Origin of the sequence: Streptomyces sp. NPDC020801, assembly GCF_044334385.1 — a bacterium.
Lineage (GTDB): Bacteria > Actinomycetota > Actinomycetes > Streptomycetales > Streptomycetaceae > Streptomyces.
In genome coordinates, this window is sequence record NZ_JBIRST010000019.1 from 57672 (window position 1) to 115342 (window position 57671).

The 57671-nt window shown below is 69.5% G+C and carries 44 protein-coding genes and 7 pseudogenes (2 of these 51 cut by a window edge); 24 read left to right on the forward strand and 27 right to left on the reverse strand.

All coding sequences use genetic code 11. The features are described 5' to 3' along the window. The 7 genes and pseudogenes from ACH4UM_RS31335 to ACH4UM_RS31365 form a co-directional block, all read left to right on the forward strand. Positions 1-1050 carry the 3' portion of a sugar ABC transporter permease gene (locus tag ACH4UM_RS31335; protein ID WP_398186628.1) on the forward strand. 219 nt of this gene lie to the left of the window's left edge, so 1050 of the gene's 1269 nt are visible here — the last part of the coding sequence; its start codon lies off the left edge, out of view; the stop codon is at positions 1048-1050. 322 nt (positions 1051-1372) lie between these two features. Then, entirely contained in the window at positions 1373-1888 is a 516-nt protein-coding gene (locus tag ACH4UM_RS31340) for a TetR/AcrR family transcriptional regulator (RefSeq protein WP_398186631.1), read from the forward strand. A gap of 318 nt (positions 1889-2206) precedes the next feature. Further along, positions 2207-3130 (forward strand): TauD/TfdA dioxygenase family protein, encoded by a 924-nt coding sequence (locus tag ACH4UM_RS31345; RefSeq protein WP_398186634.1) that lies wholly within the window; start codon positions 2207-2209, stop codon positions 3128-3130. Between the two features lie 212 nt (positions 3131-3342). Next, positions 3343-3681 (forward strand): annotated as a pseudogene (locus ACH4UM_RS31350) (MFS transporter); the annotation flags it as partial. Between the two features lie 10 nt (positions 3682-3691). After that, the gene (locus ACH4UM_RS31355) at positions 3692-4564 is read left to right on the forward strand and encodes an MFS transporter (protein ID WP_398186637.1); all 873 of its coding nucleotides are present in this window, start codon (positions 3692-3694) and stop codon (positions 4562-4564) included. Positions 4565-4714: 150 nt separating this feature from the next. Further along, complete coding sequence (locus ACH4UM_RS31360; protein WP_398186639.1) at positions 4715-6421, forward strand: aldehyde dehydrogenase family protein; 1707 nt, start codon at positions 4715-4717, stop codon at positions 6419-6421. Between the two features lie 81 nt (positions 6422-6502). Continuing rightward, positions 6503-7981: pseudogene (locus tag ACH4UM_RS31365) on the forward strand (long-chain fatty acid--CoA ligase); the annotation flags it as partial. 243 nt (positions 7982-8224) lie between these two features. Here ACH4UM_RS31365 and ACH4UM_RS31370 read toward each other — a convergent pair. Next, positions 8225-9571: a S8 family peptidase gene (locus tag ACH4UM_RS31370; protein WP_398186883.1), complete on the reverse strand. Its 1347-nt coding sequence runs from the start codon at positions 9569-9571 to the stop codon at positions 8225-8227. 188 nt (positions 9572-9759) lie between these two features. On the opposite strand from ACH4UM_RS31370, the gene ACH4UM_RS31375 reads away from it, so the two are divergent. From ACH4UM_RS31375 to ACH4UM_RS31385, 3 genes are all read left to right on the forward strand, one after another. Next, entirely contained in the window at positions 9760-10740 is a 981-nt protein-coding gene (locus ACH4UM_RS31375) for a helix-turn-helix domain-containing protein (protein ID WP_398186642.1), read from the forward strand. Between the two features lie 700 nt (positions 10741-11440). After that, entirely contained in the window at positions 11441-11869 is a 429-nt protein-coding gene (locus ACH4UM_RS31380) for a hypothetical protein (protein WP_398186645.1), read from the forward strand. 77 nt (positions 11870-11946) lie between these two features. Further along, positions 11947-12321 carry a hypothetical protein gene (locus ACH4UM_RS31385; protein WP_398186648.1) on the forward strand — a complete coding sequence of 125 codons (375 nt, stop codon included), beginning with the start codon at positions 11947-11949 and terminating at the stop codon, positions 12319-12321. A 426-nt stretch (positions 12322-12747) separates the two neighbouring features. On the opposite strand, the gene ACH4UM_RS31390 is transcribed toward ACH4UM_RS31385, so the two are convergent. The 3 genes from ACH4UM_RS31390 to ACH4UM_RS31400 form a co-directional block, all read right to left on the reverse strand. Next, complete coding sequence (locus ACH4UM_RS31390) at positions 12748-13308, reverse strand: HAD family acid phosphatase (RefSeq protein ID WP_398186651.1); 561 nt, start codon at positions 13306-13308, stop codon at positions 12748-12750. Between the two features lie 426 nt (positions 13309-13734). Continuing rightward, the gene (locus ACH4UM_RS31395; RefSeq protein WP_398186654.1) at positions 13735-15708 is read right to left on the reverse strand and encodes a hypothetical protein; all 1974 of its coding nucleotides are present in this window, start codon (positions 15706-15708) and stop codon (positions 13735-13737) included. Continuing rightward, the gene (locus ACH4UM_RS31400) at positions 15708-15860 is read right to left on the reverse strand and encodes a hypothetical protein (protein ID WP_398186657.1); all 153 of its coding nucleotides are present in this window, start codon (positions 15858-15860) and stop codon (positions 15708-15710) included. The genes ACH4UM_RS31395 and ACH4UM_RS31400 overlap by 1 nt, the downstream gene beginning before the upstream one ends. Before the next feature lie 689 nt (positions 15861-16549). Between ACH4UM_RS31400 and ACH4UM_RS31405 the strand changes: the two are divergent. The 3 genes and pseudogenes from ACH4UM_RS31405 to ACH4UM_RS31415 all read left to right on the forward strand — a co-directional run. After that, positions 16550-17080: pseudogene (locus tag ACH4UM_RS31405) on the forward strand (potassium-transporting ATPase subunit C); the annotation flags it as partial. 136 nt (positions 17081-17216) lie between these two features. After that, positions 17217-17901: pseudogene (locus ACH4UM_RS31410) on the forward strand (response regulator). A gap of 333 nt (positions 17902-18234) precedes the next feature. Beyond that, positions 18235-18645 carry a VOC family protein gene (locus ACH4UM_RS31415; protein ID WP_398186660.1) on the forward strand — a complete coding sequence of 137 codons (411 nt, stop codon included), beginning with the start codon at positions 18235-18237 and terminating at the stop codon, positions 18643-18645. Here ACH4UM_RS31415 and ACH4UM_RS31420 read toward each other — a convergent pair. After that, positions 18570-19592: a HEAT repeat domain-containing protein gene (locus ACH4UM_RS31420; RefSeq protein ID WP_398186886.1), complete on the reverse strand. Its 1023-nt coding sequence runs from the start codon at positions 19590-19592 to the stop codon at positions 18570-18572. The genes ACH4UM_RS31415 and ACH4UM_RS31420 overlap by 76 nt on opposite strands. A 471-nt stretch (positions 19593-20063) precedes the next feature. On the opposite strand from ACH4UM_RS31420, the gene ACH4UM_RS31425 reads away from it, so the two are divergent. Next, positions 20064-20495 (forward strand): hypothetical protein, encoded by a 432-nt coding sequence (locus ACH4UM_RS31425; RefSeq protein WP_398186663.1) that lies wholly within the window; start codon positions 20064-20066, stop codon positions 20493-20495. A gap of 354 nt (positions 20496-20849) precedes the next feature. On the opposite strand, the gene ACH4UM_RS31430 is transcribed toward ACH4UM_RS31425, so the two are convergent. The 5 genes from ACH4UM_RS31430 to ACH4UM_RS31450 all read right to left on the reverse strand — a co-directional run bounded on the left by ACH4UM_RS31430 (position 20850) and on the right by ACH4UM_RS31450 (position 28767). After that, entirely contained in the window at positions 20850-22466 is a 1617-nt protein-coding gene (locus tag ACH4UM_RS31430) for an MFS transporter (protein ID WP_398186665.1), read from the reverse strand. 16 nt (positions 22467-22482) lie between these two features. Beyond that, positions 22483-23784: an acyltransferase family protein gene (locus tag ACH4UM_RS31435; protein ID WP_398186668.1), complete on the reverse strand. Its 1302-nt coding sequence runs from the start codon at positions 23782-23784 to the stop codon at positions 22483-22485. A gap of 520 nt (positions 23785-24304) precedes the next feature. Continuing rightward, positions 24305-24958: a hypothetical protein gene (locus ACH4UM_RS31440; protein ID WP_398186670.1), complete on the reverse strand. Its 654-nt coding sequence runs from the start codon at positions 24956-24958 to the stop codon at positions 24305-24307. Between the two features lie 463 nt (positions 24959-25421). Then, positions 25422-27890, reverse strand: coding sequence for a SpoIIE family protein phosphatase (locus ACH4UM_RS31445; RefSeq protein ID WP_398186673.1), 2469 nt, complete (start codon positions 27888-27890; stop codon positions 25422-25424). A gap of 277 nt (positions 27891-28167) precedes the next feature. Further along, entirely contained in the window at positions 28168-28767 is a 600-nt protein-coding gene (locus ACH4UM_RS31450; RefSeq protein WP_398186676.1) for a cysteine hydrolase family protein, read from the reverse strand. A 625-nt stretch (positions 28768-29392) separates the two neighbouring features. Here ACH4UM_RS31450 and ACH4UM_RS31455 point away from each other — a divergent pair. Then, entirely contained in the window at positions 29393-29719 is a 327-nt protein-coding gene (locus tag ACH4UM_RS31455) for a plasmid stabilization protein (protein ID WP_398186678.1), read from the forward strand. A 62-nt stretch (positions 29720-29781) separates the two neighbouring features. Here ACH4UM_RS31455 and ACH4UM_RS31460 read toward each other — a convergent pair whose 3' ends face one another. From ACH4UM_RS31460 to ACH4UM_RS31525, 14 genes and pseudogenes are all read right to left on the reverse strand, one after another. Beyond that, positions 29782-30573, reverse strand: coding sequence for a hypothetical protein (locus ACH4UM_RS31460; protein WP_398186681.1), 792 nt, complete (start codon positions 30571-30573; stop codon positions 29782-29784). A 59-nt stretch (positions 30574-30632) separates the two neighbouring features. Continuing rightward, positions 30633-31121: a hypothetical protein gene (locus ACH4UM_RS31465; protein WP_398186683.1), complete on the reverse strand. Its 489-nt coding sequence runs from the start codon at positions 31119-31121 to the stop codon at positions 30633-30635. Continuing rightward, positions 31118-32392: an MCE family protein gene (locus ACH4UM_RS31470; protein ID WP_398186686.1), complete on the reverse strand. Its 1275-nt coding sequence runs from the start codon at positions 32390-32392 to the stop codon at positions 31118-31120. Before ACH4UM_RS31470 ends, ACH4UM_RS31465 begins: the two co-directional genes overlap by 4 nt. Further along, a complete protein-coding gene (locus ACH4UM_RS31475; protein WP_398186888.1) occupies positions 32389-33732 on the reverse strand; it encodes an MCE family protein in 1344 nt (447 codons plus the stop codon). The genes ACH4UM_RS31470 and ACH4UM_RS31475 overlap by 4 nt, the downstream gene beginning before the upstream one ends. A gap of 5 nt (positions 33733-33737) precedes the next feature. Next, positions 33738-34871, reverse strand: a complete 1134-nt coding sequence (locus ACH4UM_RS31480; protein WP_398186688.1) for an MCE family protein — start codon at positions 34869-34871, stop codon at positions 33738-33740. Beyond that, on the reverse strand, positions 34868-35890 hold the full coding sequence (locus tag ACH4UM_RS31485; RefSeq protein WP_398186890.1) for an MCE family protein: 1023 nt from the start codon (positions 35888-35890) through the stop codon (positions 34868-34870). The genes ACH4UM_RS31480 and ACH4UM_RS31485 overlap by 4 nt, the downstream gene beginning before the upstream one ends. A gap of 230 nt (positions 35891-36120) precedes the next feature. Further along, a complete protein-coding gene (locus tag ACH4UM_RS31490) occupies positions 36121-37158 on the reverse strand; it encodes an MCE family protein (RefSeq protein WP_398186691.1) in 1038 nt (345 codons plus the stop codon). After that, on the reverse strand, positions 37155-38402 hold the full coding sequence (locus ACH4UM_RS31495; RefSeq protein WP_398186694.1) for an MCE family protein: 1248 nt from the start codon (positions 38400-38402) through the stop codon (positions 37155-37157). Before ACH4UM_RS31495 ends, ACH4UM_RS31490 begins: the two co-directional genes overlap by 4 nt. A gap of 5 nt (positions 38403-38407) precedes the next feature. Beyond that, positions 38408-39232 carry an MlaE family ABC transporter permease gene (locus tag ACH4UM_RS31500; protein ID WP_398186893.1) on the reverse strand — a complete coding sequence of 275 codons (825 nt, stop codon included), beginning with the start codon at positions 39230-39232 and terminating at the stop codon, positions 38408-38410. Between the two features lie 12 nt (positions 39233-39244). Next, on the reverse strand, positions 39245-40015 hold the full coding sequence (locus tag ACH4UM_RS31505) for an MlaE family ABC transporter permease (RefSeq protein ID WP_398186697.1): 771 nt from the start codon (positions 40013-40015) through the stop codon (positions 39245-39247). Further along, positions 40012-40956: an ABC transporter ATP-binding protein gene (locus ACH4UM_RS31510; RefSeq protein ID WP_398186699.1), complete on the reverse strand. Its 945-nt coding sequence runs from the start codon at positions 40954-40956 to the stop codon at positions 40012-40014. The genes ACH4UM_RS31505 and ACH4UM_RS31510 overlap by 4 nt, the downstream gene beginning before the upstream one ends. A 130-nt stretch (positions 40957-41086) precedes the next feature. Further along, entirely contained in the window at positions 41087-42091 is a 1005-nt protein-coding gene (locus ACH4UM_RS31515; RefSeq protein WP_398186702.1) for a sigma-70 family RNA polymerase sigma factor, read from the reverse strand. 144 nt (positions 42092-42235) lie between these two features. Continuing rightward, positions 42236-43279 (reverse strand): lytic transglycosylase domain-containing protein, encoded by a 1044-nt coding sequence (locus ACH4UM_RS31520; protein ID WP_398186704.1) that lies wholly within the window; start codon positions 43277-43279, stop codon positions 42236-42238. 383 nt (positions 43280-43662) lie between these two features. Then, positions 43663-43905, reverse strand: a pseudogene (locus ACH4UM_RS31525) (replication initiator); the annotation flags it as partial. 247 nt (positions 43906-44152) lie between these two features. Between ACH4UM_RS31525 and ACH4UM_RS31530 the strand changes: the two are divergent. The 8 genes and pseudogenes from ACH4UM_RS31530 to ACH4UM_RS31565 all read left to right on the forward strand — a co-directional run. Further along, positions 44153-44566 carry a hypothetical protein gene (locus ACH4UM_RS31530; protein ID WP_398186706.1) on the forward strand — a complete coding sequence of 138 codons (414 nt, stop codon included), beginning with the start codon at positions 44153-44155 and terminating at the stop codon, positions 44564-44566. A 215-nt stretch (positions 44567-44781) separates the two neighbouring features. Then, entirely contained in the window at positions 44782-46116 is a 1335-nt protein-coding gene (locus ACH4UM_RS31535; RefSeq protein ID WP_398186709.1) for a PP2C family protein-serine/threonine phosphatase, read from the forward strand. A 94-nt stretch (positions 46117-46210) separates the two neighbouring features. After that, positions 46211-47227 carry an MASE1 domain-containing protein gene (locus tag ACH4UM_RS31540; RefSeq protein ID WP_398186712.1) on the forward strand — a complete coding sequence of 339 codons (1017 nt, stop codon included), beginning with the start codon at positions 46211-46213 and terminating at the stop codon, positions 47225-47227. A gap of 188 nt (positions 47228-47415) precedes the next feature. After that, positions 47416-47661: pseudogene (locus ACH4UM_RS31545) on the forward strand (DNA-formamidopyrimidine glycosylase family protein); the annotation flags it as partial. After that, positions 47658-47726, forward strand: a complete 69-nt coding sequence (locus tag ACH4UM_RS31550; protein WP_398186896.1) for a zinc finger domain-containing protein — start codon at positions 47658-47660, stop codon at positions 47724-47726. The pseudogene ACH4UM_RS31545 and the gene ACH4UM_RS31550, both read left to right, overlap by 4 nt. A gap of 517 nt (positions 47727-48243) precedes the next feature. Then, positions 48244-48558 carry a helix-turn-helix domain-containing protein gene (locus ACH4UM_RS31555; RefSeq protein WP_398186714.1) on the forward strand — a complete coding sequence of 105 codons (315 nt, stop codon included), beginning with the start codon at positions 48244-48246 and terminating at the stop codon, positions 48556-48558. Beyond that, on the forward strand, positions 48555-50084 hold the full coding sequence (locus ACH4UM_RS31560) for a helix-turn-helix domain-containing protein (RefSeq protein WP_398186717.1): 1530 nt from the start codon (positions 48555-48557) through the stop codon (positions 50082-50084). The genes ACH4UM_RS31555 and ACH4UM_RS31560 overlap by 4 nt, the downstream gene beginning before the upstream one ends. 44 nt (positions 50085-50128) lie before the next feature. Further along, a pseudogene (locus ACH4UM_RS31565) lies at positions 50129-50260 on the forward strand (transcriptional regulator); the annotation flags it as partial. A gap of 262 nt (positions 50261-50522) precedes the next feature. Here ACH4UM_RS31565 and ACH4UM_RS31570 read toward each other — a convergent pair. From ACH4UM_RS31570 to ACH4UM_RS31580, 3 genes are all read right to left on the reverse strand, one after another. Then, on the reverse strand, positions 50523-50966 hold the full coding sequence (locus ACH4UM_RS31570) for a hypothetical protein (protein ID WP_398186720.1): 444 nt from the start codon (positions 50964-50966) through the stop codon (positions 50523-50525). Between the two features lie 756 nt (positions 50967-51722). After that, positions 51723-53804, reverse strand: coding sequence for a tetratricopeptide repeat protein (locus ACH4UM_RS31575; RefSeq protein WP_398186723.1), 2082 nt, complete (start codon positions 53802-53804; stop codon positions 51723-51725). Further along, positions 53801-55018 (reverse strand): hypothetical protein, encoded by a 1218-nt coding sequence (locus ACH4UM_RS31580; protein WP_398186726.1) that lies wholly within the window; start codon positions 55016-55018, stop codon positions 53801-53803. The genes ACH4UM_RS31575 and ACH4UM_RS31580 overlap by 4 nt, the downstream gene beginning before the upstream one ends. A gap of 1653 nt (positions 55019-56671) precedes the next feature. On the opposite strand from ACH4UM_RS31580, the gene ACH4UM_RS31585 reads away from it, so the two are divergent. After that, positions 56672-57671, forward strand: partial view of a BTAD domain-containing putative transcriptional regulator gene (locus ACH4UM_RS31585; RefSeq protein WP_398186729.1) — the 5' end (the start) only. Its footprint extends 1235 nt past the window's final position; 1000 of the gene's 2235 nt are visible here — the first part of the coding sequence; the start codon lies at positions 56672-56674; its stop codon lies off the right edge, out of view.

The following is a 57671-nucleotide window of genomic DNA, read 5'->3' on the forward strand; positions in this document are numbered from 1 at the left end:
CGGAACCTGTCCAACATCAGCGTGGACATGGTGGGCACGGGCATGATTGCGGTCGGTATCGTCTTCGTACTGCTGCTGGGAGAGATCGACCTGTCGGTCGGCTCGGTGAGCGGTCTGGCAGCCGCGGCCTTCGCCGTGCTGAACGTCAACCACGGCATCGGCGAAGGAACCGCCGCCCTCATCGCGATACTCGTCGGCACGGCGGCGGGAGCCGTTCAGGGGTTCTTCTTCGCCAGGGTGGGCGTCCCCAGCTTCGTCGTCACACTCGCCGGGCTGCTGGGCTGGAACGGCCTCATGCTCTACATCCTGGGCTCGACCGGCACCATCAACCTCAATGACGAGGGCCTGGTGGCCGCGCTGACGAGCTTCTACTTCGACAACGTGGCCGTCGCCTACGCCCTCGCCGCCGTTGGCACGGGCGCCTATTTCCTCGTCTCCTACCACGATTCCAGGCGTCGCCGGGGCATGGGTCTGCGCTCGCGGCCACTGGGCGAGATCGTCCTGCACACTGCCATGCTCGCCGTCGTCGCCGTCGCCGCGGCCTACGTGCTCAACCGGTTCCAGGGACTGCCGCTGGCCCTGCTCATCTTCCTCGTGGTCGTCGTCGGCCTCCAGTCCGTCCTGCGCCGCACCCTGTACGGACGCGGCATCTACGCAGTCGGCGGAGGAGTCGAGGCCGCCCGCAAGGCCGGTCTGAACGTCACCTGGGTACGGATCTCCGTCTTCATGATTTCCGGCACGATGGCTGCCGTCGGAGGCCTGTTCTTCGCCTCCCGCGTGGCCTCGGCCAGCCAGACCTCCGGCTCGGGCAACCTGCTGATCAACGCCATCGCCGCAGCCGTCATCGGCGGCACCAGTCTCTTCGGCGGGCGGGGCAGTACGTGGTCGGCACTTCTCGGCGCGCTCGTCATTCAGTCCATCGCCTCCGGTGTGGCGTTGCTGGGCATCCAGACCGCCGCCGAGTTCATGATCACTGGCGGGGTTCTGCTTCTCGCCGTGGTCGTCGACTCACTGTCACGACGCGCGCAGAAGGCTCATGGCCGAATCTGACGCAGCCAGTGACCGGCAGGTGGCCCGACGGTTCGGCTGTCACCCGGATGCCGGCGAACCGCCGGCGGCGGGCGTAGGCTTCGGGCGGTCGGCGAGGCCTGGCCGCCAAGGGCCCCGGAGGCGCCCGCCGCGAGCTCGACGGTGGCAGGCTGTGACGCGATCGCCGTAGCAGCCGGCGAGGAGGTGGTGCACCCCTGGTCGGTGCGGTCCCGTGTCGGCCCGTAGGCTCTGGTGCATGGCGGGTGCACAGACACGTGGGGCGGAACGGGGACCGGGTCGGCCGCGGGAGGAGCGGGTCACCGGGGCGGTCCTGAATGCGGTCGTGGAACTGGTCACGGAGCAGGGCATGGGGGCGGTCACCATGGATGCCGTCGCGGCCCGGGCCGGTGTGAGCAAGCCTGCCATCTACCGGCGCTGGCCCACCAAGCAGGAACTGGTCATCGCCGCCGCCAAGAGCCGTATCGGCGTTCTGTCGGTGCCCGATCTGGGTGACTTCCGGGCCGAGCTGCGGGTTGTGCTGATGGCCCGGCTGGAGGCGTACCGGATGCCCGGGTCGGACCGGCTGCTGGCGGGGCTGATCGGTACGGCGGCTGAGGCGGGCGCCGACCACGGCCAGTACGCCCGGTACACCGAGCGGATCACGAGCGAGACCCGGCGTATCCTCGAGCGCGGTATCGCCCGAGGCGATGTGCGTCCGGACATCGACGTACGGGCCGCGGCCACCCTGGTGGCCGCGCCGCTGCTCTTCCGGCTGGTCGGCGAGCGGGAACTGCCCGACGCCCGGCTCGTGGACACCCTGGTGGACCTCGTCGCCCGCGCCGTGGCCTCGACCCCCTGACCTCGGCTGCCGCCCGGCGGGCCCGTTCGGGCGCGGGCCCGCGCGGACGCCGACGGCTGCCGTGCCATGGAACGGCCCGGGCACCGGCTCGGCTCCTCCCCACCGCGGTGTACGCGCTGCGGGCCTGCTCCCGTGCCGGCCGCCATCGATGGGCCCGGCCACTGCCGCACGGCCCGGTTCGGACGCCGGCCCGGCTTCCCGGCCGGGCCGGCTGCCCCACGGACCTGCTCGAACATCGATTGCCGCAGACCCTTGCCACGGTCGGCCCTAATAACGATACTTCCAGGAACGAAATTAACCCGTCGTTCCGGAGGGTCCATGGACAGCGTCGCCACCGCCTCATCTCCCGTTCTCGGCAAGCCCCTGGTGCACTTCGGCAAGCGCGTGCTCGAGCGCACCGCGCCGGGTCTGCCGCCGTCGGACTACCGCCGGCTGGGCATCCACCCGATCACCCCGCACATCGGCGCGGAGATCGACGGCGTCGACCTCTCCGCGCCGGTCGACGAGGAACTCGCCGAGGAGCTGAAGCGGGCCCTGCTGGAGTGGAAGGTGATCTTCTTCCGGGACCAGCACACGTTCGACGCTCGATCCCAGCTCGCGCTCGCCCGCGTGTGGGGCGAGCCGGAGCCGAACCCGTTCTTCCCGAAGACCGGGACCGTCGGGGTCTCCCGGCTGGCCAAGGACGCCAACGCGGCGGGCAACAAGAACATCTGGCACAGCGACCACTCCTTCATGGCCGCACCCGCCCTCGGCTCGGTTCTGCGTGCCGTCGACATCCCGCCCGCCGGCGGCGACACCATGTGGGCCGACATGGCAGCCGCCTACGACAACCTGCCCGCCGAGATGCGCGAGCGCATCGACGGACTGACCGCCGAGCACGACTGGGTGCACAGCTGGGGCGCGACGATGACGGCCGACCAGATCGCCACTCACCGGCAGACGCTGCCGCCCGTCGAGCACCCGGTGGTGGTCCGCCACCCGCGCACCGGCCGCAAGCTGCTCTACGTCAACGAGCCCTTCACCATCCGGATCGCCGGGCTGTCCGACGAGGAGAGCCGGGAGCTGCTCCACGAGCTCGTCCTGCAGGCGCGCATCCCCGAGTACCAGGTGCGTTTCCGCTGGCAGCCGGGCTCCGTCGCGATCTGGGACAACATCGCCACCCAGCACTACGCGATCAACGACTACTACCCGCAGCGCCGGGTCATGGAGCGCATCGCGATCACCGGCGTACCGCTCTCCTGAACCGCACCGCCACGCCTGCGAGGGCCGGGCGCGAGCCCGGCCCCTTCTGGCACCCCCCTGCCTGTTTTCGCACCCCTTGCCCGTCCGTCTTCCGCGGAGTCCCTGTGACCGACACCGACGTCGTACCCGCTGTGCCAGCCCGCCCCGCGAGAACCATGAGTGATCCACGGCGCCGCGCCTGGACCGTCACCGCACTCCTCGTCGTCTTCATGATGGTCAACTTCGCGGACAAGTCCGTGCTGGGTCTGGCGGCCGAGCCGATTCGCACGGACCTCGGCCTGTCCGCGTCCACCTTCGGACTCGTCAACAGCGCCTTCTTCCTGCTGTTCTCGGTCTGTGGCGCCGCGGTGGGGCTGCTCGCCGACCGCATACGGCCGAAGTGGCTGCTGCTGGTGATGGCCGTGCTGTGGTCGATCGCCCAGACCCCCCTGGCCCTGGGAGGAGGGCTCGCCCTGCTCGTCGCCTCGCGTGTGCTGCTCGGCGCGGCCGAGGGGCCCGCCTTCCCCGTGGCACAGCAGACCGCCATGTCCTGGTTCCCCGACCGCAGCCGCAATCTGCCGGGTGCGCTGGTCGTCCTGGGGACGTCGCTGGGCGTGCTCCTGGCGGCACCCCGGCCTCACCTGGGTGATGGACCACCACGGCTGGCGTTCGGCCTTTGCCGTGGTGGCGGTCGCGGGCCTGGTCTGGGCGCTGCTGTGGGTCCGTCTCGGCGGGGAGGGCCGCTACGCGAGGGCCCAGGACGACGCCTCCTCCGCCCGGGCGGGCGCCCCCACCGCCGACGGGACCGGGGCGACGGTGCCCAGGACGCCGTACCGGCGGATTCTGACGACCAGGACCTGGATCGGAGCCTCGACCGCCTACTTCGGCGCATACTGGATCACCGCGTTCGCACTGGTCTGGCTCCCCTCCTACCTGCGTGAGGGCCTGGGATACTCGACAGCCGCCTCCGCCCGGGTGCTGATGCTGGTCTACGGCCTGAACGCCGTCGTCGTGCTCGGCCAGGCCGTCCTGACCGGATGGCTGCTGCGCCGCGGGACCGCGAGCCGGTGGGCCCGCGGCCGGGTCGGCGGCGCCCTCCTGCTCATGAGCGCCGCGGCCTGCCTTGCACTGCCGTCCGCGCCGGCCGGTGCCGCGACCGTCGTGCTCCTGGCCGTCGGGTTCGGGGCGGCCGGAGCGATGACCAGCATCGCCGTGACCACCGTCGCCCAGCTGACGCCCGCCGATCGCCGTGGCGGAGCCCTGGGCATCATGAACGCCGTGGTGACCACCGCCGGCCTGATCGCACCGACGCTGATCGGGCACCTCGTGGACACTCACGGAGCGGACGGCTACCAGTACGCCGTCCTGATCACCGGTGCCCTGCTCCTGCTGGGCGGGACCGCCGCGGTCACGCTGATCGACCCGGACCGTGACGCGCGCCTGCTGCCCAGGTGACGCCCGGCCGTCCCGAGAACCCTCGACGGGATGCGCCCGTCGCACGACCCGCGGGTCCCGGCCGTCCTCGCGCCCTCGAACGGAGCGCGACCCCTCGCACCAGGCATGGGTCGTCCCCCTGCCGTCCACCCGACTTCCGCAAGGAGTGACGTGACCGCCAGCGCCCTCGACACATCCGCCCTGGACCGAGCCGTCGCGGCACTGCGCCGCGGTGCCGGGTCCTGGTCCGCCACCCCGCTTTGCCAGCGCATCGCCCTGCTGGAGCGGCTGCTGCCGCGTGTGGTCGCCGTCTCCGCCGACATGGCCGCGGCCGGCGCGAGCGCCAGGGGATACGCCCCCGACTCCCCGTATGCCGCCGAGGACTGGATGGGCGGGCCATGGGCCCTGGTGCAGAACACCGCGGCCTGTCTGCACGTCCTGCGGCGCATCGCCGCCGGCCGCGACCCCCTGCCCACCGGGGCCGTGCGCGAGCGGGACGGCCGCACGCTGGTCGACGTCTTTCCCGCCACCGGATGGGACAGGCTGCTCCTCAACGGCTTCGGTGCCCAGGTGTGGACGCGCCCCGGCACCACCGCCGAGCAGGTACGCGAGCGTGTGGCGGGGGAGTACCGGGGGCGGCCCGGACGCCCGGGTGTGGCGCTGGTGCTCGGCGCGGGCAACGTCGCCGCCATCACGGCGCTCGACATCCTGCACAAGCTCTACGCCGAGGGCGAGGTCGTCGTCGCGAAGATGAACCCCGTCAACGCCTATCTGCGTCCGCACTTCGAGCACGTCTTCGCCGAGTTCGTCGCGCGCGACTGGGTCCGCTTCGTCGACGGCGGTGCGGCCGAGGGCAGTCACCTCACCCGTCACGAAGGCGTCGACAGCATCCACGTCACCGGCAGCGACCGCACCCACGACGCCATCGTCTGGGGCACCGGCGAGGACGCCGTTGCACGTCGCCGCGAGGACCGGCCCCTGGTCGGGAAGCCCTTCAGCAGCGAACTGGGCGGTGTCAGCCCGTGCATCGTGACGCCCGGGCCCTGGAGCGACGCCGACTTCCGGTTTCAGGCCGAGCACATCGTCAGCAGCAAGATGAACAACTCCGGGCACAACTGCATCGCCAGTCAGGTGCTGGTCGTACCCCGCGACTGGGACGGCACGGAGCGGCTGCTGACCGAGATCCGGCGAGTGCTGCAGGAACTGCCGCCGCGCACCGACTACTATCCCGGCGCCGGACAGCGCCTCGCCGCCGTCCGCGCGGCCCACCCGACGGTGGAGACCTACGGCGACGGCTGCCGGCTCCTCGTACCCGACATCGCCGACCATGACGACGTCCTGATCACCAGTGAAGTCTTCGGCAGCGCCCTGGGCGTCGTACGGCTCGCAGGGAAGACCACCGCCGAATTCCTCCACCACGCCATCGACTTCGCCAATGACGTCCTCCCCGGCAGCCTCGGCGCCACGCTGATCGTCCACCCCAAGGCCGCGCGCACCGAACATGCGGCCCTCAGGACGGCGGTCGCCGCTCTGCGCTACGGCACGCTGGGCGTCAACTGCTGGTCAGGGGTCGGTTTCCTGCTCGGCTACACCCCCTGGGGCGCCTACCCGGGCAACACACGCCAGGCCATCGGCAGCGGCATCGGTTTCGTCCACAACGCGTTCATGCTCGAGGACGTCGAGAAGACCGTGCTGCGCGCTCCCTTCGCCCCGGCGCCGCGCAGCCTGGTCACCGGGGAGCCGTCGCTGTCCCCCCGACCACCGTACTTCGTCACCAACCGCACGGCGCTGACCACCGTGAAACTCCTCACCCGCTTCACCGCCGCGCCGAGCGCGCCGAAACTGCCGGGCCTCTTCGCGTCCGCACTGCGCGGCTGACCCACCGGAACCGGACCGGGCAGGTGCCGCCCCGACCGTCCGCACGCCCTCAGGGAGACCCCCGTGCTGAACCTCGCCGTCATGCTCGAAAGCAGTGCCCGCGCCGTGCCCGACCGCACCGCCGTCGTCCTCGGCGACCAGCGGCTGACCTACGCCGAGCTGGACAGGGCCGCACGCCGCGTGGCCGGCCTGCTGCACGCGCGGGGCGTCCAGCCCGGCGACAAGGTCGCGCTGTCCTGCCCGAACCTGCCCTGGTTCCCCATCGTCTACTACGGCATCCTCAAGGCCGGGGCCGTCGCCGTCCCGCTCAACGTCCTGCTCAAGAGCCGCGAGATCGCCTACCACCTTGCCGACTCGGGGGCCAAGGCCTACTTCTGCTTCGAGGACACCCCCGAACTGCCGATGGGGCAGGAGGGATGGAACGGGTTCGGGACCAGCGACGGCTGCGAGCACTTCTTCCTGCTGACCACCGCGCCCACCACCGACTCCCCGCTCACCGGAGCCGAGACCCTGACCGCGGCACTGGCAGGGCAGAGCGCGGACTTCGAGACGGTCGTCACCGAGGCGGGCGACACCGCGGTCATCCTCTACACCTCCGGTACCACCGGTCTGCCCAAGGGCGCAGAACTCACGCATGCCAACATGACGCTCAACGCCCTGACCTCCCGGCAGCTGTTCGGTGGGGCCGAGCACGACGTGCATCTGATCACCCTGCCGCTGTTCCACTCCTTCGGGCAGAGCGTCCAGATGAACGCCGGCCTCGCGGCGCGGGCGACACTGGTGCTGCTCCCGCGCTTCGAGGCGTGCTCGGCCCTCACCCTGATGGAGCGTCACTCGGTCACGATCTTCGCCGGCGTTCCCACCATGTACTGGTCCCTGCTCAGGGAGGAGGCGCCCGGCGAGGGCCTTCCCCGGATCGCTGAGAGCCTGCGCCTGGCCGTCTCGGCGGGCGCTGCACTGCCGGTCGAGATCCACCGTCGTTTCGACGAGCGGTTCGGCATCACCGTCCTGGAGGGTTACGGCCCCTCGGAGACCAGCCCGGTGGCCACCTTCTCACCGCGCGGTGAGAAGGCACGCCCGGGTTCCGTCGGGCGTCCGGTCTGGGGCGTGGAGGTGGACCTGATCGACGAGAACGGGTTCCCGGTCGAGGGGCCCGACGCGGTCGGCGAGATCGTCGTCCGCGGGCACAACGTGATGAAGGGCTACCTCAACCGGCCGAAGGCCACCGCCGAGGTCCTGCGGGACGGCTGGTTCCGCACCGGCGACCTGGCCCGCCGGGACAGCGACGGCTGGTACTACATCGTCGACCGGGCCAAGGACCTGATCATCCGCGGCGGCTTCAACGTGTACCCACGGGAGATCGAGGAGGTACTGCTGACCCATCCGGCCGTGAGCACGGCGGCCGTGATCGGTGTGCCCCACGACAGCCACGGCGAGGAGATCAAGGCGTGTGTGGTGCGTGCACCGGGGGTGGAGATTGCCGAGGAGGAACTCGTCGCCTGGTGCCGGGAGTCGATGGCGAGCTACAAGTACCCGCGCCTGGTGGAGTTCTGCGAGGTCCTGCCCACCAACGCCATGCCTGCGCGCCGCGCCCGGCCGCCTCCGTCACCGTCACCGGCTCATCTGCGCAACCGCTCCGCCGGCGTTCCGCGTGGTTGTCCCGGCCCCACCGGCTTTGCGGGCGTGGCTCCGATGCGCGCCGACCACCGCGGTGTGTGCCCCGGGCGGACGCCCGCCGCGGGGGACGGCCTGCCGGCCGGCCGCGGGACATGGTCTCGGCAGGACGGCGGTGCGAGGGCCGGATCACCCCAGGTCACCCGTGAAGAGCAGCCGGTTGGGGGTGTCCTTTCCGGCCTGGCTGATCTTCCCGGTGGTGGCGGTGTCGATCAGGGCGCTCTGCACGTCTGCTGGGGTGGCCTCGGGGTGCGCCGACAAGTAGAGGGCTGCGGCTCCGGTGACGTGGGGCGCGGCCATGGAGGTACCGGTCAGCACGTGGGTGGCGGTGTCGCCGGTGTTCCAGGCCGAGGTGATACCCGTCCCGGGGGCGAACAGGTCGGTGCAGGGGCCGTAGTCGGAGTCCGAACGGCGGACGTCCTTGATGGTGGAGTTGTTGACCACTATGGCCGCGCCGATGTCGCCCGGCGAATTGCCGCACGCGTCCGTGCTGCCGTTGCCCGAGGAGACCACCCAGGTGATCCCGGAGGCGATGGACTTCTTGATGGCGTTGTCCTCGGTGGTGCTGACACCGCCGTTGATGCTCATGTTGACCACGGCGGGCTTGACGGCGTGCGCCGTGATCCAGTCGGCCGCGTTGACGATCGCCGAGGTGGCGGCGCTGTCGTTGCAGTCGGTGACGCGCACGGCCACCAGTCTGACGGCCTTGGCCACGCCATAGTCCTTCGCACCGATGATGCCGGCCACGTGGGTGCCGTGGCCCAGACAGTCGGCCCCTTTGCGGCCGTCACCGACCTCGTCCACTCCGATCGAGGCGCGCCCGCCGAACTGGGTGTGCGTGGTGCGCAGGCCGCTGTCGACCAGATAGACGGTGACGTTACCGGCGGTGCTGGGGTAGGTGTAGTTCTTGTCCAGCGGCAGATCGCGCTGGCTGATGCGGTCCAGGCCCCATGACGGCGGGTTGGACTGGGTGAATGAGGCGTGCTGCGCGCCGTCCTGCTCGACGTACGCGACAGCGGGGTCGGCGGCGACCTGCTGCGCCTGGGACGCTGTCATGTGTGCCAGGTAGCCGTGGACGACCGTGCTGAAGACGCCGCGCAGGGTGCCACCGTGCGCACGGACGATCCGTCCCGCCGCGGAGGCGACTGCCGCGTGGGACTCGGCGGCGGTCGCACCGGTGCCTGCCGTGGCGACGGAGTCCTTGAGGGTGACCAGGTAGCTGCCGGGTATCGGATCCGCGGCGGCATGGACCCGACCGGATGCCTCGGAGGCTTGCGCGGTGCTGAGGGTCACCGTGACGGTGGCGGCAGTCGCGACGACGGCCGCGGAGAGCGCGATACCGAATCCACTGCGTGATCGATTCGTGCGATGCGGGGCCAAGGCGGGCTCCTGAAGGATGAGTTGCGAACCCCGGGCCGTCCGGGGCACGACCGGTGTACTCCCGGAAATCCCGGTGCGGTGGCACACGACGGCCACTGGCGCGGACGGGCGCTGCTCTCTCCGCCGCGCCTATGGGACTCGTCACTTACTCAGAAGTACGCTTGGTGTTGGGGGAGTTGAACATGCCACGATGCGGCGCACCGACGGGCCGCGGGGCAACCGGCGAAGCTGCACTCCTTCCGGCACGTGGGAATGGTCCCCCGTTCTCACTGGGAGGTGCTCCAATGGCCGACGAGGACCTGCGGACCCATTTGTGCCGTCTCGGACTCACCGGCAGACAGGCGGACATCTATGCGGCCCTGCTCGCCGCCGGCCCCTGCGATCGGGAAAACCTGGCGAAGGAGTTGGACGGGGACCAGGACCTCGACCACGAGCTCGCCCAGCTGCGCAGACTCGGTCTGATCACCGCCACCGGAACCGGCGGCCGTGACCACGTGCCGGTCGAACCGACCATCGCGCTGGAATACCTGGCGCACACCCGCACGGCCGAACTCCGCGAAGCCCATCAGGCCGCCGTCAACGCCTACCGTGGCTACCGGCGTTCGGTCAGCCCGCAGGCGACCGAAAACCTGGTCGAGGTGGTCACGGGTCCGTCCATCACCGAGCGCATCTGGAATATCGAGGAAGCCGCCGAGACCCAGGTCCTGCGTTTTGACTCCCCGCCCTATCACACCCACGCCAGCGCCAACCCCATAGAGGTCGAAAACCTGAAGAACGGTGTGGAGTACCGGGTCGTCTACTCCAAATCAGCAGTCGAGAATTCCGCCTACTACGGCATCAACATCCAGCCCTGCATAGCGGCCGGGGAACAGGCCCGGGTCCTTCCGACCGTGCCCGTGAAGCTGACCATATTCGACCAGCGCCTGGCCATCGTGTCGATGTCGTTCGTCGAGGCCGAGGTCAACGACTCACTGCTCATGGTCCACCCGTCCAGTCTGCTGTCAGCGCTGACGGGACTGTTCGAGACCTCATGGCGGGCAGCGCTGCCCATGCACCTGAACGAACGTGTGCCCTCGGCCCTCAGCCCGATCCACCGCCGCATCCTGGAACTGCTGGCCACCGGCGTGACCGATGAGATCATCGCCGAACTGCTGGGCGTCAGCCGCCGCACCCTCTCCCGCCACCTGGAGCAGCTCAACACCCGTGCCGGATCCCTCACCCGGTTCCAGATGGCGCTGCACGCGGCCCGCAACGGGTGGATCTGATCCAGCGCCGACAGGTCTGCCCCTGGAGCCGGACGCCATCCGCTGTCGGAACGTGATCCGTCGGTTCGGGGTGGGCGGGCATGAACCCCGGTCGGTGCCGGGAGAGATGAACGTGGTTCGTCCGCTCGTCCGCTCGTCCGTTCATCCGGCTCGTGGAGGTGGCTGGTGCCGTCGGATGGCCGCCGTCCGCCCACACCAGGCGGAGATGCGCGTTGGGGCACCTGTGTGCTCGCTGATTCCGCTTACGCGTCGGCATGCATCGTTTTTTCGCCATGTGCACCCTTGTGCTCTTGCGGCTGCTGTCGGCTGTGTGCCTAGAGTGACGGCCTGCTCTCTCGGACTACGCAGGTCCGGTCAAGTACGAGAGCAGCGAAAGCCGCTTCGATCCCGCCTGCGCCGTGGTGAACGCACTGATGCGGCAGGGCGATGTGGCGATCATCGACCGGCAAACGCATGTCGCTGCCTGCGACTGACCATCACCCGTCCCTCCCCTTCTCCTTCTCCGAGGTACATGCCCATGCCCATGCGTACGCCGGTATCCCGTCCGCTCCTCGTTCTGCTCGTCGCTGCCGGAGCGATGACCGCCGCGTGCGGGCACGAACAGTCGAGCACCGGCGCAGATGCCGCAGCGGTCCCGTCTTCACCGCCTGCTCCCGCAACCTCGCCGACCGCTGCCACCGCAGGGCCTGACAGGAGGGAGGTGGCCAGGCAGAAGGCGGCAGCAGAGCGCAAGCAAGCCGCACCGCCAGGGGTGACCATCACTCCGTCCCCGGCCGGTACCGGCATCGTCAAGGGCAACGAGAAGTTCGGAACTCCCATCGCCCGGCAAGGAGATGTGACCGTCTATACACCGAGACGGGACAAGGAGGCCCTGACGGTCCCCGTAAAGGTGGTCAACAGCGGTAAGAAGCGCGCCTTCTACCGATTCCGCATCCGTGTCACGGGGGCGGGTGGTTTCGACGCGACGGCAAGCGCCTCGGCGGATGTCGTGGGCCTGTATCCCGGTACTTCGTGGCCGACCGAGTTGACCGTGAGGGACCCCGGCCACATACCTCCCGCGAACCCGCACATCACCATCGTGAGCGTCGAGCGGGATGTGTATGGGCCCGGGTATCAGGGCGCACGGTGACTCTGTTCACGTTCTTCGGTCCGCCCGCGATCACACTCCTCCTCTTTGCCGTTGGGGCATTCCCGTACTCGTTGTGGGTGACCAGGAGGAAGCCCTCGCAGCCGGCCCGCTGGGCTGTCATCGGGATCGCGGCAGCGATCGCCGCCTATGGGGCCGGAACCGTCTACGGGCTCGCCTTCACCAACCCGCTTGACGTATGCGGGGACAAGACCGGCGACGGCGTGTACATGGATGCCGGACGGGACTACAGCCTGACATCGGTGAGCGTGGACAGCTTCCCTCCGTCCATCACCTGCCACAGGGCCGGCGGCCACAGCACCGAAGAGGTGTGGTTCTGGGCCCCGCCTCTGCTGTACGCGGGGCTGGCCTGCTCCGTCGTCTGCTCCGCCCTGCTTCTCGTCAACCACCACAAGTACAGAAGAGCTCCTCGTGACAATGAGCCTGACGCATAGACGGGCTCTCGGCCGCGGCATAGGGGCGGGGGCGGCAATCGCCCTGACGACTGCCGGACCTGCGCAGGCCGCCCCTGCTTGCAGTGGGCACACGTGGAAACAGCCCCGCGAACGGCTGGCCCGTCCTTGACCGCACCACGACGTACCAGGTGGAGGGCACGAACGTCGAGGTCTCCCTGGCGAAGGGCGACGCGGCGACGGTACTGCTGTACGAGGCCCGCCGGTTCGCGTACGAAATCGACTCTGCGACAACAGGGCCTCCTGGTACTGCTTGGTCGGGATCGCAACCCCGAGCCACCAAGAGGCCCTGCTGGTATGCCCCCGTCCCAGGATCATCCGAACAGGAACCCGGTTCGACTGATCAAGCCTGCTGGGCGGTAAGCGGAAGCCTTCTCAGGCTCCAGGGGCAGCCGGCCGGCCGGCTCGTCAGCTCAGGGCGCCGTCGTAGTCGGGGAGCTTGAAGCCCTTCTCGTAGTGGCCCCCCTTGAAGTCGGTGTCGCGGTTTCCGATGTTCGCGACGAGGGTGTAGCCCTTGCCCTCGAAGTGCTTGCGGCACCCGAGCTTGACGTCGGCCTTGCTGTCGTCCTTGTCGGTCCTCATGCACAGGCCGTCGACGGTGTAGCCGGCGTTCTTGAGCTGCTTGAGGGTGTGGTCGCGATCGCTCGACATGCGGTTCGTGGCGAACAGGATCGAGGCGTGGTGCTCGTGGGCGTACTCGGCTACGTCCAGGATCGGTTCGACGGGCTTGCCGGGGTCGTAGTGGGTGGCGATGGACGTGTTGTCGATGTCGAGGACGAGTGCCAGGTGGTCGCCGTCCTTGGCTTCGCCCAGCCTGTTCCGGACGTAATCGCCGAGCGGCTTGGCGACCTGCTTGACGTCGCTTTCCCACTGGCTCTTGCCGGGAGTCGAGGACGACGCGTGGGCGGTGGAGGCCAGGACGGCGACGCACAGCACGCCACCGGTGATCATGGTGACCTTCTTGAGCATGGATTCTCCTGTGTGGGGGACCACGGAGTGATGTCGGGGAGCAGTCCGGTTGTGCCGGAAAGGCCGGCGGGTCCGGGGGCGGAGCCGCTCAGGGTGGTGGGCTCCGTCCGCCGGTGGGGCCGACGGGTTCACTACTACCGGTGCAGGAGCGCCCGTGGTGACCATCCCTCGCCGGTGACACGTTCTGGCCAGACCGACGGGGACGCCCCGCGGCCCGTGATCGCCTCGTGCGGGCCGGGTGGGCTCGCCCAGAGGCCGGATCAGAGGATGTGGTACATGGGGGTTGGGCGCCTCGAAGCCTCGCTCGTCGTGACCGCCCCAGGGGGCAGCGGTGAAGGCATTGGTGCTCGCCTGGTGACAGCTGGTGGGGTGTGCCGGTGAGGCAGAACCGACACGGATCTGCCTCACCGGTTTCGTTGTGAGGGTTCAGCCGGGTTGGTGGGTGGGGTTGGGCAGGGGTTGGCCGAGGTGGTGGACGGTGGTGACGGTGGTGGTGTTGGTCCGGTTTCCGTTGTTGTCGATGCCGAAGTGGCCGCTTGCGCCGGGCACGGCGCCGTTGCGCAGTGCGTAGAGCTCGTTTCTGACGGCGTAGCGGTTGGGCAGGCTGGGCGGGCCGTCACCGTTCGCGGCGGCGTTGTGCAGGGCGGTTGCGAAGGTGAGGACGGCGTCGTGGGCGACGATGGCCCAGTAGCTGCTGGTGAGGTGTTCCGGCGGGAACTGCCGGCCGTGGTGGGGGGAGGCGAAGTCCTTGGTGAAGGCGTCGTAGAGGGCGTGGTCGGGGTTGTCGGAGCTGTGGAGCTGTGCCGCGGTGGGGAACGACGCGTACAGCAGGGTGATCGGCGCGTCGGAGGTGTGGAGGGCCGGAGTCCTCGGGTCGAGGGCTGCGGCGTCGGAGCCGGTGATGACGGTGATGGGCTGGCTGTGGCAGCTTCTGCTGGCCAGAGCGTTGAGGAAGTCGGGCAGGTACTTCACGCGGGCGGCGTAGTAGACGGTGTCGATCGTCCTGCCGGTGTTGCAGATGTTCTGGCTGATGGTGGGCAGGATGGCGCCGGGGCCGCCCCGGGGGTCGAAGGCGAAGTCGGAGGTGTCGTCGAGATGCTTCTTGAGGCCTTCGACCGTGTGGAATCCCCGGTTGAGGGATTCGGTGTAGAGGTCTTTGGTCCCGTTGGGCGTCACTGACGTGCGGACCAGGGCTGCGGTGCGCTGTGCGGAGCCGAGTTCCTTGCTGATGGCGGTGAGCTGGTCGGTGTTGGTCAGCGCGACGCGGGCCAGCCCGCTGATCGGCCCCCTGCCGTCGACGGCGCCGGTGGCGTCGAACCCGTCCGCGGTGATCAGGTCGCCGACCATGGGCAGATCGGCCTTGCTCAGGGCACGGGCGGCGTCGACGGACTCCTGCTGGCTCAGGCCCATCCCGGCCACCGCCACCAGATGGTCCTCGGCCTTCAGCGCGGTGAGCCGGTCCACGGCCTGCGTCCACTGTTTCTCGCTGCTGCCCATGTTGGCCACGACGAACCGGACCTTGGGCCGGCTGTTGCTGTCGTTCTCTTCTTCCACGGCGGTGTAGGCGCCCTCGAGTTCGGCCACGTACTGGCCGACCGTCAGGCTGTTCGCGTCCCTGGACGCCAGCGGCGTCAGAAACGCGAGCGTCACGTAGTCACCGCCCCTGATCACGTTCCGGTTCTCGGCGCCGATGGCCGTCAGCACCGGCTTGAGATCGCTGCCGAACACGGACGAGCCGTCACTGCCGTCGGTGATGCCGGTGCACTGGCCGTCCGCGCCGGTGACCAGGCTCGGGTTGGACGTGCCGCAATGCCGCTTCCGGTACCGCTCCTGGTCCTGCACCTGCCGGTCGTGCACCCGCTGCTGATGCAGCTGCCACGCCCCGACGCCGGCGGCAAGGGCGGCGATCGCGGTGCCGGCGATTGCTGCCCGCACCCATTTCCGGCGCTCGCCCGGAAGGCGCCGCCACGTCCCGCCGGCCCCGGCCGGTGGAGTGGGAGGGCTCTCGTCGTCCGGATTGGCATTTTCGGGTACGCCCTCTTCCACCGGCGCTGTCCCGTGCCGTACTGCCGCCCAGGCCAGCAGCCAGGGTTCCTGTTCTGTGTCGTGCAGGCCGCAGGCGCTGAGATAGACGATCACGAAGTCCCGTTCGGGCAGGGCGTCCTTGTTCAGCACGGTGGAGACGGTGGCGGGCGCCAGCCTCCTGCCCGTGCCGTCCTCGCTGGCCTGCTCCAGCTGCTTGAGCGACTTGATGCCCCGATCGGCACGTAACTGGGCCAGCGCGTCGCGGAACTCCTTCTGGTTGCGCACGCGCAGCGGGTCAGGACCCGCGCTGTGCCCGGTCTGCGCGACGGGCCGGTCCTCGGGCTGCGCGACGGGCCGGTCCTCAGGCTGCGTCATCACACGCCTCCTGGCACGCCGGCGGCCGGGCGCTGCTCGCTCAGCCAGGAGCCGATCTGTGCGGCGGCAGCTCCTGCCGCCATGACCAGCCCCAGGGCTTCGGTGGCGGGCTGCCCGCTGCACACGCGGACGATCACCACCACCAGGATCACGGTGAAGAGGATGATCCGGTGTCCGGGTGCCGGATGTGCTCCGCATGCAGTCTGAACCGGCGGCGTGGTTTGCCGGCGTTGCCTTCGAGGGATGGGAAGTGCCACGGTTTCTTTTCCTTCCTGGGCGCGGCGAAGATCCGCCGTCGAATACGGCCCACATCCGGTTACCGGCCGTGATGTGGACAGCACCCAGCTTTTTCCTTCTGCTGAACTGCGGCAACCCAATCAGCGCTATCGGAAGAAACCCGAACATTCGCGGTCACTTGTGGAATCACCGCTCTGGTTTTCCGCTCGATCAATCGGACGTCCGACGGCCCCTTCCCGGGTGTCCGAACCCCCACGCGGACGCCGCACACCCGATGGTGCGGAAGGCTGCCGCAGCAGGACGGGCCTTGCCCAGTAAGCCAGGTGGCCTGCGCGTTCGCCGTACGGAATCCTTCGGAAGGCCCGAAGGATCTTGCGTCGCGACGGGGACGGTGATGAGCTGGACAAGCGGAATCACCGCACCCCGATAGGTGCCGGCCTCCTCTTCCTGGGCGCGGCAGCACATCACGCGGGGAAGAGGGGACTCCTGTTACCGGCTGGAGTCCCCTCGCCGCGGCGTCCTTCACTTCGCACCTACCGTTACTCCGGTTCCCGTGTGGGCGAGGCCGACGGCAGATAGTCCTCTGTTGCTAATCCCGAAGCCGCAGGCGAACGGCTCCGAGATCAAGGCGGACGGCAGCGCCGTCGGCTCGTCCCTGATCGGGCAGTCGTACGACCTGCCGCTGAAGAAGGGCCAGCAGACCCCGGACGCGGACCTGAAGTGGTTCCAGGGCCGCCCGGCCAACGGGCTCGGCACGAACAGCGTCAACACGCGGTACAAGCTGATCCTGTCCGGCGCGACCAACCTGTCCGCCGACAGCAGGTTGCTCATCAAGCAGGTGGAGGACGCCAAGGCCGCCGTGGTGAAGGACAATTCGGTCCCCGGCCACACGGTCAGGCCGTTCGAGGTCCCCGCCGACGCGGTCACCTCCTCCGGCTCCGGCCTGGACCCGGACATCTCCCCGGCCTACGCCGAACTCCAGGTCCACCGGGTCGCCGCGAAGAACAACCTGCCGCTCGCGCAGGTGGAGAAGTTGGTCAAGGACCACACCGAGGGCCGCACCCTCGGTTTCATCGGCGAGCCCCGCGTGAACGTCCTGGAACTCAACATCGCGCTCAAGGACCTCGTAGCGAAGCAGCGACGGCCTTACGGATTCATACGGGAGCCGACGGCTCCGGGGGCACTCCCGGAGCCGTCGACTCCCGCCGCCGTGACGTCGGTTGCCTGCCTCCGGCGCGCAGGGCCCGACCTACGACAGTAGAGGCACACCCATGACCCGGGTGCTCGTGGTGGAGGACGACCCGCAGCTCGTGCGGGCCCTCGTCATCAACTTGCAGGCACGTCACTACGGCGTCGATTCCGCCCAGGACGGTGCCACGGTGCTTCGGCTCGCTGCCACCCGTCGGCCCGACGTGATCCTGCTCGACCTCGGTCTGCCGGACATGGACGGCGTCGACATCATCAAGGGCCTCCGGGGCTGGAGCCGCGTGCCGATCCTGGTCCTGTCCGCACGGCAGGCGTCCGCCGAGAAGGCGGGCCGCGCTCGACGCGGGCGCCGACGACTACGTCACCAAGCCCTTCAGCATGGACGAGTTGCTGGCCCGCCTGCGGGCCGCCGTCCGCCGTGCCGAGGACACCCCGCGCGTCCCCGAGACGACGCTGGTCGAGACGGACGACTTCAGCATCGACCTGCTCGCCAAGAAGGTCGTGCGGGACGGCCGGGACGTGCGGTTGACCCCGACCGAGTGGCAACTGTTGGAGATCCTGGTGACCAATCCGGGCCGGCTGATCACGCAGAAGCACCTCCTTCAGGAGGTCTGGGGGGTCTCGCAGAGCAACAAGACCAACTATCTGCGGGTCTACATGGCTCAGCTGCGGCGAAAACTGGAGACGGATCCCTCCCACCCCCGCCATCTGATCACAGAGCCCGGCATGGGTTACCGCTTCGAGGGATGACATGGCAGGCGGCAAGCTCAGGAGATCGAGTACCGGGGCAGCAGGTTCACCGAGATGGACGTGGACGGCGTCCCCACGCGTCCGCCCCCAGGTGGCGCTCGTGGACTCGTGTCGAAGCCGATTCCACTGCCAGCACCCGCACCGCCCACTTGACATCGTAGGCAGCCTACGGGCCGTCCGGCACCCGGCCCGACCGGGCAATGGTGGTGAGCGGCTGTGCCCCCTGGTAAGTCTGGCCTGGAAAGCGTTGCCATTGCGAGAAACTGACGAAAATGCAGCTCGCGAGATGATGGAATGCCTGTCGCGGAGTACACGCCCAAAGGAGCAAACAGGATGGCAAGTGCGGCACCGCAGAAGATCACCACGTTTCTGATGTTCGAGGGCCGGGCCGAGGAAGCGATGACCTTCTATACCTCGCTGTTCGACGACGCACAGATCATCGACATCACTTGCTACGACCCTGACGAATCCGGCGAGGAGGGCGCCGTGCGGCATGCCACGTTCTCGCTCGCCGGCCAGCGGTTCATGTGTATCGACAGCGCCGTGAGGCACGAATTCGGCTTCACCCCGGCAATCTCGTTGTATGTGCAGTGTGAGGACGAGGCCGAGATCGACCGCCTTTACGCGACCCTCGCTGAACAGGGCTCGGAGCTCATGCCTCTGGGGTCCTACGGCTTCAGTGCCAAGTTCGGCTGGGTCAACGATCGCTTTGGCGTCTCCTGGCAGCTGAACCTGCCCGGGTAGGCCAACAGCTGCAGCTGCACCTGCCCGCCACACGCGACCTCAGCGTCTGGACCCGCACTCGTGGGGAGCGAAAGTGAATCTCCTCTGGATCCACCGGCCCGTATCAAGGAGAACAGAGCACCAAAGGTCCACTTCGGCCTCGACGATGACCGCCGCCGACCACGGCAGCGGGCATGGCCCACGGGCGGCCGTGTTGCCGGCAGACTCCCGTCTGCCTTCGTTGAGGTTCTTGTGCGTCGATGTCGGCGTATGCACCCCTCGCGAAGGCGGCGGCGGTACCGCTTCGGAGGGGTGGCATGTGGGTCGTTCTGCAAAACCTGGCCGTGGCTACGCCGGGAACCGTGGGGCCGTCCTGTGGCGTCGCCGATAGACCTGCCTTGCCCCTGCCTAAGGGAGTGTCCTGTTACCCGAGACCGCGTGGGACGGTGCGTTCGTGGATGGTCCCGCCGGGTGCGTACCAGCCGGCCTTCTTGCGGACGGCCGGGCTCGGGTCCTGGGCGTGGGATGTTTCCAGGGCGGTGATGGCGCGGGCATCGGGTGTGGGCGAACCTGCCGACGAGTTCGGCGGCCATGCACCGGACGTGCGGGTCGGAGTCGGAGGCGAGGTGGCGCAGTGCGGGTTCGAGGACCCGGTCCGGGACCGGTGCGCAGGTGTCGCCCTTGCAGCGGTCGCAGGCCAGGCCGTGGAAGGCCGAGATCCTGACCCGGGCGTCGGGGCCGTCGGCCATGGCGATGAGTTCGTCCATCGAATCGGTGTCGACCAGGTGGTCGAGGAGGCGGCAGCAGCCATCGCGGACTGCCGGGTTCTCGTGGTGCAGTCCGGCGCGGATGGCGCTCGTCGCGTCCTCGTTGCGCCGCAGCAGCGCGTGGTAGGCGGCGACAGCGCGCTGCGGGTCGCCCAAGCAGGAGACGAGGGCTTCGTTGGCGGTTCCGGAGAATCCGAGCATGACCTCGGTCGCGAGCCGCACCAGGAAGCGCGGCAAAGGGATTTCCCTCCGTCGAAAGAAGCGCGCACCGTGGCGGGAATCGATCTCCCGGCACTGGTCCGCTTGAAGTGTTTGCGGTTGGAGGTCTCCCGCCTCGCCTCCTTGAACGGGGAGGGTACTGCTCAGGGCCCCGGCGGGTCGGCTCCTCGGCTGCCCACCGGGCGATGTCGATACAGAAGGCCCGTACCGATCCGAGCAGCCGGGTGTGGGCGGCGCGCTCGACGAGCGTCTCCTCCGCCATGCTGTCAGGCCGCTTGCGTCGCGGGGGCTGAGTCCGGCCGCCGCCTGCCTGTCGGCCCTCCGCCGGACACTGCGGAGATCACGTAGGATCAGGATTGACTATCGATCAACTGTGCAGTCACCCGCCTAGTTGGGGATTTCCCAACACCTCAGACCAAGGGCGACCGCGCAGGGGGGAAGGAAGAAAAACCGATGAAGTCAACCATTGTCCGGCGACGTCTCGCCGGGGCCGCGGTCACTGCCCTTGTGATCGGTGCGGGCGTCCTGGCGACCGCACCTTCGGCAGCGGCCAAGGCCAACGAGCTGGCCATCGACAACGTGTCGTTCCGCGACTCGAAGGTGCAGGTGCAGGTCACCTACTCCTGCGACCCTGGCATCGACCAAGAGCTCGTGGTCAACGCGGCGACGCTCGACCCGGACAGCCACGAAGGGGGCATCGCCGCAGGCATCGTCAAGCAGGACAAGCTCGTCTGCGACTACGCAAACCACATCGCGAAGATGACCTTGCGCACGGCCACCGGTACGCACTTCGCGAAGGAAGACAAGGTCAAGGTCAAGGTCTTCTACTTCGACAACAACGACGGGTTCATCTCAGCCGAGCAGACGGCCGTGGCTGTTCTGTGAGCCGGCCTGCACCCCGAGGAGGCCGCGCCTGAGAGCTCGGTGGCATCTTCACCGACTGCAGCCCTGACCGGCGCTGGCCGAGCTCGGGAAAACAGCTGTGCTACCGGCAACCGCGCCTGCCGGTAGCGCGCCGCGTCGGCATGGCGTCCGGGTGGAGAAGCGGTCCAGGATGCTCAACGGGACGGCCTGAGCGGACACGCTCGACCAGGAGCCGCCTGCCATGCATGGCCAGCCGGACATTACGGTGGGACACGAAGACCTCCCTGCGGTGCAGTCCTGGACAGCTCCACCACGGCGGAGGTCTTCGTCATTGATCAAGTGATCAATCCCGACGATGGTCAACGAGGCTCGTGATCAGTGCAGTTGGCGCCTGAGCCGTGGTCCTGCCGTGCCCGGTGCGGGGAGCTGGTGCGCGATGGCCGGCGGGGCGTCTGCTTCCTGGCCGGGCGTGTGGGTGTGGTCGCCGCGTCGGGGGGCTCGGGCGGCCACGTAGAGTGCGGTGGCGGCCAGTACCGCGGCACCCACTTGAAGGGCGGTGGAGGCACCGTCGACGAAGGCGTGTTCGGCCGCGCTCACCAGGCGAGCGCCGGCGACGCCGTAGTGGTCGGCCATGCCGGTCTGCACGAACGCCACCGATGATCGGGCGTGTTCGCGCGCGGGTGCGGGCAGGCCGGCGAGGGCATGTTCGATGCCCGAACGGTAGCGGTCGTTGAGGATGCTGCCCAGGATGGCGATGCCGAGGGCGCTTCCGAACTCGCGGGAGGTGTCGTTGACGGCGGAGGCCACGCCCTGGCGGGACGGCGGGAGTGAGGCCACGATCGCCGTCGTCGCCGGGGTGGAGGCCAGCGCCATCCCGGCTGCGAAGACCACCAGACCGGCTGCGAACTGCCAGTAGTGGAAGTCGACGCCCAGGCCGGAGAGGGTGAACAGTCCGGCGGCGATCATGAGCAGTCCTGCCGCGCCCACCCAGTTGGCGCCGAAGCGGGACGTGAGCGCCGGTACGCGACGGGACGTCGGCAGCATCACCACAGGCAGCGGGAGCATGGCGAGCGCGGCCTGGGCTGGGGAGTAGCCGACGATGAACTGCAGGTACTGCAGGCCGATGAAGAAGAATCCGAACGAGGCGAAGAACTGGATGGTCACCGACAGCGATCCGGTGCCGAACCCGCGCAGCCGGAAGAGGCGGGGGTCGAGCATGGGCTGCGGTGTGCGCAGCTCCCACAGCACGAATCCGACGAGGCTCGCGCCGCCCACGGTGAAGCCCATGTCGGTGAACGGGTCGCTCCAGCCGCGGTCGGGCCCTTCGATGATGCCGAAGACCAGGCCACCGATGGTGAGCAGGGACAAGATCGCGCCCGGAACGTCGAATCGCTGAGGCTGGTCGTCGCGGGATGCGGGGATGAACAGGAGCACGCCGACGGCCGCCAGCAGCGCCAGCGTGACGTTCAGTGAGAAGAACGAGCTCCAGTCGAAGAACTCCAGCAGTGCACCGGATGCGAGTAGGCCGATGACGGCGCCCCCGCCTGCGACACCCACCCACAGTGCGACCGCACTCGCGCGTTCCTGTGGTGGGAAGGAGGTGGTGATGACCGACAGGGTCACCGGCATCACCAGGGCGGCGCCCAGTCCCATCACCGCCCGCATGGCGATCAGGACGACCGGATCGCTGCTGAGCAGGGCCACCGCGGCGGCGGCGCCGAAGACGGCGAGCCCGGCGAGCAGGACGCCCCTGCGGCCGTAGCGGTCGCCGACCGCGCCGGCGGGCAGCAGGAGGCCGGCGAAGACGACGGTGTAGGCGTCGACGATCCATTGCAGCTCGGTCTGCGAGGCGCCGGTGTCGCGGGCGAGGGCGGGCAGGGCGACGTTCAGTCCGCTGACGGCGGAGACCACCATCATCAGCGCCAGGGCTATGACGGTCAGCACCGCTCGGCGACGGCCGGGGGAGAGGACGACGGGGGGACGGCTGGGCATGGGGGTGCACCTCACATCAGAATTCACCAGGTGATGAATTCTGCACGTGATGAATTTTGCTGTCAACACGACCGGAGGACGGGTTTTGTCGACATCGGAAGGGACCGCGGAAAGGCTGGAGCGTGGGCGGCTGCAGGCTGGACAGGGCGGTGTTCAGCGCGCAGCGCATGGCCAGCGCGATCGGGCGCTCGACGAACCGGTGCGCGAGGTAGGACAGCACGAGCAGGGTGCTGACCGTGACCCCGACCAGGAGCAGGGGGTCCACCCGGTCGCCGTAGTGGTGTGCGACGGTCATGCCGATGCTGTCGTGCAGCAGGTAGAGCGGAAAGGTCAAGGTTCCCGCTACGGTCAGCCCGCGCCAGCGGATCTTGCGGGTCCAGCCGACCGCGATGGCGGCGATCAGCAGGAAGAACACCGTGACCGCCAGGATCAGCCACCCGCGCCACGGCGACCAGGTGTCCCAGTTGTTACGGCCGCCGGTGGGCGCCAGTAGGAAATGCAGCGCCAGCAGCCACGACAAGGCGACGATGCCCCACAGCAGCGGCGCCGGCCGGTAGCGGTACATGAGGTGAAAGGCCATGCCTGCGATGAAGTAGGGGGCCGACACCGGGTTGACCACGAGCGTGAGCAGGGGGATGTGGGCGGCGGGCGCGAGCACCGTGGCGACTGTCCACAACCCGCAGAAGGTCACCACCCGCTGGTAGCTGAGGCCCTTCCACACCACGACCGCGAAGGTGAGGTAGAAGCAGAGTTCTGGCCAGAGCGTCCAGTAGACCGGGTCCAGATTGGCCACACCGAGCGCGGCTTGCAACATGGTGAAGTTCGCGAGGAGGACCCGCGGATGGGGATGCCCGAACGGGCTGTCGGCCAAGTAGATGACGCACGCCGACACCACGATCGCGATCCAGTACATCGGGTACAGACGGGTGACGCGCGAGATGAAGAAGTCACGCGGGGTGCGCCCCCAGGCGCTCATGCAGATGACAAAGCCGCTGATCAGGAAGAACAGGTCGACGCCGAGCCGTCCGAAGGCGAAATAGCGGTGCAGCTCCGGGAAGGTGCTCTGGTACGGGCGACCCCAGACGACCCTCATCGCCCCGGGTGTCTGGCCGACGAAGTGGAAGAGCACCACCGATAGCGCCGCGAGGAACCGCAGCCCGTCCAACGCGGGCAGCCGCTCCCTCCTCACGCCCCGCCTGGTCCCGATCACCCCTGCCGCGGTGGCCGCCTGCCGCAACGGCCGTGCGACCGTTGCCTCGTTGCCCCGTCTCGTGGTCACGCCGGCCGATGCCGATACGGTGCGATCCGTCTGAGTCATGCATCCTCGTCAAGGGGGGTGTTTTCCTGACAGGGCCGTGGGACCCCGATCACATGCCCGATGGGCGGATGACTCGCGCTCTTTCCGCTTCAGGGCGGGCGACGGGACTGTCCTGGCCCATAGATGGCCCTACCCGCTCCCAACCGTCAGATGGGGGGCCGTCAGGGTGAGACACGCACACAGCAGGGGGCGACTCCGCCGGCACATGCTGCTGTGCGTCGCCACGCTCGTGGTGCGCACTCGGCGCGGGGAGGCGTTGAAGCTCTACGCCAAAGCGCGCATGCCGCTGGGATGCCGTGCCCGGCAACTCCTTGCCCGCGCGATCCACAGCCTCGTCGATGCCCGGATTCACCACACCGCCCGGACCTGGGCAGACGGGACGCGCACCGATCGAAGCGTCACGGAGCCCTCGTCATACGGCAGTCCGGCTCGTTGCCGGCGCGGGAAGGGCACGGGCGTTGAAGATCACCGGCCGTGTGCTCATGGGCAGGCTCCGGCCCGGCCGCACTACCGCCGTCGCTCAGCGGGTGAGGAGCACATAGGTGTTCTCGAGCTCGTCCTGGATGACGTGGGCTTGCCCGTCGGCCGTTCTGACGCGCAGGTCCTCCGCCGGTGTGTGGACCCGGTATCGCCAGCCCTGTGGGGGACTCAGCCGGTCGCCGAGCGTGTCCAGGGAATCAAGACTCAGGCTGTCGTCAACGGTGTGGGCGTACGCCTGAAGGACGTAGGTGCGTCCGTCGGGAGCGTGCAGCGAGTAGACCGGCTTGCCTCCGGCCAGCAGGTACTCCGTGTCACGATCGACAGTGGTGTCGACGTAGTACTTCCTCGGTGTCGCCCCGTCCGGGGCCGATTCCGCGGGGATATGCACCTCGGCCACCAGCCGGGCTTCGACACCGTCGAACCTCGTGACCTCACCCGTCGAGAACGCCGTGAGCTCATCGATCACCCAGTGGCGGGGACCGTTCAGGAGTACCAGGGGCACCTGGAACTGCTCCGCGATCGCACGCGGATTGAGCCTGTCCCACCACTCCTGAGGGCAGTCGTTGAGGCCGAGCGTGTTGTACACGGCTGCCTTGAGCCCGCCGGACTCGTCAGCCGAGGTGAGCAGGATCTCGCCGTAACGCGCGTCCCGCAGACCACTGATGTGGCGGAGCGCGTCAGCCGTATGGGGCATGGCTCCTCCTCCGCGCGGCTTCGGACGCCACGGGTGAAGCGGTGCAGGGCGCCGACATACGGTGGATGCCCGAACCAGCGAGTGGGTCCAGGACCGGGGTGGCCCTGCCGGGAAAGTCGGCCACGGGGCATCGGCGCCGACACGCAGGTCCGTGGCGGGCTTCGCCGGGGCGCTGCGCCCGGGCGCGGAGCCGCCGGTCGACGCCGGGATCGGTGACCCGGTCCCTGGCACCAGCATCCATCACGACGAATGCCGACGCCACCCAGGCCCTGAGCCCAGAGGCTGATGATCGTGACGTTCGTGATGTCGATACTCCCAGTGCTGGTCACGCTCCGGCCGGCCCCGTGCTGGACGCTGCTTCCGCTGTACCGATCAGTCTGCGCTTCATCGAGCGGCGAGCCACAGACGCGGCCGTGTGAGCCGCCCGCCCACCCACGGCCATCGGCCACTGCCGGATCGCCGGTCACTGATGGGGTTCGCTCGCTTCGCCGCAGGAGACCGGCAGTTCCGCCCAGATGATCTTGCCGGCTCCGGTGTAGCGGGTGCCCCAGCGCAAGGCGAACTGGGCCACGAGGAACAGGCCTCGGCCCCCTTCCTCGACGACTCCGGCCCGTCGCAGGTGCGGAGAGGTGCTGCTCTGGTCGGACACCGCGCAGATCAGCCGGTTCTGGGTCCGGATCAGGCGGAGCGCGATGGGGCCGCGGGCGTGCCGGATCGCGTTGGTGACCAGTTCGCTGACGATCAGCTCTGCGGAAAACGCCATCTCCTCCAGCCGCCACTGCGCAAGGCGGTCACTTGTCAGCGCCCGGGCCTCTCCCACCGCGGTTGGTTCGAAGGCCAGGTTCCAGGAGGCGACGTTCTCGGCGGGGAGCGGGCGTGGGCGGGCGACGAGGAAGGCGACGTCGTCCGGGGGGCGGTCCGGCAGCAAGGTTCGCTCCATGGTGTCGCAGATTTCCTCCAGGGGGCGGTCGGGGTGAGCGAGGGCGAAGGCCAGTCGTTCCAGGCCGGTGTCCGCGGAGCCGTCGGAGGCCATGATCAGGCCATCGGTGTAGAGGGCGAGGACGGCGCCCTCCGGGATTTCCACCTCGGCCGACTCGAACGGCAGCCCGCCGATGCCCAGCGGGGGACCCGCCGGTATTTCGGGGAATTCCACCGCCTTCTCCAGGTGGGCGACGGCGGGTGGCGGATGGCCCGCGCGGGCGAATGTGGCGCGGCACGTGACGGGATCGTAGATGCCGTACAGGCAGCTGGCACCGACCACGCCCTCGACGCCAAAGGGATGCGCCGCATCAGCCTCCTCCGCCAGACGGTTGACCAGGTCATCGAGGTGGGAGAGCAACTCGTCGGGCGGCAGGTCCAGGTCGGCCAGCGTGTGGACGGCGGTGCGGAGCCGTCCCATCGTCGCTGCGGCCTGGATGCCGCGGCCGGTGACGTCTCCGACGACCAGCCCCACCCGGGCACTGGCCAGCGGCAGCACGTCGAACCAGTCGCCGCCCACTCCTGCCTCGGTGTCAGCGGGCAGATAGCGGTAGGCGGCCTCCACGGCCGCGTGGGTGGGCAGCTCGTGAGGCAGGAGGCTTCGTTGCAGGGTGAGCGCGGACTGGTGCTCGCCCGTGTATCGGCGCGCGTTGTCGATGCACACGGCGGCGCGGGCGGCGAGTTCCTCGACGAGCAGCAGGTCTTCGGCGGCGAAGGGGCCCGGGCTGCGCCAGCGCATGAGGGTGGCCACCCCCATGGTGATTCCCCGAGCGCGGAGCGGAACCACCAGATGGGAATGTATGCCCAGCTTGTGGATGCCTGCGCTGCGCACGGGATCCTGAAGCAGCCACGGGCTGGACAGGTCCAGGTCGGCATTCAGGATGGGATGCCCGGTCGCCATGCACTGCCACTGCGGGGATCCTTCCGGGTAGCCGACCGTCCGGCCGGGCGGGACGACGGCCTCGGGCAGGTCTTCCCGGACGCAGCGGTGGACGACCCGGCGCAGGACGCCTGTCCGGCCGGCAGACCGAGTGCCGGGTTCCCGACCGGCCAGCACGTCGCCGAGCAGGTCGAGGGCGGCGAAGTCGGCGACGCGGGGCACCAGGACCTCGGCCAGTTCCTGGGCCGTGCGTCCAAGGTCAAGGGTGCTGCCGATCAGGGCGCTGGCCTCGTTGAGCAGAGCAAGACGCCGTTGCGCGTGGTGGAGGTCGGTGACATCCACCGACTCCTCGCACACTCCCAGCGGCCGGCCCTCTGCGTCCTGCAGCCGGTAGTAGGACAGTGACCACACGTGTTCACGGCCGGGGTCCGCAGGGGGACGGCCTCGGTAATGGAGGCCCACGACGGTCTGCCCGGTATCGAGCACCCTGCTCATGAGCTGCGTGACCGAGGACGGGTACTGCGCAGACAGAACCTGACTTCCCGGGTACAGCTCGTCCTCGCTGCGTCCCAGGTACTGGGCGAACGCCCCGGGGAGTTCCTGCCGGGCCGCTGCGTTCGCCCACGCCACTCGCAAGTCGGGTCCGTAGATCGTCAGTCCGACGGGGGACTGCGTGGTGATGCCGTACAGCATCGCCTGCTGCAGCTGCCACCCCCGGAGTTCCTCGGCGTCTGCGAGGAGCAGAAGGAGGGTGGGGCCTGCCACGGTGTCGGGGAGTCGGTGGCAGACCGCCGCCACCGGCAGCAGGCGACCGGAACCGTGACGGAAAGTGATGGTCCGGCAATGCTCGGTGGCAGTGAGCCACCCCACGGCCCCTTCCCCCTCTACTTGCGCCGACAGGGTGTCGATCGAGTGCCCGAGCACCTCCTGAGCCTGGTAACCGAGCAACTGCTCGGCCTCCGGGCTCCAGCCCGTCACCTGTCCCCGGCCGTCCAGGACGACGGTGGCGGCCCGTGTGACCCTCAGAGGGTCGCCGAGGTCAGCCGCCCCGGGTTCACTCGATGGTTTGGTCATCGCATGTCCGTTCTCGCCGAACCCCTGCGGCCGGGCAGGCCCGCTCCCTTCCTCAAGGATCGGCCCGCAACAGGTGCGGCACAAACGCCCAGCCGCGCCTCCTGCCCAACTGGACTCCGTCACGGCCCCGGAAGCCAACGTCACGGCCGCCGCGCCGTGATCACCGGCCTCACCAGCGGAACCTCGCAGTGCTGGGGAAGTCGGTGTCGGGCAGGCCTGTCATGCGCAGTGCCGGGGCGCACCACTGCCCCAGGCCTTGGTCCACGCCCGGAGCGGGTCAACGGGTACGTCCGGAACCTTTGTGCCGTGGCCGAGGATCGGCCGTGTCGGCGAACGGGTGGGCGAAGTCGACTTCCTTCGCGGTGGTGATCCGGGCGCCCATGTTGCGCTCCATCATTTCCAGGGCGGCGGACTCCAGATGGGGATGGATGGAGGCGACGGCGTCCATGGGCACCGTGACCCCCAGGTGGCGGATGTGCGCATCCAGAGCGGAGTAGAGGACGCACTGCTCGGTGACCTGACCGCTCAGCACCACGTGTCCGACGCTCAATCGCCACAGGAGGTAGGCCAGGGGCGTCTCGTAGAAAGCGGAATGGCGGGCCTTCACCACGAAGAGCGACTCGTCGTCGGGCCTTATCGGATCGATCAGGTCGGCGTGCGGTCGGGCCAGCGCGGTTTCCACGAGTTCTCCGTGGTGGGAGCGCCACGATCCGAAGTTGTCGTTCGCATAGATCACCGGCACGTCCGCCCTGCGGGCGCGGCCGATCAGCTCCGCCAGGACGGGCACGACACGTTGGGCAGACGGCACGAGCAGCTCGGCGTCCTCGTGCTCGTATGTGTTGATCATGTCGATCACGATGAGAGCGAGCCCTGTCATGCCTGCCGGCTGGTGCACGGTCTGCGCTGCCCGTCCAGTGCTGTCAGTCGCGCAGGGGCGGCAGCGTCTTCGTGCGGTAGCAGGTCGAAGAAGTTCCGAAGTGTCCGAGGTCGGGCATCCTGTCTCCCCGGTGGAGCGTGGTGACGGTGCTGGGGACGGAGTACCCGGCGGACCTTCGGGCCTAACACGGGCGCGCGTGGTCGGATCAGGACCCCGCGATCCAAGGACTGATGACGACCGAGGCCGGCGTACCGGTGGTCGTGGGGGTTGTTCGCCCGTGTCGATCCCTTGGCGCTCACCAGGATGGGCGCGTCTGCTGTGGCGCATGGTGCCACCGTGCTGTACGACGTGTCGCTGGTCACCGGCGAGCGCGAGATCCGGCCGGTCGGGCAGTGCGGTCCACAGCTTTCTCGAAGTGCTGCCCCGTGGCAGCAGGGGGCACGACGGCAAGTGCTTCGGATGGGTCCCCGGGGAACTCGCCGACCCGCGACGGGGGTGAGGAAGGCGAACGAATGCCGCCGGACCAGTGGGCACCGAGCCCACGATTCCGGGCCCGAGTGCCCGTCGCTTCGTGGTGCGGTGCGAGGAAGGCACCTGACCGTCCGTACGAGAAAGGAAAGCCACCATGCCGGCTGGATCGAGCTCCAAGCGTGAGCGCCAGTACGAACACATCAAGAAGAGTGCCGAGGACCGTGGCGAATCGCCGAAGCGGGCCAAGGAGATCGCGGCACGGACGGTCAACAAGGAGCGGGCCAGGTCGGGCGAGTCGGAGACCGCCGGCAAAGCCTCGACTCGTGACCCGAAGTCGGCGTACCAACGTGGTGGGCAGCGCTCGCACAGCGGCGCGGAAGGGCCCACCAGGGATCAGCTGTACGAAGAGGCCAGGAAGCGCAACATTCGCGGACGCTCCTCGATGACCAAGAAGCAGTTGGAGAACGCACTCGGCCGCTGACGCGAGGGGCCTCGCCGAGCGCGCGGTCCGGCCCAGCTGCTGAGGCGGGGCCCCGGTGCAGGTCAGAGTGCGTCCAGGGCGCTCACCTTCCAGCCGGACGACGTGCGGGTCAGCGTCATCCGCACCCGGTTCAGATCCAGGCGGGACCCGGACACCTGGGTGCTTTGCGTGACCTGGTTGACGAACAGCAGCACGACGGCCCGGTCCGGCGTGGCCGACACGACGGAGGCCGCCGGGACACCGCCGTTCCCGGGCGTCGCCGTCGTCGCCTTCACCACGCCGTGGTACTTCCTCGCCGTCGGCCCGACCACCGTCCTCGTGGTCTTGAGGTACTCGTCGCGGAAGGCCCCGGTCAGATGGGCAAGGGCCTGCGCGAAGTCCCGGTCCAGGTGCCGGTAGTCGTACGACAGCACCACCGGCGCCGCCTTCTGCGCGGCCGCGAGGGCCTGGCCCCGCGCCGCTTCCGCCCGTCGGCCGTCCTGGTACTGCCGGGCGAGGACGCCGGCCGCGACCAGGGCCGCCACGAGGACGGCGCAGAGTGCCGCGGTGAGCACTCGCCGGCCGGGCCGCCACGAGCGCGTGCTCTCCTCCGGTTCCTCCCCGACGGGCTCCGGCGACGGCTCCGGCGGGTCGTCCCAGCCGTCCGCCGGCGGCTCGACCAGCAGCGTTTGCCCGGACGGGTGCTCCCCTTCGGTTCGCCGCGCTTCCTCGTCTGCCGGACCGGAGGCCGTACCGGCGCCGCGCTCCTCGTCCGCCGGCCGCCGGGTGCGCTTGGCCGCCGCGCGGGCGGCGGCGGTCAGGGTGCGGCGGGCGGGGGAGCCGGCACCGCGGGCTCGGGTGGTCGGGTTCGCCACGGTCTTTCTCCTCACTGGTGGTGCCTGGTGGTGCCTGGTGGTGCGCGACGCGGGCGCGGTCAGCCCACGAACTCGACGTCCGAGGTCAGCCAGCGGCCGCCCCGACGCACGAGGTCGAGCTGGAGCCGGTAGGTGCGCGCCTGTCCCTCGGGCACGGCGGTGTTGGTCACCTTGCTGTCGGCGACGACCAGGACCCGGGCCGCGTGCTCGTCGCAGCGCACGATGCCCGCTTCGAGGACCTGCCCCTCGGACACCGACTTGTTCCGGGCGACGAGCTTGGTCAGCTCCGCGGTCTGCGCGGCGAACTGCTTCCTGAAGTCACCGGTGGCGCCCTGCAGCACGTTCCGGCTGTCCTGGGCGTAGTGCCGGTAGTCGAGCGAGGTGAAGTTCAGCGCCGACTGGCGGGCCGCCGCCAGGACGTCCTGGCGGCGCTGCTCCGCCGTACGCTGGTCGGCCAGCCGCACGCCGAGCCAGCCGGACAGCGCGGTCACGAGGACGGTCGCGGCGACGAGCCCCGCGAGCAGTACCCTGCGGCGCCCTCCGTTCATGCCATCGGTCCCACTAGCAGCCATTGCCACGACTCCTTTCCGAACGTGGTCTGTTCGCCGCCCGTCGAGCCGACCTCGACGGGGGTCCCCTCCGGCCCGGTGGTGGCGCCGGTCTCCGGGTCGTACGGGGTGACGTACGCGGACCGGTTCGCGCCGCCCGTACCGGCCGTCGCGCCGGGGGCGTTCTGCGCGCCGCGCACCGAGGTCTTGCCGCCGCGCGGTGCCGCGCAGTGCGCGGCGGTGTTCGCCGGGCGCGTGCTGGTGTCGGAGGGGTCGCGCTGCCGGGTGCCGTAGCCCTGGGTGCAGGCGGGCGGGTCGTTCGCGTTCACCACGAGCCCGAAGTGGGTGGTGCCGTCGCCGGGTACGACGGTGTAGCTGCCCGCGACCACCACCGGGAAGGTGACCAGCGCCTGCTCCACGCCGGGCAGCCGGGCGAGCGTGACCTGGCCGCCGCTGATGAGGTTGGCCAGCAGGACCGGCAGGTCCGGCCGGGTGGACTTCAGAAGGCTGTCGATCTGCTCGGCGGCGGGCGCCGCATTGCCGATCAGCCGGCGCAGGTCCCCGTCGCTCGACTTCAACTGTGCGGTGAGCGCCGCCAGATCGTGGGAGAACGACTTGATGGCCGAGCCCTGGTCGGCCTGGGTCTTGAGCACCGTCCGGGAGTCCTCTATCAACGAGAGCGTCTCGGGGAGGGAGTCGGACGCCGACTCGACGAGCGCGTTGCCGGAGTCCACCAGGCGGCTCAGCCGGGGTCCGGTGCCGGCGAAGGCCTGGCCCAGCTCGCCGACGGTGGTGCGCAGATCGTCCTTGCCGACGGAGTTGACCAGCCGGTCCAGGCTGAGGACGAGGTCCGTGACGGGCAGCGGGGTCCGGGTGCGGCTGCGCGGAATCGGGCTGCCGTCCCTCAGATACGGGCCGCCGGACCGCCGGGGCTGCAGGTCGACGTACTGCTCGCCCACCGCCGAACGGTCGGCGACCACGGCCAGGGTGTCGGCCGGGATCCGTGGCGTGCCGTCCTTGATCTGCAGCGCCACCGACACTCCCGCCCCGGTCAGCCGCAGATCGCCCACGCGGCCCACCGGCACCCCGCGGTAGGTGACCTCGGCGCCGGGGAAGACGCCCCCCGAGTCGGCGAAGTCGGCCCGCACGGTGTAGCCGCGGCCCAGGACGCCGTCGACCAGCCCCGTGTACGTGGCGCCGACGTACGACACCCCGACGGCGGTGACGGTGGCGAAGGCGAGCAGCTGGGCCTTGACCGTACGTGTGATCACGGCTGAATCCCCTTCAGCATCAGCTCGGCGAGCGCGAGGTCGATCCCCGGCGGGAGGCGGCGTGCGTTTCCCGGGCTGCCGTCTTTGGAGGTGCCGTACTCCGAGGCCCCGTACTGCGAGTTGCCGTAGCGCGCGGTGCACACCGGCGGGCACAGGGGCTCGGAACCGCTCGCGGGCGCCGAGGGCCCGGCGGTCGGCTTCGGCACCTTCGGCAGGCCCGGGGCGCTCGGCAGCGCCGTGGGCGTCGGCACGCCGGGCAGGCTCGGGAGGGTCGGCAGGTTCGGCAGCGAGGGGACCGGGACCGGCTGTTTCCCGGAGCCGCCACCGTTGCCGGGCTTGTCGGTGAGGTTGCCGTAGAGGTCCGCCAGGTCGAGGTCGGCGGTCATCTTCAGGTTGACGTAGTCGCCCTTGACGGCGTCGACCGCGTTGCGCGGGAACGGGTAGGTGGTCATCAGCTCCAGCGCGTTGGGCAGGTCGTCTCCGGCCCTGTTGAGCTGTTGCAGGATCGGCCGGATCTGCTTGAGGTCGGCGACGGTGTCGTCGCGTGAGGCATTGACGACCCTGGTGCCCGTCCTGCCGAGCCGGGACAGCGCGGTGAGCATCCTCGTCAGGTCGTGCCTCTGGTCGGCCAGGACCTTCAGGGCGGGCGGGATCGTGTCGACGGCCTCGGCGATCGTCTTCTTCTCCGTCCCGAGCCGCTTGGCCAGCCGGTCGATGCCCTTGAGCGCGCGGACGATCTGCGCACGCTGCTCGTCCAGGCCGCCGAGGAAGGTGTCGAGCTGCTTGAGCAGGGACCCGACCCGGTCCTCGCGCCCCGCCAGGGCCTTGTTCAGCTCCACGGTGATCGTCTTGAGTTGGGCCACCCCGCCGCCGTTGAGGAGCGCGGACAGGGCGGAGAGCACCTCCTCGATCTCCGGGTTGCGGCCACTGCGGGACATCGGGATCACGGCGCCGTCGCGGAGCCGCCCGACGGGCGGGGCGCCGGCCGGGGCGGACAGCGCCACGTACTTCTCGCCGAGCATGCTGGTCTGCGCGAGGTCGGCCACCGCGTTGGCGGGCAGTTTCACCGAGTCGGCGACGCGCAGCCGGACGCGCGCGTGCCAGCCGTCCAACTCGACCTTCTCGACCGCTCCCACCGTCACGTTGTTCACCTTGACCGCCGACTGCGGTACCAGATCGAGTACGTCCCTGAACTCGACCGTGACGTGGTAGGCGTGGCCGTCCGCCGCGGCACCGCCGGGCAGCGGGACGTCGTACCAGCCGTTGAACTCGCAGCCGGACAACAGCAGCGAACCGGCCGCCGTCCATGCCGCCACCCGGCCCTTGCGCACCGCGCTCATGCCGCTCATGCCCGGGCCCCCAGGATTCCGCCGAGCGTCCGGTCGACCGTGCCCGTGCCGGCCGGGGCGGCCGGAAGCTCGGGCAGCGAGTCGAAGAGCCCGTGCAACTGCTTGCAGTCGGGGTTCCTGCCGCCCACGTCCCCCGTCGTGCGCAGCAGGGAACACAGCAGTGACGCCGGGTCCTGTGGGCTCTGCGGGTTGTTGCGGGTGTCGAGGGTGCCGGCGGCCGGGTTGTAGGCGTTCTGCAGGTTCGACAAACCCGTGGGAACGACCGTCAACAGCTCCTCCAGTGAAGCACGTTGGGCGACGAGGACCTTGGTGACCTTGCTGAGGCCCTTGACGTCCGATCTCAGCGAGTTCTTGTTGTTCTTCACGAAGTCGGACACCTCGCCGAGTGCCGTGGCCAGGTGCTCGAGCGCCGCCGCCAGATCCGTGCGCTCCCCGGAGAGCTGCCTGGCCACCTGGGCCAGGCTGGTGTCGAAGGACCGCACGCTCTGGTCGTCGGCCGCCAGGGCCGCCGTGAACACCTGCAGGTTCCGTACGGTGCCGAACAGGTCGCCCCGCCCGCCGGAGAGCGTGGTGACCGCCTGCGACAGGTCCTCGACCGTCTGGTTCAGGTTCGCGCCCTGACCCCGGAGGTTGTCCGCGCTCACCCCGAGCAGCCGGGACAGCGAGCCGTCCTTGTTCGCACCCTTCGGGCCGAGCGCGTCGGCGGTGGTGTGCAGGCTGTCGAAGATCCGGTCCAGCTCGACCGGGACGGCGGTGCGTGACTCGGGGATGACCGCACCGGTCCGCAGTACCGGGCCCCTGCGGTAGACCGGCAGCAGCTGCACATAACGGTCGCTCACCACCGAGGAGTTGACGATGGCGGCCTGCGCGTTTGCGGGGACCTTGCGCCCCCTGTCGTACGACAGCTCCACCCGCACCCGATCGCCCTCCGGGGTGATCTTCTCGACCCGTCCTATGCGCACGCCGAGGACGCGGACGTCCGAGCCGGGGTAGATGCCCACGGTGCGCGGGAAGTACGCCGTGACGCGGACGGTCTCGGAGCGCGGCCACAGCACGACGGCGAGCGCGGCGACGACCGTGAGCGCGGTGAGCAGCGCCAGGATGCGCCGGACGGGGAGGCGCCGGGTCATCGCCGGCCTCCCGTCCGCGGCACGACCGGGGCGGCGACCAGGTTCTGCACGTAGGAGTCGAACCAGCGGCCGTTGCCGAGTGTGTTGGTGAAGACCCGGACGTAGGGAGCGAGCAGCTCGACACTGCGGTCGAGGCTCGCCTGGTTGCGTTCGAGCATCGTGACGAAGGTGTTGAGGTTCTTCAGGGCGGGCCCGATCTCCTTGCGGTTGTCCTCGACCAGACCGGAGAGCTCGATGCCCAGCAGGGCGGAGCTCCCCAGCAGTTGGTGGATCGCCGCGCGCCGTTTGCTGATCTCCTTGAACAGCTTGTCGCCGTCCTCCACCAGCGCGGAGAAGCCTTTGGTGTGCTCGGCCAGCACCTTGGTGACTCCGTTCGCGTGGTCGAGGAGCCCGTGCAGGGCCTTGTCGCGCGAGGCGATCGTCTTCGAGATCCTCGACAGTCCCTGGATGGACGCCCGCACCTCCGCGGGCGAGTCCTGGAAGGTGGTGGAGATGGTGTCCAGCGCCTTGGCGAGCTTCTGGGTGTCGACCTGCTCCGTCGTGGTGGTCAGGTCGCTGAAGGCCTGCACGACGTCGTACGCCGGCACCGTGCGCCCGATCGGGATCTCGCTGCCGGGCTTCAACCGGCCGGGCCCCTTCGGGTACAGCGCGAGGTACTTGGCGCCGAGGATCGTCCTGACTCGGATCGACGCGCCGGTCTCGGTGCCGAACGCGGCGTCGCCCTTGATCTTGAAGGTCACCTTGACGTGGTCGCCGTCCAGGTCGACGCCCTCCACCTTGCCGACCTTGACCCCGGCGATCCGCACCTCGTCGCCCGGCTTGAGGCCGCCCGCCTCCGAGAACGCCGCGCTGTACGTCCGTCCGCCGCCGATGAGCGGCAGACTGTCCGCGTTGAACGCGGCCACGGTCAGCAGCGCCAGGACGGTGAGGCCGACCGCGCCGACCACCAAGGGGTTCCGCTCGCGGAACGGTTTCAGCCGCCACCGACGCAGCCGGACGGTCGGCAGCTTCGGTGGCAGGACGCGCACCTTGACCAGGGGTTCGGGGCGGCGGCGTCGGGCCCTGCGGGGCAGCAGGTGCGGCCTTGGGAGTCTCGGTGGCAGGACGCGCACCTTGACCAGGGCTTCGGGGCGGCGGCGTCGGGCCCTGCGGGGCAGCAGATGTGGCCTTGGGAGTCTCGGTGGCAGGACGCGCACCTTGACCAGGGGTTCGGGGCGGCGCCGGGGCCCGTCCGGCACGGTGCGCAGACTCATCCGCCGCACCTCGCCTGCGCCACGTGCAGTTCGGGGGTGAGCACCTGCCGTGTCTTCGGCAGCACGACGCGGCCGTCGAAGTCGCAGAGGTAGAAGTTGAACCACGAGCCGTAGGACGCCGTCCCCGTCAGCGCGTTGAGCTTGTTCGGCAGCCTCTTCAGCACACCCTCCACCGTCTTCTCGTTCTTGTTGAGCGTTCCGGTGAGACCGGCCAGCCCGGCGATGTCGTCCTTCAGTGGCGGACGTGCGTCCGCCAGCAGCCCCGAGGTGGCCTGGGCCAGGTCGCCGATGCTCACCAGGGAGTCCCCGATGGGCTTGCGGTCGGCGGACAGCCCGGAGATCACCCGGCGGAGCTGGGTGAGCAGCCCGGAGAATCGTGCGCCGCGCTTGTCGAGCGTCTCCAGCACGGTGTTGAGGTTGTCGATCACCGAGCCGATCAGCTGGTCGCGGTCGGCGAGGGTCGTGGTGAGCGACGCCGTGTGCGCGAGCAGGCTGTTCACCGTGCCGCCCTCGCCCTGGAGAGTCCTGATGATCTCGGTGGCGAGCTGGTTGACGTCGTTCGGGCTGAGCGCGGCGAACAGCGGCTTGAAGCCGTTCAGCAGCGCGTTGAGGTCCAGCGCCGGCTGGGTCCGTGACAGCGGGATCGTGCCGCCGGGGCGCAGCCGGGTGCCGTCGCCCGCGCCCTCGGTCAGCGCGACGTACCGCTGCCCGACCAGGTTCCGGTAGCGGACCACCGCGCGGGTACTGTTGAGCAGCGGGCGGTCCGCGGCCACGGTGAAGGTGACCTCGGCCATCGTCCGGTCCTTGATCCGGATGCCGTCGACCTGGCCGACCCGGACCCCGGCGACCCGGATGTCGTCGCCCTCCTCCAGACCGGTCACGTCACTGAACACCGCGTGGTAGGTGTGCTTTGGGGTGAGGGAGATGTTGACGATGGTGGCGGCGAGCAGGGCCGTGGCCGCGATCGTGACCAGCGCGAAGAGGCCGAACTTGATCAGCGGGGCGGCCGTCTGCCGGGCCGGTGTGGTCCTCATGCGACACTCACCGCCGTTCCACGGGCCAGCGGACCGAACAGCAGGGTGGCGACGGGCGGGACCCGGTCGGCGGACACGCCCATGGCGGGGGCCACGAGCGAGTCGACGGCCCGCTGTTCGGCCGCGGTGGCGGACACGTTGGCACCTCCGGGCAGGGCGCCGTCCGAACCACCGGACGACGTACCGTCGTTGAGCTTGGGTTTCGGACCGGGCACCTGCGGATGGGGCAGACCCCGGCAGTTCGGCCCCGACCGGTCGGCGTAGCGCGGCTCCTCGCCGGGCCGGTACGCGCCCTGCGGGCGGACGGCCTCGAGGGTGATCCGCATCTCGCCGCCCCGGAACGCGTCCTCCGACGCCTGCTCCTGGCGGACCAGGCCGTTCAGCAGGCAGGGGTACTCGGGGGAGTAGCGGGCGAAGAGCTCAAGCGTGGGGCGGGAGACCCGGCCCAGGGTGATCAGCCGGTTCCCGTTGGCGTCGAGGAAGTCCTGCGCGGTGCCCGCGGCGGTTGCGGTCATACCGAGCGCGGCGGCCAGTTGGTCCCGCTTCTCGACGATCGTGCGGCTGGTGGTCACGGTGTTGCGCAGGATCCGCATCAGGTCGGGCGCCGCGTCTGCGTACACCTGGGTGACGTCGGCGAAGCGTGAGATGTCCTCCTTGAGCGCCGGCAGATGCGGGTTGAGGCGCCGCAGATAGTCACCGACCCGGGCGAGGTTGTCGCCGATCCGGCCGCCGCGGCCCTCCAGGGCGGTGGCGAACGCCGAGAGGGTGGCGTTGAGTTCACCCGGCCTGACGGTCTGCAGCAGCGGCAGCAGGTCGTTCATCAGCTGCTGCACCTCGATGCCGACCTTCGTTCGGTCCTGGGTGATGACGTCCCCGGCGCGGATCGGCCGCGCCGTGGACCCGGCGGGGGCCACCAGGTCGACGTACTTCTCGCCGAACAGCGTCTTGGGCAGCAGCCGGGCACTCACGTCCGAGGGGATGTCCGGGACGTACTCGGGCTTGAGCGCCAGGTCGAGGGTCGCCTTCGCGCCGTCGGCGCGCACCGCGCGCACCTCGCCGACCAGCAGCCCGCGCAGCTTGACGTCGGCGCGGGGGTCGAGCTGGTTGCCCAGGCTGTCGGCCTTGAGCGTGATGCGTACGACGGGCGTGAACGCCCGCTGGTAGACGGCCACCGCCAGGGACAGCAGCAGCCCGAGCACGGCGATGAACGTGACGCCGTACAACCTGAGTCTCAGCGCTTTCACCGGCCTCACCCCGCGATCCGTACGGTCGTGTTGGCGCCCCAGATCGCGAGGCTCAGGAAGAAGTCCAGGACGTTGATCGCGACGATCGAGGTCCGCACCGCCCGGCCCACCGCGACGCCGACACCGGCCGGTCCGCCGCTCGCGTGGTAGCCGTAGTAGCAGTGGACCAGGATGATCAGGACGGCGAACACGATCACCTTGCCGAAGGACCAGAACACGTCGACAGGCGGCAGGTACTGGTGGAAGTAGTGGTCGTACGTGCCCGTCGACTGCCCGTAGTAGCCGGTGGTGATGGTGCGGGCGGCGAGGTAGGACGACAGCACCCCGATCACGTACAGCGGGATCACGGCGACGAAACCGGCGATCATCCGGGTCGTCACCAGGAACGGCAGTGAGGGAACCCCCATCACCTCCAGCGCGTCGGTCTCCTCGCTGATCCGCATCGCGCCGAGCTGCGCGGTGAAGCCTGCGCCGACCGTCGCGGACAGGGCGAGCCCGGCCACCAGCGGTGCGATCTCCCGGGTGTTGAAGTACGCCGACAGGAACGCCACGAAGTTGGAGGTGCCGAGCTGGTTGAGGGCCGCGTAGCCCTGGAGGCCGACCTCGGTGCCGGTGAAGAACGACAGGAAGGCGATCACGCCGACCGTGCCGCCCACGACGGCGAGCGCGCCCCGGCCGAAGCTCACCTCGGCCAGCAGCCGCAGGACCTCCTTCTTGTAGCGGCGCAGGGTGCGGCCGGTCCACGCCAGCGAGCGCCCGTAGAAGGAGAGTTGGCCACCCAGCTCTTCCAACGAGCGCAGCGGGCGGTCGAGGAGTTCTTGTGGTCGCATCGTGCGCATCGGCTAACCCCTCTGGGGGACGACCTGGAAGTACACCGCGGTCATCACGAAGTTGGTCACGAACAGCAACATGAAGGTGATCACCACTGATTGGTTGACCGCGTCGCCCACGCCCTTGGGGCCGCCTTTCGCGTTGAGCCCCTTGTAGGAGGCGACGATCGCGGCGATCGCGCCGAACACCAGCGCCTTCAGCTCGGCCGCCCACAGGTCGGACAGCTGGGCCAGGGTGGTGAAGGACGCCAGATACGCACCTGGCGTGCCGTTCTGAAGGATCACGTTGAAGAAATAGCCGCCCGCGACGCCGACGACCGACACCAGGCCGTTGAGCAGCACGGACACCACCATCGAGGCCAGCACCCGCGGGACGACGAGCCGGTGGATCGGATCGATGCCGAGTACCTGCATCGCGTCGATCTCCTCCCGGATCTTGCGCGCCCCGAGGTCCGCGCAGATCGCCGTGCCGCCGGCGCCCGCGATCAGCAGCGCGGTGACGATCGGCGACGCCTCCCGCAGCACCGCGAGCACCGAGGCGGCGCCGGAGAAGGACTGGGCACCCAACTGCCGGGTCAGGCTGCCGATCTGCAGCGCGATGACCGCTCCGAAGGGGATCGACACCAGCGCCGTGGGCAGGATGGTGACGCTCGCGATGAACCACGCCTGCTGGATGAACTCCCTCGCCTGGAAAGGCCGTCGGGGCAGCATCCGCACGACGTCCAGCGCCATCGCGAACAGGTTGCCGGAGTGCCGCAGCGCTCCGGCCGGGGACAGGCTCACGCGTCCGCCACCTCCCTGCGGTGCAGCGCGGCCTCACGTCTCGCGATCGCCTCCCAGCGGGGCGGGCGGGTGATGCCGGGGCCCGGCAGCAGGCGGGGGGTCAGCGGCCCGCTGCCGGGGGTCTGGATGGTCGCGCCCTTGCCGAGCTGCGCAAGCTCCTGCTCGATCTGGGCGGCGTCCTTCTCCTCCGCCATGCCGATCGGCCCCTGCATCCGGCCGTTCAGGAACTGTCGTACGACCGGCTCGTCGCTGGTCAGCAACTGCTCGCGGGGCCCGAACAGCACCAGCTCGCGCCGGAACAGCAGCCCGATGTTGTCGGGCACCTGGCGGGCCGAGGCGATGTCGTGGGTGACGATCAGGAAGGTCGCGTCGATCTGCGCGTTGAGGTCGACGATGAGCTGGTTGAGATACGCCACGCGGACCGGGTCGAGGCCCGAGTCCGGCTCGTCGAAGAGGATGATCTCGGGGTCGAGCACCAGCGCGCGGGCCAGCCCGGCCCGCTTGCGCATGCCGCCGGAGATCTCGCCGGGCAGCTTCCCCTCGGCGCCGAGCAGCCCGACCATGTCCATCTTCTCGAGCACGATCCGCCGGATCTCGCTCTCGGACCTGCGAGTGTGCTCGCGCAGCGGGAAGGCGATGTTGTCGTAGAGGTTCATCGAGCCGAACAGCGCGCCGTCCTGGAACAGCACGCCGAACAGCTTCCGCACCTCGTACAGATCGCGCTCCCGGAGCTTGGTGATGTCCCGGCCCGCGACGGTGACCGAACCCCGGTCCGGCTTGAGCAGCCCGACGAGCGTCTTGAGGAACACCGACTTGCCCGTCCCCGAGGGACCGAGCATGACCGAGACCTCGCCGGCGGGCAGCGTCAGCGAGACGTCCTGCCAGATGACCTGGTGGCCGAAGGACTTGGTCAGCCCCTCCACACAGATCTCGACACCCATCCGGTTCACCCTTCACCCGCGTGAGCAGCTCCGACATCTGCTCTACGGGGAGGGGAGGGGCGTCCGTCGCGGGGACGGCGAGTTTTTTTCGCGAACGGGTTCGCGGGTGCTGCGGACGGGCTGACGAGTGCTACGGCACCTTCACGGACAGCGCGCTCGGAGTCGGTGCCGCGCGCGGCCCGGACGGTACGGCGCCCGTGTCCGGGGCCGACGCAGGCGCCGGGACGGCCGGCTCGACCGCCACCGGCGGCAGCTTCGGCACGTCCGGCAGGCGCGGCACCTTGGGCGCCGGCAACTTCGGCAGCGGGGCCGACGAGACCTCCGGCAGGGACGGCACGGAGGGCAGGGCCGGAACGGCCAGCGGCAGGAAGTTCCCGTCGGTGGGCTTGGCCGCCGGGCCCGCGCCCCGGCCCGGATTCGCGGGCGTCGTGGGGGAGGCCCCGCCCTTCGCCGGAGCACGTACCCGGCCGGTGCCGCAGGACCGCAGTGCCTGCGGGCTGTCGGACACCGCCGGCCGCGGCGCCGGAGCGTGCGCGCCGTCCCCGCCCCCGTGGAGCGCGTACGGCAGAACGAGCCCCGCCACCGCCAGGGTTGCCGCGGCCGAGGCGACGGCCGCCGTCTGCGCCTTCCCGCCTGCGCCCGGTCGCCCGCGCCCGAGCAGGAACAGTGCGAACCCGAGCGTCCCGGCCAGTGAGGCGCGCAGCGTGCGCCGGGCTCTGGCCAGCAGCGACTCGACCGTCCGGTAGCTCAGCCCCATCCGCACGGCGACCTGACCGACGTCCAGGTCCTCCGACTTCAGCCACAGCGCCTCGGCCTGGCGGGCGGGCAGTTCCCCGCTCCGCACGGCCAGCCACCGGGCCTCGGCCCGGTCGCACACCGCCTCCTCGACGGGCACCGGGCCCAAGGCGGCCAGCGTGGGGCTGCCGTGCACCTCGGCCTCCCGGTTGACCTGGCGGTACCGGTCGACGCACAGCCGCATGGTCACGGTCGTCAGCCAGGCACCGAGACGGTCGTCGTCGAGATCCGGGCGCTCGGCGGCACGCAGCATCGCCTCGTGCACGGCGTCCTCGGCGTCCTCCGGGCTCATCGACCGGCGCCGGGCCACCTTGAGCAGCTGCTCGCGGTGGCTCCACATGCGTTGCCAACGGTCGTGTGCCGCCTGTATGCCGTCCGGCCAGTCCGGCTGTATGTCCGCAGACGTTTCCGCAGGCATGTCCGTCGCCATGAGGGCCCCTTCGCGCTCACCCGCCGGTCCCGTGCCGCCCGGCGGGTGGCGACATTACCGCCGGGTATCCGCGGTTGTGGAGGGGGCGGCGCCCATCGTGTTCTCACTGTTGCCGGTGGTCAGCGGGACGCCGCCGGTCGGGTCACCTCCTTTGGGCAGGGTGACGCCGGGTGCGGGAAGGGGTAGCGGCGGCGTCTGCGTCACCTGGGGCACCGGGGCCTTACGGGACGAAGCGGGCGTGGGTGTGGGACGCGGCACGGCCGACGCGGAGGACGCGGTGGACGGGGACGGGCGTGTGCCCGGCCGGCCTGCCGAGGGCTTCGGCGAGGGCTTGGGCCGGGCCGGTCGCGGCCGGGAGGGCTCGGGCCGGGGGGAGGACCCGGCGGCCGCGTCGGGCACCACCCGGTGCCCGTCCAGAAAGTACGCGTACCAGGCCCGGACCGTGTGCAGATATGCCGCCGAGTGGTTGTAGCCGAGGATCGCCCGGTCCAGTTCGGCGGGGTCGGAGAGGTCCCGGCCGCCCGCGCACAGATAGCGCCCCGCGGCGAGCGCCGCGTCGTAGACGTTGTTCGGGTCGGCCCGTCCGTCGCCGTTGCCGTCCGCGCCCCAGCGGGCCCAGGTCGACGGGATGAACTGCATCGGGCCGACCGCGCGGTCGTACACCGCGTCCCCGTCGTACGCGCCGCCGTCGGTGTCCCGGACGGCCGCGAAGGCACCACCGTCCAGCCGGGGCCCGAGGATCGGCGTCAACGTCGTCCCGTCCGAGGACACCCGGCCGCCCTCCGCCTGCCCGGACTCCACCTGTCCGATCGCTGCCAGCAGCTGCCAGCGCAGCCGGCAGCCGGGCGCGGTCCCCGCGAGCTCCGCCTCGGCACGGCGGTACCCCGCGAACACGCTCGCGGGCAGGGCGCCGCCTGCCGCAATTCGTGGAGCGGTGTTCTGCCCGGGCTTTCCGGTCCGCAGCGGCGGGAGCTCGGTGCGGTACGGCGCGTCACCGGACACACTGGGACCGTGAGCGTCGACTGCGGCCCGCCGCGCCGGCTGTGCCACCCCTGCCGGGAACTCCCCCGGCGCCTGGGACGCGGTCAGGGCCGCCATGGCCGCCGCCGCGACCGCCGTGCCCCTGGCCCCTCGCCACGCTCCTCCGAGTGCACTTGTGAATGCGCGCCCTGCCACCGTGCGGTCCCCTCCCTGTGCGGATGCCGTCGTCCGTTGCCGTCGTCCGTTGCCGTCGTCCGCTCTACGCGGACGGGCGGGGCGTCCGTCGCACGACGACGGGACTTTTCCGCGGGGCGAGGTCCCCGGTGCCCATCGGGTCTCACCAAGCGGCCGGGCCGGTCCGGCCCCTGTCGCGGACCTGCCGGAACGCGCGCGGGCGAAGCGGATGCCGTAGGAGCACAGCGCGACTGAAGGTGGAGTTCACGGGGACCGAGACCTTCGACCTCGACGAGGCGCCGGCGCACGCCCTGGTGGCCCGCGAGGTCATCGAGGCCGCCGAGCCGGACGCGGTGGAGCTTGGCGGAGAGGCGGCCGCGGAAGCCGGGCACATGGGCCCACGCGCGCAGGCGGAGAGCTGTCGGCTCGGGGCGTGCGCCGAGGGTCCAGGCGGTGCGGATCGGGCGCTGGGCGTGTTCGGTGATTCGGGCTTGCGCCAGTTCGGCCAGGAGCCGAAGCGGCCGGTCGAGGGTATCCGTCGCCGTCTCAGCGCCTTTGGTGGCGTACTTGCCGTGGCAGGGCAGGTGGCCGCAGCATCGGCGAGGGAGGGACCCGGGGTGCCGATGCGGGACCAGTTCCCCGAGGTGTCGCCGGCCTGAGCCGGGTCACCATCTCGTCGCGGTGTTGGTGGCGTACGGATGGGCTGGGACAGTGGCAGGTGCGGGAGAGACGCACAACGTCCGGTGCCAGGCTGACTCGGGTTCCACGGACGAAACTCGATTGCAGTTCCTCGCACGCGTCTGGTGATACTCACTCATGAGCAGATTTGCCGAGGTCATCGTGTTGGCCAGCGGTGCAGAAGAGATCATGGAACCGCTGACCCAACCGGACGACAACCGTGAGTGGGCCGGCCAATTCGCTGATATCGGACACGGTATGTTCGGTGGCTGGGCCATCGAGTTCGTGCGACGGAGCCGATGGATCGGACTGCTGGAACACCTCCAGTCGTTGCCCTGGCCATCGCCGCACTCCGTGCAGGTGCTGATCCACGACGAGGAAGACGACTGCTTCGGCCTGTGGATGATGCACGATGGCCGACTGGTGGAGGTGCCGCTGCCGCGCACTCACCGCTACTTCTGGCCGGACCACTACACGGGCAAGGTCGACCCGGACTCCCCCGGAATTCTGATCCGCACGGACGGGCCCGGTGGCGCGGCCGAAGGAGATTGACTGCCGATTTCTCCCCGCTCCAGGCGCGTCCGTTGCCCGTACGCATGCAGAGACCCGGGACAGCGGCAACGTCCCGGGCGTAATGAGTTCATTCATAACTGTTCGTTCGCGTATGGCATGCTACTTCCGAAACACTGGCTTTTTGACCTGTTTGACTGTGTCACGCTGTGATCTTGATTGATCGAGGTCGTGTCAGGAGGCTCGAGGCGCTCGTGATGGCCGGACACGACGAAGAGAAACGACCGAGACAGCAGAACCTTCCTGACCTGCATGCGCGTCTGCGTGCCGAGGTGGGTCGGATCGACGAGCAGTTGCGCGGCATGCTCGCCGCAATGGACCGGCTGCAGGGCCTGCTCGATGCGGTGGTGGCCATCAGCCGTGAGGTGGAGCTGCCCGCGGTGCTGGACCGAATCGTGACCACCGCCATGGACCTGGTCGGGGCTCGCTACGGGGCACTGGGCGTGCTGAACGAGTCCGGAGAACACCTGGAGCGGTTCATCACTGCCGGCCTGTCCGAGCGGGAACGCGCCGATCTGGCCGGGACCGACCTGCCTCGCGGTCTGGGTGTCCTCGGACATCTGATCCGGCACCCCGAGCCCCTGCGGATCGACGACGTCTCCACCCATCCGTCGTCCGCCGGGTTCCCGCCCGGCCACCCCCACCTGCGCACCCTGCTCGGCGTCGCCATCAGCGTGCGCGGCGAGATCTACGGGGACCTCTACCTCGCGGAGCGGCATGACGGGCAGCCCTTCGACGTCCACGACGAGAACATCGTCGTCGCGCTGGCCAGCGCCGCCGCCATCGCGATCGAGAACGTCCGCCTGTTTGAACGGGTGCGCGTCGGGGCCGAGCAATTCCAGCGCCTTCTGCTGCCGACACTGCCCGACCTGCGGCCCTTCACCGCCGCCGCCATCTACCGGCCCGCTGCCGAGCCCAGTCAACTCGGTGGTGACTGGTACGACGCCATTCTGCTGTCCGACAACGTGGTGGCGGTCGTCATCGGTGACGTGGTCGGCCACGACCTGCAGGCCGCGGCCGCCATGGCCTCCACCCGTAACATGCTGCGCGCTCTGCTGTACGACCGGCGCAATCCGCCCGGCGCGGTCCTCGCCCAGCTCGACCGGATCCTGCAGGCCGCGACGAACAATCCCGTCACCACCACGACCCTGGCGCGGATCGAACCCGAGCAGGCGGGCTGGCGACTGCGCTGGAGCACCGCGGGTCATGTCCCACCGCTGCTGATCATCCCCGACCGCCCGGCGGAGCATCTGTTCGCCGAGCCCGGGCTGCCCCTCGGGGTGGACCCCGACGAGCCTCGCCCGGACCACTCCCGCTTCCTGCCCCCGAACGCCACCGTTGTCTTCTTCACCGACGGGCTGATCGAACGCCCTGACCGCCCCATCGACGAAAGCCTGCGTGAGCTCGCCGATCTCGCCACCGCGCATGCCGGCCTGCCCCTCCAGGAATTCGTTCAGGTACTCGCCGAGCACCACCCCAGCGACGGCCACGACGACATGGCCATCCTCGCCCTGCGCACTCCGCACGCCTGACCGGCCCGTCTCGCCCGGGAGCTCGTGCCGTGGAGGATCCGGCAGATCCGTCGGATGATGGAAGACGGGGCCAGGTCGATACGGAGATCGCCCGATGACTGTCGCGCGGCATGAACGGCTACGACGTGGTGGCGTGGCCGCCGTGGAGATCTGCGCCATGGCTGCGCTGTACTACGGCTCGGCCAGAGCGGGCCTGCTCCAGCAACTCGTGCGTGGCCAGGTCACCCCGCTGTGGCCGCCGACCGGCATCGCCCTGGCCGGTCTGCTCATCCTTGGGCCGCGCATCCTGCCCGGCATCGCACTCGGTGCGTTCCTGGTGAATGTCTCGCTCGGGCCGTCCGTCCCGGCCGTGCTGGTGATCGCACTGGGAAACACCCTCGCACCGCTCTGCTCGTACGTGCTGCTGCGCCGTACGGGGTTCCGCACCGACATGGACCGTTTGCGGGATGCCCTCGCATTGATCTTCCTCGGCGCGTTCACCGGAATGCTGGTCAGCGCAACGATAGGCAGCGGGACCCTGTTCCTCGCCGGTGTGCTCGGCGCCGGCGCCTTCTGGCCGACCTGGTCGGTCTGGTGGACCGGCGACGCGATGGGCGTGCTCGTGGTCGCACCGGTCGTGCTCGTTCTGCGCTCCGCACGCTGGCCCAGGGACGCACCGCCGTCCCGATGGGTGGAGGCATCGCTGCTCGTGGCAGCCACAGCCTGCGTCGGATTGGTGGAGACCGGTCGCACGCCGCTCATGTTCCTCGGCTTCCCGCTGCTGATCTGGGCGGCCTTCCGCTTCCAACTGGCCGGTGCCGCGCCCTGTGCCCTGGCCGTGTCGTCCTTCGCCATCGTCGCCGCAGCCCGGGGAACGGGTACCTTCGCCGGTCATGACCTGCTCACCAAGATGATCACTCTGCAGGCCTTCAACGGCTCCGCCTCGCTGACCGCGCTGGTGCTCGCGGCCGCCGTCAGCGAGCGCATCGGGGCCCGGAAGGAGATCGAACGTGCCTGCAGTCAACTCGCCGAGATGGTCACCAGGATCACCGCAGGTGCCCACCCGCCGACGCTGCCGGATGGCCGGACCGGGACGGACGAGGGCGGCGAGCGGACCTCGCGAACGACGTGATCCGTACGTTCGGGGCAGTTGCAGAGCAGGCTTCCTGCGCACACCGCTTTCGGCATCGGCGCCGCACAGCGAGGAGACCGCCGTGAACCTGAGGCCGAAGCGAGCGTCTCCGAACGAATCTGCTCCGACCCCGCCGGTATTCCCCCGCCACGCACCGAGCGTCGTCGGTCGACGTGGGGACGTGTGCCGTGCCTGAGCCGCCGGACGTCGAGGGTTTCCGCAAGGTGCTCGTGTCCTGCTCGAGGGGCAGGGGCATCCGCCAGGTCGAGGTGTGCAACGCGGGGGTCCTGCGCGGTGTGAGCGTGCGGCGGCTGCGCGACGCGCTTGAGGGCCGACGGTTCACCGAGCCGGAACGGCACGGCAAGTGGCTGCTCGCCCACACCGGCGGTCCCACCCTCCTGCTGCACTTCGGTATGACCGGCCGACTGCTCTGCGCCGCTTCCGTCTTGCGGGCCGCAGCACGGTGTGGTGCCCGCAGTGCCAGCCGGACCAGTCCTGAGCAAGGACGAGGCGTGAGGCCCGGAAGAACGGTCGGTCGCCGGTGCGGTGATGAGCGTACGTGCAAGAAGACCGGGCTCATCGACGAACGTACGGCGCAGCGACTTCTTGTGCGGCTCTGTCGCGAGTCTTCTCGTCCCGCAGCCACCGGTCCCCACAGCCGTCCATGGCGGCCCAGCCACCGTCCTGGTCAACGCCACCACCTGCCGAGGCGACTACCAATGGAGCTTGCGCATCACCTGCACAGTGGGAGGCGAGCTGTCCTGCCAATCCACTGTGAAGCACATGCGAGGGCCCGGCATCAGGGCCACGCAGCTGTCGCGCCACTGCTGCTGAAGCGGTGCCAATCGGGTATGCCTTGCGGGGCCGGGGCAGCCTGGTGGACGGCCGGCAGCCCCGCGGGGATGGTCTCGGCAAGCACGACGGTGTGAGTGCCGGAACGACCGAGTTCGCTCCGTCCGTAGACGGCAATGCGGTTTACGCATGATGTGTGAGTGTTCCGTGCTAGAGTCGCTGTCATGGGTATGAGTCTCGGTGACCGGGTACGGTCCGCGGTGGCTGCGCTCCTGCACGCGACCGGCGAGTCGCAGACCGATCTGGCGGCCGCCTTGGGAGTGAGCCAGGCCCAGGTGAGTCGCCGTCAGTCCGGCACCGCCGCATGGAGCCTGGCCGACTGCGACGCGGTCGCCGCGCACTACGACATCGACGTCCTCGAACTCCTGGCGGGACCCACCCGGGCCACGGAGTCGCTGCCCGCGGAACGCCGCCGCGTTCCCTCCCGCCACGCCGACGGCGCACGCCCTGCGGCCGTACGGAACGGGGGAGCGCGATGACGAACTTCGACGCGATCGACGCTCTGCTCGCCGGTGCCAGGAAAGAGCCTCCGCTGCCGCCCGCCGAAGAGCGGCGCGCACTGCGCGTAGGGCTGAGCCTTTCGCGCGCCCAGCTCGCACAGGCCTTGCACGTCAGCCCGTCCACGGTTGGCGGCTGGGAATCCGGACGGGACCCGAGCGGCGAAGTGCGGGAGAAGTACGCGTACTTCCTTGAGGGAGCGCGCACCAAGTTGGCTACCGCTGCGGCCGAGGAGCCCGCGGCCGAGGAACCGGCTGACGCCGCCCCGACGGAAGCAGACCAGGAGACCGGCCAGGACGACGTCGACGACGTCGAAGCACTGCCCGCGCCCCAGCCCTGTGTGCTGTGCGGGCAGCCCGCCTCCCACCAGGTCGCCGGCTTCCCGCAGCACCTGGGCCCCGCTGAGTGCGGCACCGCCGAGCACACGCAGACGGTGGAGCCCGCGCGGCCGGAGAGACGTGCTCCGCAGAGGGAGCCCGGTCGGCCGGCGTCGGCCGACGGACCGGGCCAGACGGCGCGCGGGGTCAAGGTCGTGCCTGTCGGCCGCCGTCTGCAGACCGCCGACACCCAGGACCTGATCGGCTCCGCCGTCACGGCCGCCCTTGCCCAGCACTCCGGCGATGTCGAGGCGGCGACCGCAGCGCTGGTGAAGCGGGCAATTCCGAACGCGATGGCGTTGCTCGACGCCACCCGCAAGGGAGGCCGGTACGACATCGTCGCCCACCCGTGGCTGCCCGACATCCTGCGCAAGCAGACGGCGCACGGCGCCGACCAGATCTGGGAGGCCCGACCCAAGTGGTCACGCTCCGAACTGCCGCCCGGCGAGCACGAGGTGACCGCGCTCGACATCAACGGCGCCTACCTGTCCGCCCTCAAGACGCACCTGCCGCTCGGCCAGCTGGAACACACGGCCGGCAACCACCACGACCGCCGCCGCGCAGGCGTCCACCTGATCACTCCGCCCGTCTGGGAGCACGACGCCTACCTGCCCAACCCGATCGGCAGCCGGGACGAGCCGGGCCCGCTGTGGGTGACCGAGCCGACCCTGCGCCTGCTGCTGCGCATCTCGGGCCCGAAGTACGGGTTGTGCGACCCTCCGGAGATCCACGAGTCGTGGACGTCGGGGGCCACGGAGAGTCTGCTGGAGAAGTTCCGCGTCGTGCTGAAGGATGCCCGGGAGCGGGCGATCGCCGAGGACGACGAGGTGACACTGGAGTACGTCAAGGCGATGTACTCGAAGTTCGTCTCCACGATGGGGGAGTCGAACTACAACCGGGAGCTGTACCGTACCGACTGGATGCACTTGATCCGCTCCCAGGCCTTCGTGAACCTGTGGTGGAAGGCGCACCGGGCGTACGACGAGGGCCTCATGGTGGTCCGCGCGATGGGCACCGACGAACTGCACGTCATTGGTGACTGGCGCGCAGTGTTCCCCGAGGGACGCGGCGTCACCGAGGTGAAGGTCAAGGACGTCTACACCGTCGGCGCCCCCGCCACGCCGGACTAGGGGCGACACTGCCCTTTGCGGCATTCGTGCACCGGAAATTCCGGGACCGCATCATCGAGGCCTGGGCCAACGACGACGAGGCCCTGGACGACGCCTGGATCAGCGACGCGACGGTGGACCTCGGATCCGAGTGGGGTCAGTACGAGCATGTCACCGGCATCGGGTTCACTGCCTGACCAGGAGAAGCCCTGCGTCATGAGGTCTGCTCACTCGGCCATGCCGCCGGTGTGCACCAGAGGCAGGACCCAACCCTTGGCGTAGCCGAGCGGCGTCCGGCGAGAGCCTTGGTGATGGTGGCGCCGTACCGTCGGCGCACGCGATGAGGGCGAGGAGTAGGCCCCAACTCGCTCGGGCGTCGGGGCCTTGACTGCGAACTGGGACACTGACCGGTAGACCGACCCCAGCGATGATCTCTGCGGCCGCGGGGCCGAAAAGCCGTCAGGCCCAGACGTCTTCCTTCCCGGAGCACTTCGACCACGAGCCCTTCACCACGCACACCCACATCTGGTACTTGTGACCCTCGGGAAGGTTGCCCGAAGCGGTGTCCTGATACTTGGCGCTGTGGCCCCGGGTGGACGCAGTCCGTCCCGTGCTCAGGTGCGCCTCGATCCCGTAACCGTCCGCCAGGTTGTCGTACGCCTCCAGGGTGTCCCCGGGGCTGCCGTCTGTGCCCGGGTCGGCCCACCAACCGCTCCATCCCGCCAAGCGGCCGTCCATGGAGTCGTTGAAGACGTTGATGTAAGTGTTGCCTCCCACGTGCTGGAGCTCGAAGTGGAAGTCGTCCTCCGCGGCGGAGGCGGGTCCTGCCCCCGCCACCAACAGGCCGGCCGTAAGCGCAGCAGCCCCCGTCATCGCCGCCAGTCGCGCCTTGATGTTCGGCACTTGATCCCCCTGTCTGCGATCTTGGCGTGCCCCTGACGGGCACAGTGGTCACAGAACTTCTATCAGATCTTGCCTCTGTACAACTCCCAATTTTTTCCCCGTTGTTGCTCTCCAGGGTCAGGCGCGCTCCCGGCCGGACAGACGTCCGTCGTCGCCGACCTCAGCCGTGAACCGCACGCCCGGCAGATCAACACCGCCCGGGGACGGGGGCGCCGTGCGGACGGCCGGGAACACGATGGGCGAGGTCGGCGCGTGGGTGCGGCTCGCCTGGTCCCGGACCACCGTGCCTGGCCATCGGGACCGTGACCGTGACCGTGCCGTTCACCGACTGCACGCTGTCGCGCACTACGGCATCGAACTCCTCGGCCCTTTCGACACCGGCAGCGCCCAATGGGGCGCGTTGGCACGGCTCAGGCGGAACATGTGTTCAGAAGTATCCGATCTTGATTCGCTGAGGCGCTTGCGATGAAGACGTAGTGTTCGCCCGCGACGATCTGCCGCATGTCCATCTCGGCGGCACCGGCGAGCTGGAGGAAGAACACCTTCTCGCCGGCGCCTGCGCGATTCCCGTGGACTCGGGAGCGGCGGGAGAGGACGTGGAGGCCGTTCCTCGGACGATCAGCGCCGCCGCAGTGACGGGTCGAGCAGCGCGGGCGGAGTGTCGAACTCTTCGTGTGCGGAGAGGTCGGGAGTCTGCCGAGTCCGGCCGGCCGACTCACCCCCGCGCAAACCGTTCCGAGGTTGTGTGCGGCGCTTTCAGTGAGTACTGGAGGCGTTGCAGAGCCGGCGCTGGCGCTGGAGTTCGTCGATGTCCGCGTCGGGGAGTGCGAGTGCGTGGTCGAAGTCCGCGAGAGCCAGGTCCGTTGCGCCGTCGGCGAGATGGGCGATGCCGCGGTTGAGCAGGATGTCGGGGTCGTCACCGACCACGTCGAGTGCAACGGACAGGTCCGCAACTGCCCGCCCGGGGCGTGACTGCTGGAAGTGCGTCACGGCGCGGTTGATCAGTGCGGCAGGGTAGTGGGGGTCCTTCTCGAGTGCTCCATCGAAGGCGGTGAGGGCTTTGTCGAGTTCTTCCCGCTGGAGGAGGACCGTGCCCTTCAGGCACAGCAGTTGTACTTCACCGGGGTGGAGGGCAAGGCCGGTGTCCGCGTCGGCCTCGGCTCCGTCGAGATCGCCCGTCTCCAGCCGCAACTCCGCCCTGGCGATACGGGTGTCGAGGTCGCGCGGTTCCATCTCCAGCACATGGCTGAAGTCTTCGAGAGCACCTTGGTGATCTCCGATCCGGGCACGGGCGGTGCCGCGGTTGTAGTACAGCTCGGGGAACGGCGGTGCCAGTCGCACAGCTCGGTCGTAGTCGGCCAGGGCAGCGTCGAAGTCGCCCCGGTCGCGGGAGATCCTGGCCCGTTCCGAGAGGTAGTCCGTGTAGTACGGGTCCAGGTCGATCAGGCGGGTGTAGTCGGCGTGAGCCTCCTCCAGCCGGCCCAGTGCGGCCAGTAGACGAGCCCGGTTGTAGAGCAGCTGGGAACGGTGCAGCACCCATTGGTCGTCGTCCAGTTCGGCATCGAGCCGGGTGATGCACGACTCCACGAGTTCCAGGGCACGATGCCGGTTGCCGCGGTGCATCTCGACGAGCGCGAGGCCGTTGTCGTGGAAGACGCTGAACGTGCGGCGCTCGGCCGGATCCGGCAGGATACCGGCGATGGCGACCGCGTTGTGCTGCCATTGCAGGGCCAGATCGTGGTCCCGTGGTTGCAGGAACCTGGTGTGCAGCATGGCGATCGAGTAACTGGTCATCATGTGGATCTTGGGATTGGTGAAGCGACGCAGCAGTTCCTGGTACAGCTCCATGGACTGTTCCAGGCGTCCGATCGGGATGCACGCCGCAGCCGCCTCGCGGGTGAACTCCCAGTAGTCGTGCTCGCGCAGGCGAGGATCGGCCAAGCCGCGACCTCTCAGGCCGAGGTCGACCACAGCGGTGGAGAAGCCGGTGGCCACGGCATGGCGCTGGGCTGCCAGCAGGGCGGCCCGTCCCGACCCCGTGGGGTCGCTGCCGTGTTCGCGATGGTAGGCGATGGCGCTCATCCGGACGCCCCAAGTGGCCGTCCGCTCCAGGGACTCGGCGCGCTCGTCGTGCAGGTGGGCGACTGCTTGCGGATCGGACTGCCGATATCCGCGGATCGCCCTGGGGTCGTCGTCGGTGCAGTCGCTGTCCACGTAGACGGCCGCCCACTGGAGCGGAGTCTGGTGTGCCGTCGGCTGTTCTTCACAGGTGGGGGGAGCGAGGAGTGCGGTGAAGGCGGCGAGCTCAGCCTCGAGTTCGTCCGACAGTGCGTCTGCACCTGCCGAGACCACTACCCGCAGCAGGCTCGGATCCGCCCGGCGCAGCAGCAGGGCCAGCAATTCCCGGGTGGTGGCCTCCGCGGCGTGGACCTCCTCGAAGGCGACCTCGAAGGCGGAGGCGGTCTCGGCGCGGATGCGCTGTGCGTATTCCACCAGGAAGCTGACGATTCCCTGGCTCATGCAGCGGATCCAGCCGGCGCCGAAGAAGCGGGTGCGCTCCTCGTGAGGGGCTTCGTCGGCCAGCGTGGGCGGGGGAGGGCCGATGAGCTGCGCCAGCTCGGGCATGCCGTACAGGAGGGCAACACGATGGTTCTCCACGAGGTCCGGCCAGCGTCGGTAGGCCTCGGGGAGTACCGCCCGCAGCACGGTGTCCACGCCGGTGTAGGGGCCGCGCAGACGCTGGTGGCAGCGGACCACCAGTGCCTTTTCCGTGTGGGCTGCGACGACACGGAGGCGGTCCGCGCGCCTGTCGCCCACGATCCGTAGATGGCCCGTCATACGAGTTCAACCTCCGACGAAGAGGGTGTGTGGGATGTACCGGACTTCTTCTCCCGGCGTTTTCTCCGGGACAACACGACGAGTGCAACGAGCTGGGCGACGTTCATGCACAGGGACAGCGCGGCGTCCCAGAAAGCCGCGTCCAGGTGGCCGGAGCCGATGGCCCGCCCGGCGATGCTGACGTAGCGGATCGTCACGGGGACACTGACGAAAACGGTGATGGCTGCCAGTGCGCAGTATCCCAGAACGATGAAAGGTCCGTAATACGTGCCGACGCGCCGATCGCGCGGTGTCCATTTTTCCTCGTCAACGATGCGGTCGGCACGGTTCACAAGACGCCACACACGGTTTTTCAGCAGTGTCATGCCTGCCTCGTGGAGGTCGTAGCAATTCCATGCGGTGGCCGCCGCGTAATAGAGGTCGGTACGCAGGTAGAGTTGGAACTGCCACAGCATTCGGACCGCCACCGTGAACGCCAGGGCAAGGCAGAGCCGCGAGGTCGGGGAGAAGGATCCGTCCGGATTGCGTGTCGCATGGGCGACGAGCCCGAGTGCGCTGAATACGACACTGTCGCACACGATCCCCGCGAGAAACGGAAGGTAGCGTTTCGCCCGGGGGACACTCAACAGTCCGTTGATCTGGGTTTCGGCGACGATGTACGTCAGGCGGTTGCTCACGCGCAAACGCGTCGGCAGGCCCAGGCGCCGGCCGGCGAGTATGTGGAAGGCCTCGTGGAGCAGCAGGAGAGGCACCTGGCCGAAGGTGATGACCAGCTGGACCACCAGGAGGGAGTGCACGAAGAAGATCTGCGTCGAACGCGGGGCCAGATCCGGATGGAGGGTGACGGTCCACGTCCAGCCGCCGACCACGGCCAGGTACAGTCCCCACGCCGGCAGGGAGAAGAGGGCGCGGCCCAGTGGGCGCAGACGTACGGGCGGGGGCGGAGCGTCCGGCTGCTGCTGCCCGCCCTCACGGACGAAGCCGAGCTCGCGCAGCGTGGCCACGAAGTCCTCGAGGTCGACCGACTCGTCGAACGTCTCCTCGTACCAGTTCGCGGCGGCGCTCAGCCGCATGCCCTGTGTCAGCTGCTTCAGCAACTCTGCCCCGTCGGTCGGGAACACCGCATAGGAACCGGTGTCCAGACGGCCGACCACGACCTCATCGCCTTCGGGAACGAAGCTCAATTCGTGGAAAACGAGGCCGTCACCGGCCACAGGCCCTCCTCCTACGGAATGACGGATTCAATACCCGGGTGCGCCGGCAGGCGGCGCACCCGAGCAGGAGACAGCGAAGCTATTACGACTGGACGTGGTACGGGCACTGGCAGGCCGCCGACGTCAGGCGCACGTCGCCGGTGCGGCGCACCGCAATCTTCTTGGACCCGGCCTTCTTGCGCATGGCGACAGTCGACTTCATCGCATGTCCTTTCTCAGCGGGATGCACACCGACCGGCGGTCGGGGGCAATCAAAGGTCTTCTAGCCGGACCGCAGGGTCAAGGTTCACTTCGCGCCATTCGGTGCGCACAGATCTTCCCGTCCGGGACAACGATGCGGGAAAGCGTTTCCTGTACTCCCGCGCGGCGAAGGGATCCGCACTTCCTGCCGATACCGTCGTCTGCTCACGGCCGACATCGTTGCCAAGCCGTTCGAGTAACTCTTTTCCCACATCAGGTCACCGAAGGGCCCGTTACGAAAACGGAAAACCGCCGGACGCCCGAGGTAAGCGGAGCGCACTGCGCCGGATTCCGGTTGTTCCCGAATGCCGTTCGCTCCCGCCCGGGGGAAGTGCCAAGAGGGCCACCCGCCTCCCGCGGCATCTGCCGTGCAGGGTCCGCCATACCTGAAGAATGTCCGCGCTGGGCGAGGATTGTCCACGCCGGACGGCCCCGGGTCGCACGCCGCGCAGTTCCGTCAGATCCCGAGCCGCCGACGGCGACGCCGGCCGCTCCGTCCTCCGCTTCGTATACGGGGCCATCGCGCTCGGCCTGCTCTCCGGCCTGCCGCCCGCGGCCCGCGCGCGAGAGGACGGCATCCCTTGCCGGTGAACGCTTGCACTCCGTTCGCGGCCTCGCCGACCGGCGGGAAGGCAACGTCGCCACCCAGCCGTTGCCGTTGATGAGCAAGATCCCGGCAGTTGCCGGCGGGCCACAACGACACCCGGATGTCCTGTTCGCCGACCATGGCCACGGCCACGGCAAGCACCCGCGGCTTCTGCGGCAGCGCCGCATCCGACCAGCCCTCGCCCACCGGGGACAGCCACACGGCACCGGCCTGGGCATCTTCCGCCGGTCGTCTTGCGGACCAAACCGTCCGACGTGCGGCGTCAGTCGTCGCGGGGGAGGCCGGTCTTCGGGCCGGCAGATCTGCAAGCGGCGCAAACGCGACACGTGCTTCGTAGACCCAGCTCCGTACCGGGGGCAGGCGTCCGCATCGCAGCGCGACGGAGATCGAACAGTGGGCGGCTGCCTCCGATCGGCTCTGCGACCCGTCCTAGCAGGTCACAGTCGATCCGGCTCACAAAGACGCAGATCACAAGGGTGCTTCAGACATACCTGGACGCCGCCGCCGACGGCCTCGCCGAACCATCCAGCGAGCAGGCTCCGCAGCGCCGACATCGCGCTGCTCCTCGTCCAGCCGCGCGCCGTTGAGACATCCCCAGGGGTACGACCGTAACGTCGTCGTACAGGCCCTCCGCACGGGCAACCACTACGACCAAGGATTTATCTCTTCCCTACGACACCTTTTGATAAATCGTAAGCAAAGGCATGGCGTTGACGTCCGAGCGACAGACACTCCACGCAGGAACGATCTGAACCGGCCGCGCGGCCCGCGGATGCGGGGGAAGACATGAGTTGGAGCAACGAGCAATGCAGTCGAACGCCAGTCACGGCGACCTGTCCTTAAAGATCCTCGGCCCGTTGGAGGGCTGGGAGGGCGAGCGGCGACTAAGACTCGGCGGAGTCGTCAACGAGCGCGTCCTGGCGATGCTGTTGCTGGAGGCGGGACGGGTGGTGCCGGCCTCCCGGCTGATCCAGGCGGTCTGGGACCAGGAGCCGCCCCTCACGGCCCTGGCCCAGATCCGCAAGGCCGTGGCCGATCTGCGTCGGCGTATCTCCTCCGGGCGCAGCTTGATCGTGACCGAGCCTTGCGGCTATCGCGCGGTGGTCGATGAGGTCCAGTTGGATCTCAGGGTTTTCGACGCCGAGGTCCGCCAGGCCCAGAAGGCCTACAAGGAAGGTGAACTGCACATAGCCATAGCCCACTTGATGACCGGACTCGACCTGTGGCGCGGATCCATTCTCGCCGGTGTCGGGGGACGCGTCATCGAGGCCGTGGCGGCGGGCTGGGAGGAGCGCCGTATCGCCGCGACCGAGCACAGCTTCGACCTCCGGCTCGCGCGGGGGGAGACAGGTGAACTGATCGGCGAATTACGTGAGGCGATCTGCGCACATCCGCTCCGGGAGACCTTGCGTGGTCAACTCATGCTCGCCCTCTACCGGTCGGGACGCCAGGCGGAAGCGGTGGAGGAGTACGGCCGCCTGCGCACCCTGTTGTCCGAGGACCTCGGGATAGATCCCGGCTCCCGATTGGCGGAGCTGCACGAGGCGGTCCTGCGCGGCGCCCCGGAACTGGAGGCCCCGCGGCGGGCGGAGATCAGGGCGCCGAAACCGCCGTTGACGGCGACCGGCACCGCCCCGTGCACCCTGCCCAGCGACCTGGTGGACTTCACGGGACGTCAGGAAGAGGTGAACCGGCTCATCGCGGCGGTCCCGACGACCGAGGGACGCCCGGGGCCCCGCGTCCTGGTGATCGACGGCATGGGAGGCAGCGGCAAAACGGCTTTGGCCGTTCACGTGGCGCACCTGC

Excerpts from the sequence above, each read along its gene's own strand:
- ACH4UM_RS31440 (WP_398186670.1), bottom strand. The coding sequence starts at position 24,958 with ATGCCCCATACGGCTGACGCGCTCCGCCACATCAGTGGTCTGCGGGAC.
- ACH4UM_RS31555 (WP_398186714.1), top strand. The coding sequence starts at position 48,244 with ATGGGTATGAGTCTCGGTGACCGGGTACGGTCCGCGGTGGCTGCGCTC.
- ACH4UM_RS31500 (WP_398186893.1), bottom strand. The coding sequence starts at position 39,232 with ATGCGACCACAAGAACTCCTCGACCGCCCGCTGCGCTCGTTGGAAGAG.
- ACH4UM_RS31465 (WP_398186683.1), bottom strand. The coding sequence starts at position 31,121 with ATGAACGGAGGGCGCCGCAGGGTACTGCTCGCGGGGCTCGTCGCCGCG.
- ACH4UM_RS31430 (WP_398186665.1), bottom strand. The coding sequence starts at position 22,466 with ATGCCCAGCCGTCCCCCCGTCGTCCTCTCCCCCGGCCGTCGCCGAGCG.
- ACH4UM_RS31535 (WP_398186709.1), top strand. The coding sequence starts at position 44,782 with ATGGCCGGACACGACGAAGAGAAACGACCGAGACAGCAGAACCTTCCT.
- ACH4UM_RS31425 (WP_398186663.1), top strand. The coding sequence starts at position 20,064 with ATGAAGTCAACCATTGTCCGGCGACGTCTCGCCGGGGCCGCGGTCACT.
- ACH4UM_RS31515 (WP_398186702.1), bottom strand. The coding sequence starts at position 42,091 with ATGTGGAGCCACCGCGAGCAGCTGCTCAAGGTGGCCCGGCGCCGGTCG.
- ACH4UM_RS31390 (WP_398186651.1), bottom strand. The coding sequence starts at position 13,308 with ATGCTCAAGAAGGTCACCATGATCACCGGTGGCGTGCTGTGCGTCGCC.
- ACH4UM_RS31530 (WP_398186706.1), top strand. The coding sequence starts at position 44,153 with ATGAGCAGATTTGCCGAGGTCATCGTGTTGGCCAGCGGTGCAGAAGAG.
- ACH4UM_RS31445 (WP_398186673.1), bottom strand. The coding sequence starts at position 27,890 with ATGACCAAACCATCGAGTGAACCCGGGGCGGCTGACCTCGGCGACCCT.
- ACH4UM_RS31345 (WP_398186634.1), top strand. The coding sequence starts at position 2,207 with ATGGACAGCGTCGCCACCGCCTCATCTCCCGTTCTCGGCAAGCCCCTG.
- ACH4UM_RS31375 (WP_398186642.1), top strand. The coding sequence starts at position 9,760 with ATGGCCGACGAGGACCTGCGGACCCATTTGTGCCGTCTCGGACTCACC.
- ACH4UM_RS31435 (WP_398186668.1), bottom strand. The coding sequence starts at position 23,784 with ATGACTCAGACGGATCGCACCGTATCGGCATCGGCCGGCGTGACCACG.
- ACH4UM_RS31475 (WP_398186888.1), bottom strand. The coding sequence starts at position 33,732 with ATGAGCGCGGTGCGCAAGGGCCGGGTGGCGGCATGGACGGCGGCCGGT.
- ACH4UM_RS31540 (WP_398186712.1), top strand. The coding sequence starts at position 46,211 with ATGACTGTCGCGCGGCATGAACGGCTACGACGTGGTGGCGTGGCCGCC.
- ACH4UM_RS31455 (WP_398186678.1), top strand. The coding sequence starts at position 29,393 with ATGCCGGCTGGATCGAGCTCCAAGCGTGAGCGCCAGTACGAACACATC.
- ACH4UM_RS31395 (WP_398186654.1), bottom strand. The coding sequence starts at position 15,708 with ATGACGCAGCCTGAGGACCGGCCCGTCGCGCAGCCCGAGGACCGGCCC.
- ACH4UM_RS31575 (WP_398186723.1), bottom strand. The coding sequence starts at position 53,804 with ATGACGGGCCATCTACGGATCGTGGGCGACAGGCGCGCGGACCGCCTC.
- ACH4UM_RS31520 (WP_398186704.1), bottom strand. The coding sequence starts at position 43,279 with ATGGCGGCCCTGACCGCGTCCCAGGCGCCGGGGGAGTTCCCGGCAGGG.
- ACH4UM_RS31560 (WP_398186717.1), top strand. The coding sequence starts at position 48,555 with ATGACGAACTTCGACGCGATCGACGCTCTGCTCGCCGGTGCCAGGAAA.
- ACH4UM_RS31480 (WP_398186688.1), bottom strand. The coding sequence starts at position 34,871 with ATGACCCGGCGCCTCCCCGTCCGGCGCATCCTGGCGCTGCTCACCGCG.
- ACH4UM_RS31450 (WP_398186676.1), bottom strand. The coding sequence starts at position 28,767 with ATGACAGGGCTCGCTCTCATCGTGATCGACATGATCAACACATACGAG.
- ACH4UM_RS31415 (WP_398186660.1), top strand. The coding sequence starts at position 18,235 with ATGGCAAGTGCGGCACCGCAGAAGATCACCACGTTTCTGATGTTCGAG.
- ACH4UM_RS31490 (WP_398186691.1), bottom strand. The coding sequence starts at position 37,158 with ATGAGGACCACACCGGCCCGGCAGACGGCCGCCCCGCTGATCAAGTTC.
- ACH4UM_RS31510 (WP_398186699.1), bottom strand. The coding sequence starts at position 40,956 with ATGGGTGTCGAGATCTGTGTGGAGGGGCTGACCAAGTCCTTCGGCCAC.
- ACH4UM_RS31420 (WP_398186886.1), bottom strand. The coding sequence starts at position 19,592 with ATGCTCGGATTCTCCGGAACCGCCAACGAAGCCCTCGTCTCCTGCTTG.